The sequence below is a fragment of the Mycolicibacter sinensis genome (assembly GCF_001673565.1).
Taxonomy (GTDB): Bacteria; Actinomycetota; Actinomycetes; order Mycobacteriales; family Mycobacteriaceae; genus Mycobacterium; species Mycobacterium sinense_C.
In genome coordinates this window covers 1-40,858 of the sequence record NZ_LZMF01000023.1, presented here as the reverse complement: position 1 = coordinate 40,858, position 40,858 = coordinate 1, and the positions used below count along the sequence as shown (strand labels likewise).

Here is a 40,858-nt window from a genome sequence, read left to right as displayed (position 1 = left end):
TGGCAGCCCCCTGCATCTCGCGCAGGGTCAGGCCCTCGGTGTTCTCGCCGGCGAAGAACTTCTCGTGCGCACCGGGCGCGGCGACCCGCTCGAAGGTCGGATTAGGGATGAAGTCACTGACGCGATTGTTGATGATGATCCGGGTCTGGCGGCCGATCTGGGCGAATTGGACTGCCCGCGAATACTTTTCCGGGAGGTACTTCGTCAACGAGTCAGGGGTCTCATACATGTGCTGGTCGGCATCGAAGATCGGTGCGTCACGAAACTGGCTCATGGCTGGTTCCTTTCTCTCCGCGAGCAGACATGAAAGCCCCCAAAATCACAGCGAATTGGGGGCTTTCACGTCTGCTCGCGGTAATTAAGTCGTCAGGATGGTCGCCGCCGCGGTGCCCGGTGCGCCGTAGAGTTGGGCGAACCCGACCTTGGGTTCGCCGGGAACCTGCCGGTCGCCGGCTTCGCCACGCAACTGGCGCACCAGCTCGTGGATCTGGCGCAGCCCGGAGGCGCCGATCGGCTCGCCGTTGGCGATCAGCCCGCCGTCGGTGTTGACCGGCATCGATCCGGAGATCTCGGTCGCACCCTCGGCGAGCAGCTTCTCCTGGTCGCCGTCGGCGCAGAAACCGCACTCGGCCATGTGGATGATCTCCGCGCCGGCATCGGTGTCCTGCAGCTGGATCACGTCGACGTCTTCGGGTGCCACCCCGGCCTTTTCGAATGCGGCCCGCGCGGCGTACACCGTCGGCGCGACATCCTCGGTAACGGGGGCGAAGGTGGTGTTGACCTCGTAGGCCCCGTAGCGACGGGTGCGCACCTCCACCGCACGCAGATACACCGGCTTGTCGGTGTAGCGGTGCGCGATGTCGGCCCGGCACATCACCACGGCGGCCGCACCCTCATCCGGCGCGCAGAACATGTACTGCGTCAGCGGATAGTTCAGCATCGTCGAACCCAGGATCTCCTCTTCGGACATCGGCTTGCGCCGGAACGCATTCGGGTTCAGGGCTCCGTTGCGGAAGTTTTTGGCCGCGACCTTGGCCAGCGTCGCTTGCGAGATGCCGTGATCATGCAGATACCGGTTGGCTTTCATGCCGAAGAACTGGGTGGTCAGGTACTGGCCGTTCTCGGCGTACCAGCGCGGCATGCCGACCAGCGCCGGGTCCTCGGTGAACGCACCGCGCGGGTGCTTGTCCAGGCCGACGGCGACGCCGATATCGTAGTCGCCCAACCGGATACCGTCCGCGCACACCTTGGCGGCGCTGGCCGCGGTGGCACAGGCGTTGAACACGTTGGTGAACGGAATGCCCGACAACCCAACCATCCCGACGATCGCGTCCGGGTTCGCCACTGTCCAGCTGCCGCCGGTGGCGGCGCCGATGTCCGCCCAGGCCACTCCGGCATCGGCGACCGCGGCGAAGATGGCATCGACGCCCATTTCCATCGCCGACTTGCCTTCGAAGCGCCCGAACGGGTGCAGGCCGACCCCGATGATGGCGACGTCGTTCATCAGCGCTGCCCCGTCGGCTGGAAGGCGAACGTGACGATCTCGTTGCCGTCGGAGTCGGCGGCGAACGGCACCATGGTCAGCTGCACCGGCATCCCGAACTGCAGCTTGTCGGGATCGTTCTCGGTGAGCCGGCCTTCCACCCGGACGACATCGCCGAGCTGCACCAGGCCGACGCCGAATGGCACGAAGTCCTTACCGGTGGGACCCAGATACGGTGGGCCGGGAGGGAAGCCCTGCGTGGTCCAGGCCACCAGGGTCCCCGTGCGGGGGAGCAACTCTCGCGCCATCTGGTCGCCGCTGCACTTCGGGCACCGTGGCTGGGCCGGGAAGACGGTGGCGTCGCAGGCCGCGCAGCGGCTGCCGACCAGCTGGGGGGCCTCATCCGGCCACGTCGAGATGTCGGGTGCTAGCGCCTTCTGCATGGGGCCTCCGCCTAACGGGTCTACTAACTGTAATACTTACAGTAAAGTATGATCGCCTGAGTTGGCCAGCGGGCTTCCGACACCGCTTGCGCGATCACGGCAAAGGCTCCAGGGATGACAGAGAACGACGGACCCGCGGCGACGAGGCGGCGCGCCCTCGTCATGGGCGCCAGTGGCAACGTCGGTGCCTGCGTCACGCGTCAACTGGTCGCCCGCGGGGATGACGTGCGGGTGTTGTTGCGTCGTTCGAGCTCCACCAGGGGGATCGACGGGCTTGACGTGGAGCGGTGCTACGGAGACATCTTCGACACCGAAGCGGTCACCGCCGCGATGGCCGACCGCGACGTCGTGTACTACTGCGTCGTCGACACCCGCGCTGAGCTTCGTGACCCCGCGCCGCTGTTCAAAACCAATGTCGAAGGTTTACGCAACGTCTTGGACGTCGCGGCGCAGGCCGACCTCGACAGGTTCGTGTTCTTGAGCACCATCGGGACCATCGCGGTAGGCCGCAACGGCGAAACCGTGGATGAGCGAACGCCGTTCAACTGGGCCGCCCAGGGCGGTGGATACATCGCCTCCCGTCGTGAGGCCGAGCGCCTGGTGCTGTCCTACGTGGCCGACCGCGGCCTGCCGGCCGTCGTCACGAACGTGTCGAACCCCTACGGCCCGCCCGACTGGCAGCCGCGGCAAGGCATGCTCGTTCAGTTCGCCGCGATGGGCAGGATGCCGGCGTACGCGCGGGGCGTGGGCTCTGAGGTGGTCGGGATCGATGACGCCGCCCGGGGAATGTTGCTGGCCGCGGAGCGGGGGCGCATCGGCGAGCGCTACATCATCTCCGAGCGGTACATGAGCCAGCGTGAAATGCTCGCCATCGCCGCCGAAGCGGTCGGAGCCAAACCGCCGCGCTTCGGCATACCGATGGCGGTTCTGCATGTCCTGGGCCACCTTGTCGGCGCCGCGGGTGCCGTGCTGGGGCGTGACTTCCCGTTCACCGCGACCGGGGCGCGATTGATGGCGTTGACGTCTCCTGCCGATCACAGCAAGGCCACCCGGGAACTGGGCTGGCACCCGGAACCGACCGAAGACGCGATCCGGCGCGCCGCGAAGTTCTACCTGGAGCGCAGCAAGACATGATCCCGTTCGTAGTTCGTCGTGACAACGACCTGGTGCCGAACGCCATCGCTCACGGCGGGTGGGGGCCGACGCTGGGAGGCCAGGTGGTCGGCGGACTGCTGGCCCGCGCCATCGAGCACCACGTCTGCGACGGCGACCTGCAGCCGGCGCGGCTGACCGTCGAGATCCTGCGCCGGGTGGCCAGCGCACCGCTGCGGGTCACGGCGTCGGTGGTCCGCGCGGGGTCGCGGATGCGGGCCATTGACGCCGCGATGACGCAGGACGGCGAGTTGGTGGCCCGCGGCTCGGCGCTGTATCTGCGTCGCGGCGTCCAGCCCGACGGTGAGTTCTTCACCACCGCGGTGACGCTGCCGCCGCTCCCGGAGGAGCCGGCACGCTTCGACGAATCGGTGCCGATGTTCATCCGGGCCTACGGCAGCGACGACGGCGAGCGCTTTCCGTGGCAACACTCGGGACCGCGCTACGCCTGGCTGCGGGAGATCCGCGATCTGGTCGACGGCGAGGAGCTCACACCGTTCGTCCGGGCGGCGATGGCCGTTGACGTCACCGCCTCGTTGACCAATTTCAGCACCACTGGTTTGGCCTTCATCAACGCCGACTACACCCTGACCCTGAGCCGGCTACCGGTCGGCCCCTACATCGGGTTGGCGGCACTGACCCACTACAGCGACGCCGGCGTGGCGACCGGATGCGCGAGCCTGTTCGACACCCGCGGCCCGATCGGCAGCGGGGTGTCCACCGCGATCGCGAATTTCAACTTCGACCCCGGACACCGGCGGGAAGACCCCACGCCCGGCTAGGCGATAGCGCCGGACTCCTTGAGTTTTTCGATACGGGCCCAGTCCATTCCGAGCTCCATCAGCACGGCCTCGGTATGCTCGGATGCCTGCGGGGCGCGGGTCGTCTCCAGCGGCTCGTGGTTGAACTGCACCGGTCCGCGGACCACCTTGAACGCCGGACCGCCGTCGCCGGCCTCGACCTCGACGACCATGTCGTTGGCGATCGCCTGCTCGTCGGACCCCAGGTCGACCAGACTCTGGAACGGCGCCCACTGGCCCTTCATCGTCTTGAGGTGCTGTCGCCAGTATTCGAAGGGCTTGGCGCCGATCGCCGCGACGATCAGCTCGCTGGCCGCGTCGGCGTTCTCCATCAGCGGCAGCACGTCGGAGAAGCGCGGGTCATCGGCGGCTTCGGGAATACCCAAGTGCTCGAAGGTGTCCCGGATGTATCCGGTCGGGCTGACGATGCACAGGTTGATGGTGCCGCCATCGGAGGTGGTGTAGTTGCCCAGGAATGGATTCGCCGGTGAGCCACCGGATTGCGGCATCAGCGCACGCATCGCTTCGCCGGTCTCCATGCCCTGGGTCACGCTGGCGCCGGCCGCCCACCACGCGGTGGATAGCAGCGAAACGTCGACCTCGAGCGCCTCCCCGGTGCGCTCACGATGCAGCAGCGCCGCGGCGATACCGCCGGCGATGTTCATGCCCCCGACCGAATCGCCGAACGCGGGAATTCCCTGGGACAGTGGCGCACCCAGCTCCTCCGGGCTCAGGGCATGGCCGACGCCGCTGCGCGTCCAGAACGCCGTGCCGTCGAAACCGCCGACGTCGCGTTCGGGGCCCTTGTCGCCGTAGGCGCTGCCGCGGGCGTAGACGATGTTCGGATTCGCTGCGCGGATGTGCTCGACGTCGAACTTGTTCTTCTTCCGGGCCCGCGGAAGGTAGTTGGTCAAGAACACGTCGGCGGTGGCGGCCAACTCGTAGAGCACCTGCTGCCCTTCGGATGTGGAAACGTCGATGCCGACGCTGCGCTTACCGCGGTTGGGGTGTTCGATCAGCGGATGCCGGTCGGGGTCGAGTTCGAAGCCACCCATCCGGATGAACCCGCGCTGGGTGTCGCCGCGCACCGGGTGCTCCACCTTGATGACGTCGGCGCCCCAGTCGGCCAGGATCGCCCCGGCGGCGGGGACGAATGTGAACTGCGCGACCTCCAGCACCCGGAACCCATCCATCACCTTGATCAACTCAGTGCGCTCCTGACATGAGACCAATTGAAGTAATCTACTGTAATGGTTACGGTTGGGCATCCGAAAGGGGCGAGGTGAGCGACGTCGGACAGCGGGCCAACAGTGTTGAGATTGGCGAACGGGCTGCTGCGGCGGCGGAGTCGCGCATGCTGATCGACGGCAAGTTGGTGGCGGCGACGTCGGGTGCGGAGTTCGACAATCGCAGCCCGGCCACCGGGCGGTTGTTGGGGGCCACCGCGGCCGCCGACCAGAGCGACATGCACCAGGCGATCGGTGCGGCCCGGCGCGCCTTCGACGACTCGGATTGGTCGACTGACCGCGAGCTGCGTAAGCGGTGCCTGGGGCAGTTGCAGTCGGCGCTGGAGGCGGAGAAGGAAGAGCTGCGCACCGAGCTGATCGCCGAGGTGGGCTGCCCGGTGATGACGACCCAACTGGCACAGCTGGATTGGCCGTTGGCGGACGCGCTGCGCTACCCGGGCCGGCTGATCGACGAGTTCGAGTGGGAGCGGCTGATCGAGGGCGGCGGGCTGTTCGGCGACCGCAACGTCCGCACCGTCGTCAAGGAGCCGGTCGGTGTGGTCGCGGCGATAACCCCGTCCAACTTTCCGGTCGAGGTGATCCTGAACAAGCTGGGGCCGGCGCTGGCGGCCGGCAACACCGTCGTGCTCAAGCCCGACCCGAACACCCCGTGGAACGCCACTCGGTTGGGGCGTCTGGTCGCTGAGCACACCGACATACCCGCCGGGGTGGTCAACGTGGTGCCCACGCCGTCGAACGAGGTCGCCGGACTGCTCGGCACCGACCCCCGGGTCGACATGGTCTCGTTCACCGGATCCACCGTGGTCGGCAAGCTGCTGGCCCGCAACAGCGCCGACACCATGAAGCGGACGTTCCTGGAGTTGGGCGGCAAGTCGGCGCTGATCGTGCTCGACGACGCCGACCCGGCCAAGGTCATCCCCGGTGCGGTCGGCGTGTGCGTGCACGCCGGGCAGGCCTGCGCGGCTACCACCCGGATGCTGGTGCACCGCTCCCTGTTCGACGAGGTGGTGGCCGCGGTGACCGCGGCGTTCGCGGCGGTCACGGTGGGCGACCCCGCGCTACCGCAGACCCTGGTGGGCCCGCTGATCAGCGCGCAGCAGAAGCAGCGGGTGCTCGACGCGATTGCGCAGGCTCGGCTCGACGGGGCCGAAATCACCACCGGTGGAGGGGGATACGAAGACCTGCCGGCTCACCTCGCCGGTGGGCACTACGTGCAACCGACGGTGATCGTCGGCGTCGATAACAGCGCGGCCATCGCGCAGCAGGAGGTGTTCGGGCCGGTGCTGGTGATCCTGCCGTTCGGCGACGACGACGAAGCGGTGCGGATCGCCAACGACAGTGCATTCGGGCTGGCCGGTGCGGTGGTCTCGGCGTCATCGGAGCGGGCCATGGCCGTGGCCCGGCGGGTGCGCACCGGGGCGATCGGCGTCAACGGAGGCATGTACTACGGCGCCGACGCGCCGTTCGGGGGCTACAAGAACAGCGGCTGGGGCAGGCAGTGCGGGATCGAGGGGTTCTCGCAGTACCTGGAGACCAAGACCATCGGTTATCGGAAACCGCGGGGGGCGTAAGGCAGCCCGCGCGGTTCGGTCATCGACTGTGCGGTTTGGTACGCCCTCATCGGTGGGTCGCGTACGAAACCGCACAGTCGGCGAGATCTAGGTGAACGTCACCGGCAGCGAGCGCGGCGACCGGAAAGGCTGACCGTAGATGTGTGGATTATCGTCGGTCACCAGCGTGATATCGCTGAGGCGGTCCAGGAGGCACTCCATCGCGACCCGCATCTCCATCCGGGCGAGATGCAACCCCATGCAGGTGTGCTCGCCGGCGGCGAACGTGATGTGCGGAATCCACTTGCGGAAGATGTCGAACTCCTCGGAGCGCTCCCACCGCGCCTCGTCGCGGTTGGCCGACCCGATGCAGACATCGACGACGGCGCCGGCCGGAATTGCGACGCCGGCCACCTCGGTGTCCCGGATTGCGGTGCGCTGCACGGTAGTCAGCGGCGTCTCGTAGCGCAGCCCCTCCTCGATGGCGGGGCCGATCAGGTCGCGGTCGGCTTGCACCGCGGCGAACTGTTCGGGATGAGTCAGCAACAGGTAAAGCAGGTTGCTGGTGGCCCGGTAGGTGGTCTCCAGCCCGGCCGGCAGCAGCAGGCGAAGGAACGAATAGATCGCCTCGTCGCTGAGTTTCTCGCCGTCGACCTCTGCGGTGACCAGATCACCGATGATGTCCTCGGTCGGATGGGACTTGCGCTTGTCCATCTGCGCCAGGAAATACTCCTTTAACGCCGCCGAGGCGGAGAAGGCGCGCTCGTAGTTGACGGTGTAGCTGATCAGCTCGATCGCGCGCTGACGGAACCACGGCAGGTCCTCTTCGGGCAGGCCCAACAGCTTCGAGATGACCCGGGTGGGGAACTCGAAGGTGAAACCGGCCACCAGGTCGGCAGAACCCGCGTCGATGAACTCGTCGATCAGCCTGTTGCAGATCGGCTGCACCACGTCGGGCTCCCAGTGCACCAACGATTTCCGCTTGAAGGCCGACGACACCAGATTGCGATGCTTGCGGTGCGGCTCGCCCTCCATCGCCAGGATGGTCGGTCCCAGGAACAACCCGATGGTGACGTCGTAGATGTGTGAGTTGAAGGAATCCGCTTCCCGGAACACCTGGTTCACGGCGTCGAAAGAGACGGCGGCGAACTGTGTTTCGGGTCGCAGCGACGCCGGGGTCTTGGAGTAGTCCATGACCGTTCCGGGGAAGACCCCGGCGTGTGCGCGCTTGCTTTCGAAGTACGGATAGGGGTTCGTAAGGTAGCCGGCCGGCTTGTCGAGTGCGGCGGCGACGTCGTCGACCTGGCTCTCCACGGCTGGTCTCCCGTCTCAAGTGAAGTAATTTACTGTAAGCATTACAGTAAACGATCGGGCCGGTGTTGCGCCAGCGTCAGGGGAGGCTGATCGGCATTCGTTTGATGCCGTGCACAAAGGTGCTGTGCAGGTACTCCGGTTCGCCGAGCGTGACCTCCGGCAGCCGGGTGAGCAGCTCATAGAACAGGTGCCGCAGCTCCATCCGGGCGACGTGGGTGCCCAGGCAGTAGTGCGCTCCGCCGCCGCCGAAGCCCAGGTGCGGGTTGGCGGCACGGGTGATGTCGAATTCGTGCGGCCGGTCGAACACCGTCTCGTCGCGGTTGGCCGAGCAGTAGAACAACGCGACCTTCTCGCCGGCCTTGATCTCGGTCCCGGCCACCTCGGTGTCCACCACCGCGTGGCGTGCGAAAGCGATCACCGGTGTGGCCCACCGCACGAATTCCTCGACCGCGGCGTCGATCCGGTTGTCGAAGTCGGCCAGCAGCCACGCGCGCTGCTCGGGGTGATCGACGAGGGCCTTGAACGCGTGCGTGGTGGTCTGCTTGGTGGTGTCGTTGCCTGCCGAACCGAGCAGCACCATGAAGGAGCCCAGTTCATCGTCGGTGAGGCGGTGGCCGTCGACCTCGGCATTGACCAGCTCGGTCATCAGATCGTCGTGCGGCTCGGCGCGGCGGCGCTGCGCCAGCTCGATACCGGATCCGGCCAACACGCCCAACTGTGTCATGACGTGTACGGCCCGCTCCTCCAGCGAGGCATACTCGTCGTCGCTACCGCTGAACAGGCATTCGGCCGCGTAGGCGACCTTCTCCTGGTCGGCGGGATCGATGCCGATCATGTCGGAGATCGTGCGCATCGGCAGCTGCCCGGAACAGCTTGCGACGAAGTCGATCTGGTCGCCGGTACGCAGTTGCGCCAGTAGGTCGTCGACGATGCTGCGAGCGTTGGTCTTGATCTGCTCCTCGATCCGGCGGACCTGTCGCGGGGTGAACCCCGAGCTGATGAGCTTGCGATACCGGGTGTGGTCGGGCGGGTCCATCGCCAGGAAGAACGTCATGTTGCGCTGGATTTCGGCCGGCATCGGATCGACGCTGACCCCTTCGCGCGAGCAGAACAGCTCTTCGTGCTGGCTGATGAACTTGATGTCGCTGTGCCGCGTCGCCGCCCAGTATCCGGTCTCCTGGTGGGGGAAGACGGCCGGCATCGGCCGGTGCCAGGTCAGGCCCTGCTCGCCGCGCAGGGTTGCGAAGGTCTCGTCGCGGGTGCGAAAGTCCTTGCCCCAGAAGTCGGGATCCGAGATGTCGAGTCGGTGGTGAGGATAGGGAGACGTCGGTGTGCTGGCTGATGAACTCAGGGTCATGGTGTCCTCTCGAAGGTCTCAGACGGTGATGGGGGCGCCGGCGGTGATCGAGGTGATGAAACCGCCGTCGACGAGAATGTCCTGCCCGGTGATCCACCCGGCGTCGGATGAGCCGAGGAAGTCGATCAGCGGCACGATGTCGTCGACGACGGCGTGCCGGCCGACCATGGCGCACACGATGTCGAGTGTTTGCTTGCCCATCGACTGCTCGAAGTCGGGCAGGATCGGTGTTTCAACCGGGCCGGGGCTGACGGTGTTGATCCGCACCCCGTACTTGGCGCGTGCGGTCGCGGCCAGCCGTTTGGCGTAGAGGATCATCGCCTGCTTGGAGGTGGTGTACACCGGGAACGCGGGGTCCTGGCCGGCCTGCCAGCGCAGAACCGACTCCGCGTCGGTGGCCTTGAGCAGTCCGTCGAGCACTTCGATGCGCTGCTCCCAGCCCAGCGCGGCCGTCGAGGCGACCGCGACCACCGCGCCGCCGGTGCGCAGCCGGGGCAGCATGCCCTCGGTCATCAGGCGCATACCGAGGTAGTTGACCGTCAGCACGTCGGCGGCCGGTGCGGTTCCGGGTACGCCGGCGACGTGGGCCAGCAGATCCCAACCGTCGCCGATCCGGCCGGTGAACTCGGCAATGGCGGCGGCATCTCGCAGGTCGCAGCAAACATGCTGCGAAGCCGGTGTCGACTGGGGGCGCACGTCGACGGCCAGAACGAAATCGCCGCGTTCGTGGAAGTGCGCGGCGGTGGCAGCGCCGATCCCCGACCCGGCGCCGACGACCACCACCTTGCGCTGCGGGTTGTTCATCCTCGCCAGCCTTCTGGAGTACCCGAAAAGTCGACAGTAAGCACGACTGTAACGAATTCGGCGCCGGCGGACAATGCTACGGTTGGCCCTACCGACAGCCCCACTGAACATCCGACCGGGGCGGCGAAAGATGCGAACAGGAGCCGAGAATGGCCGAGACCATCGGGTTCGTCGGAGCCGGCAAAATGGGCGAGCCGATGGTGCTGCGCCTTATCGGTGCGGGCTTTTCCGTGCAGGTCTACGCGCGCCGTCCGGAGGTGCGCGAGCGGCTGGCGGCCGCCGGCGCAGTGCCGGTGGAGTCGGTCGGCGCCGTCGCACGCGATGCCGGCGTCGTGATCAGCTGCCTGTTCTCCGACGCCCAGTTGAGCGAGGTCGCCACCGGTGCCGACGGGCTGCTGGCCAATGCCGGCCCCGACACGGTCGTGGTCTCGCACACCACCGGAACGGTGAGCACACTGACGAACCTGATGGCGGAATTCCCGGACGGCCCGGTGCTGGTGGATGCGCCGGTCAGCGGCGGCGCCCACGACATCGCCGCCGGCAAGCTGACTGTCCTGCTCGGCGGTCCCGACGATGCGGTGGCTCGCGCGCAGCCGGTGCTGGCCGCCTACGCCGATCCGGTCATCACCACCGGAGGCCTGGGCACCGCGCTCAACCTCAAGCTGATCAACAACGTGCTGTTCGCCGCCAATGCGCAACTCGTCGCTGCCGCCGTCGAACTGGGAAAGAACCTCGGAGTGCCCGACGCCAGTCTGTTCGCGGCCTTGGAGCAGTGCAGCGGCGGCAGCCGGGCCGCAGGGTATGTGCAGTCGGCCGGGGGAGTGGAGAGCTTCGCCAAAGTCGTTGCGCCCTTCATGCGCAAAGACGTCGCGGCCTGTATCGAGGCGGCCGCCGACCGTGGCGTCGAGTTGGGGCAGCTGCGCACGGTGGCCGAGTCCGGACCATTGGACCTGTCGTGACCGACCTGCTGAACCTGCTGGAGAAACAACGGCAGTCGTTCGTCGCCGACGGCCCGCCCGCCGCGGCGGTGCGGCGCAATCGCATCGACCGGTTGTTGGCGATGGTGCTGGATAACACCGACGCCTTCGTCGACGCGATGGCCGCTGATTTCGGCACCCGGTCCCGGTCGGCGTCGCTAGCAACTGAACTGGTCGGCATGATCCCGGTGATCGAACACACCCGATCCCACGTCAAGCGGTGGATGCGGACCGGCAAGCTGATGCGCGCGGCGCGCCTGGCGGGACTGCGCGCCGAGGTGCAGCCGAGCCCGCTGGGCGTGGTGGGGATCATCGGGCCGTGGAACTTCCCACTGCAACTGGTGGTGCTGCCCGCGGCCGCGGCGTTCGCAGCCGGCAACCGGGTGATGATCAAGATGTCCGAGATCACTGCGCACACCGCCGAATTGATGCAGCAGACCGCGCCGAAGTACTTCAGCGAAGACGAACTCGCCGTCGTCACCGGCGGTGCCGACGTGGCTGCCGCGTTCGCGGGACTGCCGTTCGACCACCTGTTCTTCACCGGCTCCCCGTCGGTGGGCGCACTGGTGCAGCGCGCCGCAGCCGAGAACCTGGTCCCGGTGACATTGGAGCTGGGCGGAAAGAACCCCGTCGTCGTTGCGCCCGGCGCCGACATCGCGCGATCGGCGAAACGGATCGCCTCGGCCCGGATGGTCAACGGCGGGCAGGTCTGCGTGTGCCCCGATTACGTTCTGGTGCCCGAACGCGAGATCGACTCGTTCATCGAGGTCGCCCGTGCGACGCTGCGGGAGATGTTCCCGACCATCGTGGCCAACGGCGACTACTGCTCCAGCGTCAATGAGGCCAACTTCGATCGCGTCGTGGGCCTGATCGAGGATGCCCGCTCGCGGGGTGCCACCGTGGAGGCCGTCGCCCCGGATGGTGAGGTGCTGCCCGATCGCGGCTCCCGCAAGATCGCTCCGACGATCGTGCGCGACGTCGACGCGACGATGCAGATCGCCGAGGAGGAGATCTTCGGTCCGGTGCTGATGGTGCAGGGATACCGCAGTCTCGACGAGGCGATCGATGAGATCAACGCGCGTCCCGCGCCGCTGGTCGCCTATTGGTTCGGCCCCGGCGACAAGGACTTCCGTGACTTCGTGCGGCGCACCAGAAGTGGCGGAGTGGCCCGCAACGACTTCGCCGCGCAGATGATCCCGTCCGGCGCGCCGTTCGGTGGCGTGGGGCGCAGCGGCATGGGCGCCTACCACGGCAAGGCGGGCTTCGACGCGTTCAGCCACTACCGGACGGTGGTCGGTTCCGATCTGCCGTTCAGCCTCACCGGGTCCGCCGCGCCGCCGTTCAAGCCCGGGATGCGCCTGTATGCCGACACGATGTTGCGCAGGGCGCGCAATCGGACGCACCGTAGGCTGGCGAAGCGCGGCTAACCCTGTTCGGCCTGCTCGCGCGCCCATCGGTAGTCGGCCTTGCCGGCCGGGCTCCGCACGATCGTCGGCCGGAAGACGATCGCCTTGGGCAGCTTGTAGCGAGCCAGCGATCCACCGGCGTGCTCGACGAGGTCGGCGGCTGTGGCGGCCACCCCTTCGGCGAGGGCCACCACGGCCACCACCTCCTGCCCCCAGCGTTCGCTGGGCCGGCCGGCGACCACCACGTCGACCACGGCCGGATGTGAGGCGATCGCCGTCTCGACCTCTTCGGCGAAGATCTTCTCCCCGCCGGAGTTGATCGTCACCGAATCCCGGCCGAGCAACTCGATCGATCCGTCTTCCAGGTGTCGGGCCCGGTCGCCGGGTACGGCGAAGCGCATGCCGCCGATCACCGGGAACGTCGCCGCCGTCTTGGCGGCATCGCCCTTGTAACCCAGTGGGACATAGCCGCGCTGACCGAGCCAACCGAGACCGTCGTGTCCGGGCTCCAGCACCGCCGCGAGATCCTCGGCCACCACGCAGGTATCCGGTCCGCCGGCGAAGGTCCCGGTGGAAACCGCACCCGAGGTCGACATGTGACGCATCTGGGCGCCGGTCTCGGAGGATCCGACCCCGTCGATCACCATGGCACCGGGCAGGGTCTCGATCACCTGCTGCTTGACGTAGGGCGTCAGCAACGCGCCGCCGTTGGCCACCACCATCAGCGACGACACGTCAGCGGTTCCCTTGCGGATCGCGTCGAGCAGTGGCCGGGCCATGGCGTCGCCGACAACGGTCACCGACAGCACCTTCTCCCGCTCGATGGCACGCACCACATCGTCGGCGTCGAAATGGTCGACAACCGAAGGGAAAACCAGGGTTTGGCCGGTGTTGATCGCGGTCATCACCGCCCACTGCGCGGCGCCGTGGATCAGTGGTGGCAGGATCATCAGCTTGATGCCGGGGTTCTCCCGGGCCGGCCCCACGATGTCGTCGATGGAGCTGACCTCTTCGGAGGTCATCAGGTTGCGGCCGCCGAAGGAGCCCATGAAGATGTCGTGCTGACGCCAGAGCACGCCCTTGGGCATGCCGGTGGTGCCGCCGGTGTAGAGCACATAGAGGTCGTCGGGGTCGGGCTGCACCGGCGGCGGCTGCGGTGAACTGTCGGCCAGTACCGTCTCGTAGTCCACCGCGCCCTCGAGCAGGGCGTTGCCGGAGTCGTCGGCGATTTGAATCAGCACCCGCAGTTGCGGCAGATCGGGGAGCACCTCGGCCAGGGTCGGGGCGAACGCGGCGTGATACACCAGTGCGGTGGCGCCGGAATCGGCCAGTAGGTACGCCAATTCGTTGCGGACGTAGCGGTAGTTGACATTGAACGGGGCCACCCTGGCCCGGAAGCTGCCCAGCAGGGTCTCGATGAATTCGTTGCCGTTGTAGGCGTAAATGCCCAGCAGGTCTTGGCCGGTCTCGTGTGCGGCCAGCTCCGATCGCGGCGTGTGACAGCCCAGGCCTTGCGAATGCAGGTAGGACGCCAGGCGGTTGGACCGATCGAGGATCTGCGCGTAGGTGTAACGCCGGTCGCCCTGGACCACCAGGTCGCGATCGGGAATTGCCGCGGCTACCGCCTCGGTGACGACCGGGACGGTGAATTGGCTCGCCACGTTTGCATCAGCTCCTCGGTGGTGGTGATCGTCGCCAACAGGGACAGGGTGTTCTCGATCATCGCAGCCCCGTACTCGGTCGGCACACCGGCCACCGCATCGCGGGGCAGAACCACCCGGTAGGAGGCGTTGACCGCGTCCATCACCAGGTTCGGGATGGCCACATTCAGCGAGACCCCCACGACGACAACCGTCGACACGCCGAGGTTGCGCAGCACCGCGTCCAGCTCGGTTCCGCCCATCGGTCCCACCCCGTGGCAGCGGCTCAGAACCAGATCCGAGGGATCGGGACCGAATTCGGACAGCAGGCTGGCGCCGGGGCTGCCCGCAGCGATACTGACCGCGCGCCGGCCGGCGGCGAAAAGGCGCGCGTTATGGTTGGAGCCCCGCCCGTCCGGGCGCCGGTGCACCAGGCAGTGCACCACCTGCACGCCGGCGGCCCGCGCCGCCGGCAGCAGCCGACCGATGTTGGGCAGTGCCTCGCGGCGCGCCTCGTCGGCGAGCACCGGCAGGCCGGCGTCAGGTCCGACGACCGCGCCCTGAAGCTCCTGGGTGACGATCGCGGTGCGCTCAGGGGCTACCAGGTCCCCCAACGTCATGCGAGGACGGTTTCGTCCGCCGGTACGTCGTAGAACTGCGTCGCCCATTTCCGCAGGGTCATAAAGGGTTTCGCGTCGGTCTTGGCCAGCGCCGGGTGCTCGATGTAGCGCTGGTAGCGCCAGATGCCCAGGTCGTCTTCCACCGTGGTCAGAAACTGCTTCTCGACGCGTTCGCGGATCTCATCCGGGGCCGTCGGGGACTCGTCGCCGGGGATTCGCGGCCACCAGATCGAATAGAACAGATCCGAGCGACCCTCATCGACCGGTGTGCAGGTGAATATCAGCCGGTGCTGCTGCACGCCTTCGAAGATGCTGATCGCCCCGCCGAGGCCGAACAGGTGCGAGTGGAACCGCAATGCCATCGCCTCGGGGTCATCGCTGTTCACGTCCGGAAAACCGGCGATGAAGTGCCATTCCCGGTCGGCCATCTTCCAGTCCAGCACCCGGGGTGTCACCGTGGCGTGGTGCACGTACTGGAAATGCGCGCTGTCGGCGGCGTTTTCGGCGACGATCTGCGGATGGACCGGTTCGCCTTCCAGGCGTCGGGAGAACTCCGGATAGGCCCGGTAGTAGTCCTTCGGGCCGGCGGTGAACTGGGGGAACTTGCCGAAGATGTCCGGCATCTCCCACTGGGGTTCTCCGCCGTCGGGATGATGCCAGAGGAAAACGCAGCCGTGCTGCTCCATGACCGGGTAGACGCGAAGGCGCAGCGCCTTGTTCGGCCGGTCCGGTTGGTAGGGGATGAATTTGTTGCAACCGTCGGGCCCCCACTGCCACCCGTGGAACGGGCACTCGACGCGCTCCTCGACCACCTTTCCGCCGTGGCCGAGGTGGGCGCCGAGGTGTTTGCAGTGTGCCTCCATCACGTGCAGCTCACCGGACTCGCCGCGGTAGGCGACCATGTCCTCGCCGAAGTAGTGCAGGGCGCGGGTCTTGCCGGCCTCGAACTCGGGTGACCAGCCGATCATGAACCAGCCGGTGACCTTCCAGGTGAACGGAACTTTCATCGCGTTTCCTCTCACGTGAGCTAACTGAATACCGTACCGTAGGGCATTCAGTAGCGAAAGAGCTGACGGGAGGCCGCCGAGATGTCGCACTCCGGCGAGGCGGAACGTTTCGACGCATTGGTCATCGGGGCCGGTTTCTCCGGTTTGTACGCCCTGCACAAGCTGCGCGAATTCGGACTGCGCACCCGAGTGCTGGAGATGGCCGAGGGGGTCGGAGGCACGTGGCTGCTCAACCGGTACCCGGGAGCACGCTGCGACATCGAGAGCATCGAGTACTCCTACAGCTTCTCCGAGGAGATCCAGCAGGACTGGGTCTGGACCGAAACCATGCCGGCCCAGCCGGAGATCGAGGCATACCTGAACTTCGTCGCCGACCGGCTCGACCTGCGCCGCGATATCGCGCTGCATACCGAGGTCGTCGCGATGAGCTACGACGACGATACCGCGATGTGGTCGGTAGCGACCGACACCGGAGAGTGTTTCCTGGCGCCGTTCGTGGTGGCCGCATCGGGAATCCTGTCGGTGCCACTGGAACCCGATATCGCCGGCATGAGCGGCTTCCAGGGGACCTCGCTGTACACCAGCCGGTGGCCCAAATCGGGTGTCGACTTGTCCGGCAAGCGGGTGGGCGTCGTCGGCACCGGGTCCACCGGCGTCCAGCTGATCCCGGTCGTCGCTCGAGAAGCCGCGCAGCTCTACGTGTTTCAGCGATCGGCGGCCTACACGCTGCCGTGGCAGGTGCGCCCCTTCGCCCCTGGCGAACTGGAGGCACTGAAGGCCGACTACGGCCGGATCCGTGCCGCCCAGCGAGAGCACCCGGTCGGCGCCGCGCGGCTGTCCGCCTTCTCGGTGCTGCTCGACATGCTGGGCCGGCCGCCGGTCAAGTCGGCGTCGCGGGACGAACAGCTACGTGCGATCGAGGAGCACGGGGTGATGGGCGCGCTGAATTGGGGCGACATCTTCTTCGACGTCGAGGCCAATCGGATGGCCGCCCAACTGTACGGCGAGGCGGTGGCCCGCATTGTGCGCGACCCGCGGACGGCGGCCGCGCTGGTACCGGCCCACCCGTTCGCCTGCAAGCGCCCGATCATCGATCAGGGCTATTACGAGACGTTCAACCGCGACAACGTGACACTGGTCGACCTGCGCGCGGAGCCGATCAGCACGGTAACGGCGACCGGTGTGCAGACCACACACGCGCACTACGACCTCGACGTGATCGTCTACGCCACCGGCTTCGACGCCATGACCGGCGCGCTGAGCCGCATCGACGTCCGCGGCCGCGACGGGGCGTTGCTTCGCGACGTCTGGGCGAACGAGGGGCCGGTGTCCTACCTGGGGCTGCAAGTCGCCGGATTCCCGAATCTGTTCACCGTCCAAGGCCCCGGCAGCCCCAGTGCGGCAACCAATTTCGTTGCCGCACTGGAGCAGCACGTGGAGTGGATCGCCGACTGCATCGCCTACCTGCGGGCCAATGGCCACCGCATGATCGAGGCGCTGCCGGCGGCGCAAGCCGAGTGGATCGAACACACCACGTCCCTGGTCGCGCCGACGGTGCTGGTTCACCCGTCGTGCAATTCCTGGTACAACGGCGGAAACGTCCCCGGCAAGAAGCGAATGTATATGGGCTATACCGGCGGGATTCCGGAGTATCGCCGCCGCTGCGACGAGATCGCTGCCGGTGGCTACACCGGTTTCACCCTGGGATGACGATGGGATCGGCGCAACGCGTACCGCAGATCATCAGGGGACTCGGCGGGGTGCTGCCCCGGTCGGTTCAGGCGCTGAGCGTTTCACCGGACTGGGCGCTGGCCTCGCCCCGCGGGATGCGTCAGCTGGGCGAGGTGTTGCTCGACGAGCTGACGCTGACCGGTATGACGCTGTTTGCTCCCGCCCCGGTGCTGGCCCGGCCGATGTCGGAGTGTGCGTCGGCCGCCGAGGAGCTGTCCGGCTTGAGTATCGAGGCCGCCCACGCCGCGCCGAACCCGTTGCAGGTGGCCGCAGTTCGCCGGCGCCGGCTGGCGGGGCTCACCGTCGAGCAGTTGAGCTTCCGGCACGATCCCCAATTGCCGCCGTCGTTGGCCGAGTTCGCCGGCCCGGCGACCGCCGCCGTACAGGTGTGCCGGCACCACGGTGCTCCGCGGCCCTGGCTGGTCTGGGTGCACGGGGCCGGTCAGGGCAGCTGGCCGGACCTGCTGGTGGCGCGGGTGGCGCGACTGCACCGCCTGGGTTTCAACATCGCGCTGCCGGTGCAGCCCGGCCACGGAGTGCGCCGCCGCGCCTGGCCGCCCTACCCCGGACACGATCCGCTGGCCAATATCGCCGGCATGATGCGCGCGATCTCCGAAGTCCGTGCGGTGGTGCGCTGGGTGGCGCCGCAGGCGACCGCGGTGACGGTGGCCGGTGTCTCGTTGGGTAGCCCGGTCGCCGCGCTGGTGTCGCACCTGGAGACCGACGTCGACGCCGTCGCGGTATATACCCCGATCGCCGGGCTCAACTCGATGATCGCCCACCACCTGTGGCGGTGGGGCCCGGCCGGGGTGTCGGTGTCCGACGCGTTGCACTCCGAGGTCGCCGCCGCATTGATGTCGGTGGTCGACCTGCTGCAGACCGACCCGACGCCGCCCGCGGAGCGCCGGCTGATCGTGGCGGCGCGACACGACCGGATGGCCTACCCGGAACCTGCGGTGGCCCTGCATCATCGGTGGGGCGGGCAGCTGTTCTGGCACGACGGCGGCCACGCCGGGCACCTCCTCTCGCGGCGGGTGCAGGTGCAGACGGAGCGATTTCTTCAGGAGGCGATCAGGTGACGCAACGCGTGCTCGACGAGCTCGGCTACTACCTGCTGGCCGGCGCCGGCGGCGAGGGCCCGGCCACGCTGATCGACGAGGCCCGCCGTGGCGAGGAGCTCGGGTTCGGCACCGCGTTCCTCTCCGAGCGGTGGAACGTCAAGGAAGCCTCATCGCTGGCCGGTGCGGCCTGCGCGGTCACCCGCCGGATGCAGATCGCGACCGCCGCCACCAATCACAACACCCGCCACCCGTTGATCACCGGGTCGTGGGCGACCACCCTGCACCGGTTGTCCGGCGGGCGGTTCACCCTCGGGCTCGGTCGCGGCGTGGCCGCCATGTACGCCGCGTTCGGCATCCCGGCGGTCACCACCGCGCAGCTGGAGGACTTCGCGCAGGTGATGCGCCGGCTGTGGCGCGGTGAGGTGATCCTCAACCACGACGGGCCGATCGGGCGCTACCAGGTGCTGTTCTTGGATCCCGACTTCGACGAAGACGTCCGGCTGGCATTGGTGGCGTTCGGCCCCGACACGCTGGCGCTGGGCGGCCGGCTCTTCGACGACGTCATTCTGCACACCTATTTCACTCCGGAGACCTTGCAGCGCAGCGTGACAACGGTCAAGCAGGCCGCCGAGCGGGCCGGCCGTGACCCGGACACGGTCCGGGTGTGGTCGTGTTTCGCGACCGTCGGCGATCACCTGCCCGAGGAGCTGCGGATGAAGAAGACCGTCGGCCGGCTGGCCACCTACCTGCAGGGTTACGGCGATCTGCTGGTGCGCACCAACGACTGGGATCCCGCTGTGCTGCAACGCTTCCGGGAGGACCCGGTGGTGACCTCGATCCCCGGCGGTATCGATCACAAGGCCACCGCCGCTCAGATCGAGCACATCGCGACGTTGATCCCCGACGAATGGCTGGAGCCGTCGGCGACCGGGCCGGCTCGCCGCTGCGCGGAGCGCATCCGGGCCGAGTTCGGCTACGGCGCCGACGCGGTGATCATGCACGGCGCCACTCCCGACGAATTGGAGCCGGTGGTCAGCGCCTACCGCGACATCATCGACCGCCGAGCGTGAAGTCGGCTTCACGTTCGCGCGGGAACCGGGTCAGTCCAGGCCGCCGCGGATGGTGTCGAACGCGTCACCGAGGGCCTGGGGCAGCGCCAGCGATGCGTCGCCCAGCCAGTGTTCGTAGGCGCTCAGCGCAACGCCGAGCATCGTCCACGCCACCGTCTGCGGTCGCAGGTCGGTCGCGGCCGCCTCGACCCGGCGCGCCACGAATTCGGCGATGACGCCGCGCCAGCCCGCGTACATCGTCATCGAGTAGGCCTGCAGTTCGTCGGTTTGCAGGATTACTCGCATTCGCCGGCGATGCCGGGCCGTCTCGCCCTCGTCGAAGGTGTTGAACGCCAACAGCGCCCCGCGCAGGGCGTCCCCGAGCGGTGCGTCGGGATCGATGCCGTCCAGCAGCTCGCGCAGCTGCCGCAGGTGTGCGTCGAAGTCGCCCCAGGGGATGGCGTTCTTGGAGGCGTAGTACCGAAACAGCGTGCGGCGCGCGATGCCGGCGGCGTGTGCGACGTCATCGACGCTGACGTCGGCGAACCCGCGAGTGGCGAACAGATCGATGGCCACGTCGGCGATGTCCTCCCGCGTGGTCGAGCGGCGACGGCCTACCTTCGCCTGCACGTGCGATCCGGTCCCGGCCACTTTTCTCCCGACCCATCTTCCATATCGGCACTCGATGCCATATCCTTACCGGGATTGTGACCGATCTGACAGCGCGCTGTCGACCCACCCGCGAAGAAAGGCCCGGACCGATGGACAACCAGCAGACCGAAGCCAGCACCCAGACCGAGCTCGTCGTCGAGAACCTGGTCGAAGAAGTGTCCATCGACGGGATGTGCGGGGTCTACTGACCGTGTCCGTCGCCGCCGGGGCGGCGCGCGTCACCGAAAGCTTCAACCCGGACGTGGGCTGGCGTCTGCATCCGCAGGTCGCGGTGCGGCCGGAGAACTTCGGCGCGCTGCTGTATCACTTCGGGACGCGCAAGCTGTCGTTCCTGAAGAACCTCACCATGGTCACGCTGGTCAACTCGCTGGCCGAGCACCCCGACGCCAGGTCGGCCTGCCGTGCCGCGGGGATCGACGACGCCGCCGAGCCGGCCTACCTGCGTGCCCTGGGCGTCCTAGCGGCGTCCGACATCCTGATCGCCGCGGACCCCAAGGAGACACCGTGACCGCACCCGCCGCAGCCCCGAGCCTGGTCGAGCACTTCGAGCACGGCCTGGAGGCCCCGATCTGCTTGACCTGGGAGCTCACCTACGCCTGCAACCTGGCCTGTGTGCACTGCCTGTCCGCGTCGGGCCGGCGGGACCCGCGTGAGCTGTCCACGAGGGCGTGCAAGGACATCATCGACGAGCTGGAACGCATGCAGGTGTTCTACGTCAACATCGGTGGCGGCGAACCCACTGTGCGAGACGACTTCTGGGAGTTGGTGGACTACGCCACCGCCCACCACGTCGGGGTGAAGTTCTCCACCAACGGGCTGCGGATCACCCCGGAGGTGGCGGCCAAGCTGGCGGCCAGCGACTACGTCGACGTCCAGATCTCCCTCGACGGAGCCACCGCCGAGGTCAACGACCCGATCCGCGGCAAAGGCTCGTTCGACATGGCGATCCGTGCCCTGGAGAACCTGTCCGCGGCCGGTTTCACCGACGCCAAGATCTCGGTCGTGGCGACCCGCCACAACATCGACCAGCTCGACGACTTCGCCGAGCTGGCAGCGCGATATGGGGCCACGCTGCGGATCACCCGGCTGCGTCCGTCCGGCCGGGGGGTCGACGTCTGGGACGACCTGCACCCCACCGCCGACCAACAGAAGCAGCTGTACAACTGGCTGGTCGCCAAGGGCGAGGGCGTGCTGACCGGAGACTCGTTCTTCCACCTGGCGCCGCTGGGCCAGTCCGGCGCGCTGGCCGGGCTGAACATGTGCGGGGCCGGCCGGGTGGTCTGCCTGATCGACCCGATCGGCGACGTCTACGCCTGCCCGTTCGCCATCCACGACGAGTTCCTGGCCGGAAACGTGTTGGCCGACGGCGGATTCGATCAGGTCTGGAAGCATTCCAAGCTGTTCAACGACCTGCGCAGCCCCAAGGCGGGCGGCGCCTGCGCCAGCTGTCCCCTGTATGACACCTGCCGGGGCGGCTGCATGGCGGCCAAGTTCTTCACCGGCCTGCCGATGGACGGGCCCGACCCGGAATGCGTCCGCGGGTTCGGCGAGGAGGCGCTGGCCGGCGAGCGGCAGAAGCCGCGCCCGAGCAGCGACCACTCCCGCGGAAAGCGCAGCAGCGCGCCGCGGTCGTTGACCCTGATCGCCCCCCCGAAGCCGCCTAAGCGGCTCTGCGATGAAAGCCCCATCTGACCCATGGCCCGTGATATCTGGTTCGAAACCGTCGCGATCGCTCAGGAGCGGGCGCGCAAGCGCCTCCCTAAGTCCGCGTACTCGTCGCTGATCTCGGCCAGCGAGAAAGGCGTCACCGTCTCGGACAACGTCGAGTCGTTCAGCGAGCTGGGTTTCGCACCGCACGTGGTCGGTGCGTGCGAGAAGCGTGATCTGACGACCACCGTTATGGGCCAGGAGATTTCATTTCCGGTGATGATCTCGCCCACGGGCGTGCAAGCCGTCGACCCGGACGGCGAGGTGGCTGTCGCGCGGGCGGCCGCCGCGCGCGGCACCGCGATGGGACTGTCGTCGTTCGCCAGCAAGCCGATGGAAGAAGTCATCGCGGCCAACCCCAAGACGTTCTTCCAGATCTACTGGCTGGGGGGGCGCGACGCGATAGCCGAACGCGTCGAGCGCGCTCGAGCCGCCGGTGCGGTCGGCCTCATCGCCACCACCGACTGGTCGTTCTCGCACGGCCGGGACTGGGGCAGCCCCAAGATCCCCGAGAAAATGGACCTCAAGACCATGGTCAAGATGATGCCGGAGGCGCTGACCCGACCGCGGTGGTTCCTGCAGTGGGCCAAGACCATGCGCCCGCCGAGCCTGCGGGTGCCCAACCAGGGCCGGCGCGGTGAACCGGGACCGCCGTTCTTCCAGGCCTACGGCGAGTGGATGGGAACCCCCCCGCCGACCTGGGAGGACATCGCCTGGCTGCGGGAACTCTGGGGCGGGCCGTTCATGCTCAAGGGAGTGATGCGCGTCGACGACGCGAAAAAGGCTGTCGACGCCGGGGTTTCGGCGATCTCCGTGTCGAACCACGGCGGCAACAACCTGGACGGTACGCCCGCGGCGATCCGGGCCCTGCCGGCCGTCGCCGAGGCGGTCGGCGACCAGGTCGAGGTGCTGCTCGACGGCGGCATCCGGCGGGGCAGCGACGTGGTCAAGGCGCTGGCGCTGGGCGCCCGGGCGGTGATGATCGGCCGCGCCTATCTGTGGGGTCTGGCCGCGGCCGGGCAGCCCGGGGTGGAGAACGTCCTCGACATCCTCCGCAGCGGCGTCGACTCGGCACTGATGGGCCTCGGGCGGGCCTCGGTGCACGACCTGTCGGCTGAGGACGTGCTGATTCCGGCCGGCTTCACCCGCGCGCTCGGCGTGCCCTCCGACGGAGGCTAGGGCAAACGGCGGCGGCCCGCCGCTAGCCCGGTCAGGCCGCGTCCATCCGCGAACCCGCGGGTCCGCCCGTGATACGCCCGTGGCGGACGGGACACACGTGATGACCCAGGACGCACCGGGGGATCCGGCGGCCGGAAATTTCTCTGCTGTCGTCGCCAACAACTGGTGTACGGCAGATGAATTCGCTTACCATCGTCCGATGGCGGTTCGCGGCGACCTCGGCAGCTCTACTTCGAGCCAGGTCCACAGCCAGCTGCCGGGGCAATCGGTGACGCTGCTGGTACCGGTCGGGTCGACGGAACAGCACGGGCCGCACTTGCCGTTGGACACCGACACCCGGATCGCGCAGGCGCTCGCCCGAGCGCTCTCGGAGCGGCTGGCCGGGTCCCCGACGGGGCACGCCTGGCCGGTGGCGCCGGCGGTGGCATACGGCGCCAGCGGTGAGCACCAGAGCTTCGCCGGGACGATCTCGATCGGGACCGACGCGTTGAGCCGGGTGCTGCTGGAGTACGGCCGATCGGCCTGCTGCTGGGCGCAGCGGGTGGTGTTCGTCAACGGCCACGGCGGCAACATGCAAGCGCTGGCCGAGGCGGTGCGCCGGCTGCGCTCCGAGGCGCGTGATGTCGCCTGGCTGCCGTGCGCCGCCGCGGAGGCCGATGCCCATGCCGGGCACGCGGAAACTTCTCTGCTGCTTTATCTTTCGCCCGACGAGGTCCGATTTAACCGGGCGCAGCCGGGTAACAGCGCGCCCCTGGCGCAGCTGCTGCCGGCGATGCGCCGCGGTGGCGTCGCCGCAGTGAGCGCGGTTGGTGTGCTCGGCGACCCGACCACCGCCACCGCCGACGAGGGGCGCCGGCTGTTCGCCGAGATGGTCGACAACAGCGCCGCGGCGGTCGAGGCCTGGGCACCCGGGCCGGACGGAATGCTGCGATGACCCCGTCTCGCCTGCCTGACGGTTTCGCCGTACAGGTCGACCGCAAGGTTCGGGTGCTGGGCAGCGGGTCGACGCTGCTGGGCGGGTCACCCACCCGGTTGCTGCGGCTGGCGCCGGCGGCCCAGGGCATGCTGTCCGACGGGCGCCTGGAAGTACGCGACGCCGTCAGCGCCCAGCTGGCCCGCACCCTGCTCGATGCCACGGTCGCTCACCCCCGTCCCGCCGGTGGACCGTCGCATCGCGATGTGACCGTCGTTATTCCAGTGCGGGACAACGTCGTCGGGCTCAATCGGTTGATCGCCTCACTACGGGGACTGCGCGTCGTAGTGGTGGACGACGGGTCGCAAGTCCCGGTCCGCCCCGAGGATCTGACCGCGGCGCACTGCTGCGATATCGAGGTACTGCGCCATCCGGAGAGCAGGGGACCGGCGGCCGCGCGCAACACCGGGCTGGGCGCGTGCACCACGGACTTCGTCGCATTCCTGGACTCCGACGTGGTGCCGCGCCGGGGTTGGCTCGAAGCGCTGCTGGGCCACTTCTGCGATCCCACCGTTGCGCTGGTCGCCCCCCGCATCGTCGGTATGGTCGCTCACGACCACCTGGTCGCGCGGTACGAGGCCATCCGTTCATCGCTGGACCTCGGTGGGTGCGAGGCACCCGTGGTCCCCTACGGCAAGGTCGCCTACGTCCCGAGCGCGGCGATCATCTGCCGTTGTTCGGCACTGCGCGACCTGGGCGGGTTCGACGAGGCGCTGCGCTCCGGTGAGGACGTCGACCTGTGCTGGCGGCTGGTCGACGCCGGTAACCGGTTGCGTTACGAACCGATCGCGCTGGTCGCCCACGATCACCGGATCGCACTGCGGGATTGGGTGGCGCGCAAAGCGTTTTACGGCGGGTCAGCCGCACCGCTGTCGGCCCGGCACCCGGACAAGGCCGCGCCGATGGTGATCTCCGGCTGGGCGCTGGCGGGCTGGGCGCTGATGGCGCTCGGCTCGGCGCTGGGCCATCTCGCGTCCTTGGCGATCACCGCGCTGACCGGCCACCGGGTCGCCCGGTCCATGCGCGGGCCGGACACCGCACCCGCCGACGTGATCGCGGTGACCCTGCGCGGTCTGGCGGCTGCCGGACTGCAGATCGCCTCAGCGCTGTGCCGGCACTACTGGCCGATCGCACTGCTTGCCGCGTGCGTGTCGCAGCGCTGCCGCCGGGTGGTGCTGATAGCGGCAATCAGCGACGGAATAGTGGACTGGCTGCGGCATGCGCGCAGCGATGGCGACGACTCCCGGCCGCTCGGACTGCCCGCCTACCTGCTGCTCAAACGGGTCGACGACCTGGCCTACGGGGCGGGTCTGTGGGGTGGGGTGCTGCGCGAGCGCAACCTTGCCGCACTCAAGCCGCAGATCCGTAGTTAGGCCGCTTTGACGGCTCCGGTGGTACACAGCGATGCCCTGGTGGTGGGGGCGGGCAGCGCGGGAGCGATTGTGGCGGAACGGCTGTCGTCGGATCCGTCCTGCATCGTGACGGTGCTGGAAGCCGGGGTCGGGCTAGTCGATCCGGACCTGGCGATGCAGGCGGCGAACGGTAGGCGCTTGCCGATCGGTCCCGGCAGCCGACTGGTGCGCCGCTATGAGGCGGCGCTGACCGCCCGGGACCCCCGGCCGGCGGCGATCATGCGCGGCTCGACCCTCGGTGGCTCCGGAGCCGTCAACGGCGGCTATTTCTGCCGGGGGATGCCCGCCGACTTCGACACTTGGCCGCCCGGCTGGTCGTGGCCCGAGGTGCTGACATCGTTCCGGGCGATCGAAACGGACCTCGACTTCAGCGGTGACCAGCACGGTGGCCGCGGACCGATACCGGTCCAGCGCACGACCGAGATGTGCGATGGCACAAAGGCATTTGTCGAATCCGTGCAGCGGCGCGGCTTCGGGTGGATCTCCGACCTGAACGACGCGACGATGACGTCGTCGCCCGGCGTGGGTGCCGTGCCACTCAACATCGTCGACGGCGTGCGCAACGGGCCGGGCGCGGCGTATCTGCTGCCCGCGCTCGACCGGCCGAATCTGGCGGTGCTCACCGAAACCCAGGCCGTCCGGGTGGAGATCGAGCGGGACCGAGCCCGAGCGGTGCACGCGATCGGACCGGCCGGGCCGATTCGGCTGACAGCAAACCGAATCGTGTTGTGTGCCGGGGCGATCGAGTCGGCGCATCTGCTGATGCTGTCCGGGATCGGAGAGGAGGCGATGCTGCGCCAGGCGGGCGTCGCGGTACGGGCAGCGCTCCCGGTCGGCCGGCACTGCGCAGACCATCCGGAATGGCTGGTCGCGGCCGACTGGCCGGGGACGCCCGACCGCCCCCCGCTGGAGGCCGTGCTGTGCGACGACGATCTCGAAATCCGGCCCTACACAGCGGGATTTGCCGCGATGATCGACGACGGCTGGCCGGCTCGGCCACCCGAGATCGGAGTGGCGCTGATGACACCGCGGGCACGTGGCCGGCTGACGCTGGTGTCGGACGACCCGCGGGTGCCTCCGCGTATCGAGCACCGCTACGACACCGAACCCGACGACGTGGCCGCACTGCGCCGCGGCGTCGACCTGGTCGCCCAGCTGCGGGGCATGCGGCCCGGCGCCGCTGAACCGCGCTGGTCGACGTCCCAACACTTTTGCAGCAGTGCGCCGATGGGCTCGTACGACGACGACACGGCGGTGCTCGATAACCAGTGCCGGGTGCGCGGCATCGAGGGGCTATGGGTGATCGACGGCTCGGCGCTGCCCCGGGTCCCGAGCCGCGGCCCACACGCGACGATCGCGATGCTGGCGCACCGGGCGGTGGAGTTCGTACGTGGTCAGGGGTGCAGCCGGTAGCGCACCGGCAGGTGCTTGACGCCGCCGACGAACGTCGTCGAAATCAGTTGCGGCTCACCGGCCATCTCGATGGCATCCAGCCGGGGGAGAAGTTCGCGGAAGAAGCTGTCGATCTCCATTCGGGCCAGCGCGGAGGCCACGCAGAAATGCACGCCGTAGCCGAACGACAGGTGCTTGTTCGGGTCGCGGCCGACGTCGAAGCGGAACGGGTCGTCGAAGACCTCCTCGTCACGGTTGGCCGAAACGTAAGACAGATAGACCGATTCACCTTTGGCGATCGGCACCCCGCGCACCTGGGTGTCGGCGGTGGCGGTGCGCATGAACTCCTTGACCGGAGTCACCCACCGGATGATCTCCTCGACCGCGGTGGGCATCAGCGAAGGGTCGGCGCGCAGTCGTTCGCGTTGGTCGGGGTGCTCGATGAGCGCTTGCAACCCGCCGCCGATCGCCGCGCTGGTGGTGTCGTGACCGGCGGTGGCGATGATGACGTAGTAGGAGACGGTGTCGAGGTCCGACAGCGGCTCGCCGTCGATGCGGGCGTTGGCGATGGTCGAGGCGAGGTCTTCGGTGGGGTGGGCGCGCCGGTCTGCGGTAAGGGCGTTGAAGTAGGCGAAGAAGTCCAGCAGCACCGGCAGCTGTTCTTCCGGGGTGATGCCGCGCCGGTACTCGTCGTCGTCGCCACCGAACAGTTCCTGGGTCAGTCGCAGCATCCGCGGAAAGTCCGATTCCGGCAGGCCCAACAGCGACATGATCACGTACAGCGGGTAATTCAGCGCGATGTCCTGCACGAAGTCGCACTCCGGGCCGATCCGCAGCATCTCGTCGACGTAGCGTTTGGCGAGCTCGTCGATGCGGGCCTTCATCGCGCGCATCGCCTTGGGCCGGAACCAGTCCGAGACGATCGCGCGCATCTTGTGGTGGTGCGGGTCGTCCATGTGGATCAGGGTGCGCAGCCCCATCCCGGACTCCAGCAGCGAGCGCTGCAGATCGTCGGCGTCGGCGGGGGCCAGCACCGGACGCGGCTCGTTGACCCACAGCAGGTTGTCGCGCTCGATGTCCATGATGTCGGCGTGCCGGGTGATCGCCCAGAACGGCCGGTAGGGCCGAACGTCCACCAACGACACCGGCGCGTTGGCCCGCAGGTGGGTCAGGGCCGCGTGCAGACGCGGTTCGTCGGTGTAGGCACTGGGGTCGGCGAACACCCGGGCGGCCTGGTCGATGATCGGTGCACTCACGGCGGCTCCTTAGCCCATTTTCTTGACACGTGTCAGCTTTACTCCAGTGTCGGCGATATTGGCCCGTCGTGGCGCCGCTTTGCGACGATCGGCCGGGTTTGATTCGGCGGTCCAGCTTCGCCTCTCCTCCGTCGATCCTTGCTAACCGCCGGATTAGGCTCATCGGTCATGTCGACCGGATCTCGTCGCCGTCGCGGCCTGCGGGCCGGCGCGATCGCCCTGGCGCTGCTCGTGGTGCTGGCCGGCGGGTGCGCGCGCTCCGACGGCGCCGCGACCCAATCGGGCATCGGGCCGCGTGCGGTTGCGCTCAACGCCGACGTGGTGCGTACCGCCGCCGGGCTGCTGCGGGGGACGGTCGCGCCGGATCATCGCCTGTTCCAAGGCGTCCCGTACGCCGCGGCGCCGGTCGGGCCGCTGCGCTGGCAGCCACCGGCGCCGATGCCGGCGTGGCAGGGCGTGCGCGACGCCGTCAAACGCGGCCCGTGGTGCATTCAGCCGGACGCGGCCGAGGTGGACCCGATCAGCGAGGACTGCCTGTCGCTCAACGTGTGGACGCCGACCGGTTCGGCCGCCGAGCCGTTGCCGGTCATGGTCTGGATCCACGGCGGCAGTTTCATGCGGGGCGCCGGCGACATCTACCACGCACAGCGGCTGTCGGTACGCGGCCGGATCGTCGTCGTCACCATCAACTACCGACTGGGCGCCTTGGGATTCCTGGCCGACCCCGCACTGGGGGAGGCCGGTAACTACGGGCTGGCCGATCAGCAGGCGGCGCTGCGCTGGGTGCGCGACAACATCGGCGCGTTCGGCGGCGACCCGGCCAAGGTGACCATCGCCGGAGAATCGGCCGGGGGCATGTCGGTCTGCGATCACCTGGTCGCACCGGAGTCGGCCGGTCTGTTCCGGGCCGCGATCATCCAGAGCGGGCCGTGCCAGGCGCAGGTCGAGGTCCCCGAAGCCCGGCGGGTCAGCCGCGACTACGCCGAAGCCCTGGGCTGCGCCGACCGGGGCAAGCCGGACGAGCAGGTCGCTTCCTGTCTGCGCGGTCTGCCGGCCGACCGGCTGACCAGACCGCTGTGGTACGCCCGATTCGGCACGGACCAGCTCAGCGGCCCGGCGGTGGGAACCCCGCTGCTGCCGGAGGACCCGGTGCGGGTGTTCCGCGATGGCCAGGCGGCCCGGGTGCCGGTGCTATTGGGCGTCAACCGCGACGAGTTCACCATGTTCGTCGCGCTGCGCTACCTGCGGGTGGGCCGGGAGATCGCCGCCGCGGAGTACCTCGACGAGCTGAAGGACACCTTCGGCTCCGGCGAAGGCGCCGCCGTGGCCGACCACTACCCGCCGGCACGCTTCGGCGACAGCATCTCCCTGGCCTATGCGGCGGCGGCGACCGACGACATCTTCGCCTGCCTGGCCGACCGGATGGCCCACGGGCTGGCCGGCGGCGCGCCGGTGTACGGCTACGAGTTCGACGACCCGCACGCCCCGGCGCCCGAGTTGTTCGACAACCTGCCGTTTGCAATCGGCGCCACCCACTCGCTGGAGCTGCGCTACCTGTTCGACATCGGCGGCGCGCCGCCCTTGAACCCCGCGCAGCGCCGGCTGTCGGACCAGATGATCGAGTACTGGACCGGTTTCGTGGTCAGCGGCGCACCGATCGGTGTCGGCCAGCCCGACTGGCCCGAGATCGCGAGCGGGTCCGACCGGCGGTGGATGTCGCTGCGGCCCGATGGCAGCCGGTTGATCACCGACTATGGCGCCGAGCACCAGTGTGAGTTCTGGGCGACTATTCGTTAGACCCGTTCGCCGAACGTGACACTGGCTTCACGTTCGAGCGGGAAAGAGACTAGGCCGGCGTGACCCAGGTGGTGATGTCGGCGTGCACGACCTCGGCGCCCGTCTTATCGGTGATGCTGACCGGCACGACCACCTCGGCACCTTCGGTGATCGCGGCGAAGTCCGGCGGCGCATCCAGGCGGGCGGTGGCCCGCAGCGACGTCGTCGCCTTGGCCAGGTAGGCCACGTTCATCGCCTTGGGGATCCAGCGGTGGCTGCGCGGGACGGTGGCCTCCATCAACATCCCCATCGCGACCTCGGCAGCGTTGCAGGAGGCGATCGCGTGCACCGTGTGCAGGTGGTTGTAGACGAACGGCCACTTGGGCACCAGCACCTCGGCCAGCCCGGGCTCCATCCGGACCACGTGCGGCAGCACCGACGCGAAGTAAGGGACCCGCGCCATGGTCGCGGCGGAGAACAGCCGGGTGCCGCCCGGGATCCCCGCCAGACGCCGCCATGCCTGATAAGTACTGGTAGTTCCGGTCACGCCGAGCTATCTTACCGGCAAGTAAGATCGCCTGGAGACCGGCTTCGCGGCGACCGGCCCGGGGGGTGGGCGGTGAGACGACCGGGGATTTGGCCGCTGACCCGATCTGGGGCATACTGTTCAGGTTCGCCTGCGCCGGGGTTGCCCCTGGCTGGGCATACGACCAGCGTCCACCCGGGCGCGTCCGGTCCCACTCTCGCAGTACGGGGTTTTTTCACCGTGAACGAGGCCGTGTGCGGGCGACACGCCCGACCGCGGGGACCGGTGGACCAGGACAGGTAAACAGCGGCGGCAGCGCCCAGCGCAATGTCGATACGGGCCCTAAGCGGGCCTGGCATTGACAAAGACGCGCGGGGCACACGGGTTCGAAAGACGAACCCCTTTGCAGGAGTGAGGTAGTAGAAGCGTGGCGGGACAAAAGATCCGCATCAGGCTCAAGGCCTACGACCATGAGGCCATTGACGCCTCGGCGCGCAAAATCGTCGAAACGGTCACTCGCACCGGTGCCAGCGTGGTGGGCCCGGTGCCGCTGCCGACCGAGAAGAACGTGTATTGCGTCATCCGGTCCCCGCACAAGTACAAGGACTCGCGGGAGCACTTCGAGATGCGCACCCACAAAAGGCTGATCGACATCCTCGATCCCACGCCGAAGACCGTTGACGCCCTGATGCGCATCGATCTGCCGGCCAGCGTCGACGTCAACATCCAGTAGGAGCACCGAAAAACCATGGCACGCAAAGGTATTTTGGGTACCAAACTGGGCATGACGCAGGTGTTCGACGAGAACAACAAGGTCGTGCCGGTCACGGTCGTCAAGGCCGGGCCCAACGTGGTGACCCGCATCCGCACCCCCGAGCGCGACGGCTACTCCGCCGTGCAGCTCGCTTACGGCGAGATCAGCCCTCGCAAGGTCAACAAGCCGCTGACCGGTCAGTACGCGGCCGCCGGGGTCAATCCGCGCCGGCACCTGACCGAGCTGCGCCTTGACGACGAGGCCGCTGCCGCCGAGTACGAGGTCGGCCAGGAGCTGACCGCCGAGATCTTCGCCGACGGCGCCTACGTCGACGTGACCGGCACCTCCAAGGGCAAGGGCTACGCCGGCACCATGAAGCGGCACGGCTTCCGCGGCCAGGGCGCCGGTCACGGCGCGCAGGCAGTGCACCGCCGGCCGGGTTCAATCGGCGGCTGCTCGACCCCGGGCCGGGTGTTCAAGGGCACCCGGATGTCAGGCCGGATGGGCAACGACCGCGTCACCACCCAGAACCTGGTGGTGCACAAGGTGGACGCCGAGAACGGCGTGCTGTTGATCAAGGGCGCCATTCCGGGACGCAACGGCGGGCTGGTTCTGGTCCGCAGCGCGATCAAAAAGGGTGAGAAGTAATGGCCGGCATCACAATTGACGTCAAGACACCGGACGGCAAGAAGAGCGGCTCTGTCGAGCTGCCCGCCGAGCTGTTCGACGCTCCCGCCAACATTGCGCTGATGCACCAGGTGGTCATCGCTCAGTTGGCCGCGGCCCGGCAGGGCACGCACTCCACCAAGACCCGCGGCGAGGTCCGCGGCGGTGGCCGTAAGCCTTACCGGCAGAAGGGAACCGGTCGCGCCCGTCAGGGTTCGACCCGGGCGCCGCAGTTCACCGGTGGTGGCGTGGTGCACGGCCCGAAGCCGCGCGACTACAGCCAGCGCACCCCGAAGAAGATGATCGCCGCCGCGCTGCGCGGCGCACTGTCGGACCGGGCGCGCAACGGCCGGATCCACGCGATCACCGAGCTGGTGAGCGGACAGACCCCGTCGACCAAGAGCGCCAAGGCGTTCCTGGGTTCGATCACCGACCGCAAGCAGGTGCTGGTGGTCATCGGCCGGGCCGACGAGACGGGTGCCAAGAGCGTGCGCAACCTGCCGGGGGTGCACATCCTCTCGCCGGACCAGCTCAACACCCACGATGTGCTGCGTGCCGACGACGTGGTGTTCAGCGTCGAGGCCCTGAACGCCTACATCGAGGCACACACCGCCAAAACCGAGGAGGTTTCGGCCTGATGGCGACCATCACCGACCCCCGCGACATCATCCTCGCGCCGGTCATCTCCGAGAAGTCCTACGGGCTGATCGAGGACAACGTGTACACGTTCGTGGTGCACCCCGACTCGAACAAGACGCAGATCAAGATCGCGATCGAGAAGATCTTCGCCGTCAAGGTCGCATCGGTGAACACCGCGAATCGGCCGGGTAAGCGCAAGCGGTCCCGGGCCGGCTACGGCAAGCGCAAGGACACCAAGCGCGCCATCGTGACCCTGGCGCCCGGCAGCAAGCCGATCGACCTGTTCGCCGCACCGGCCTGACCGGAGTGAGAGAGAGACCTAACTGACATGGGAATCCGCAAGTACAAGCCGACGACCCCCGGTCGTCGCGGTGCCAGCGTCTCCGATTTCGCCGAGCTCACCCGCTCTCACCCGGAGAAGTCGCTGGTTCGGCCGCTGCACGGCCGCGGCGGGCGTAACGCCCACGGCCGGATCACCACCCGGCACAAGGGCGGTGGCCACAAGCGCGCCTACCGGGTGATCGACTTCCGTCGCCACGACAAGGACGGCGTCAACGCCAAGGTCGCCCACATCGAGTACGACCCGAACCGCACCGCGCGCATCGCGCTGCTGCACTACCTGGACGGCGAGAAGCGCTACATCATCGCCCCGCAGGGTCTTTCGCAGGGCGACGTGGTGGAGTCGGGCGCCAACGCCGACATCAAGCCCGGTAACAACCTGCCGTTGCGCAACATCCCGGCGGGCACGCTGGTGCACGCCGTCGAGCTGCGGCCGGGCGGCGGCGCCAAGCTGGCCCGTTCGGCCGGCTCCAGCATCCAGCTGCTGGGTAAGGAAGGCAGCTACGCCTCGTTGCGGATGCCCTCCGGTGAGATCCGCCGGGTCGACGTGCGCTGCCGCGCCACCGTCGGCGAGGTGGGCAACGCCGAGCAGGCCAACATCAACTGGGGTAAGGCCGGCCGGATGCGGTGGAAGGGCAAGCGCCCCTCCGTCCGTGGTGTGGTGATGAACCCGGTGGACCACCCGCACGGTGGTGGTGAGGGCAAGACCTCCGGCGGCCGGCACCCGGTCAGCCCGTGGGGTAAGCCGGAGGGTCGCACCCGCCGGCCGAACAAGCCCAGCGACAAGCTCATCGTCCGACGCCGGCGCACCGGCAAGAAGCGCTAGGAAGCGGAGAGAAAGCGATGCCACGCAGCCTCAAGAAGGGTCCGTTCGTCGACGACCATCTGCTCAAGAAGGTCGACGTTCAGAACGAGAAGAACACCAAGCAGGTCATCAAGACCTGGTCGCGTCGGTCGACGATCATCCCGGATTTCATCGGGCACACGTTCGCCGTCCACGACGGCCGCAAGCACGTCCCGGTATTCGTCACCGAGTCGATGGTCGGGCACAAGCTCGGCGAATTCGCCCCGACGCGCACCTTCAAGGGACACATCAAGGACGACCGGAAGGCTAAGCGCCGGTGAGCGTAACGACTGAATTCCCGTCTGCTGTCGCCAAGGCCCGCTTCGTGCGGGTGTCGGCCAGCAAGGCGCGCCGGGTGATCGACCTGGTGCGCGGCAAGTCCGTGACCGAAGCGCTGGACATCCTGCGCTGGGCGCCGCAGCAGGCCAGCCTGCCGGTGGCCAAGGTCATCGCCAGCGCGGCGGCCAACGCCGAGAACAACAACGGCCTGGACCCGTCCACCCTGGTGGTGGCCACCGTCTACGCCGACGAGGGCCCGACCGCCAAGCGGATCAAGCCGCGCGCGCAGGGGCGCGCCTACCGGATCCGCCGGCGCACCAGCCACATCACCGTGGTGGTGGAGAGCCGGCCGGTGAAGGGCGGCGGTTCGGCGCAGTCTGCCGGTGCCACCCGGGCGCGTCGTGCGCAGGCCAGCAAGGCCGCCTCCGAGAAGGCGGGTGCGAAGGCGACCGAGAAGGCTCCGGCCAAGAAGGCGCCGGCGGCCAAGGCGACCGAGAAGGCAACCGAAAAAGCGGCGGCCAAGAAGGCGCCCGCCAAGAAGGCGGCAACCAAGAAGGCGCCTGAGACGTCCGACGCGAAGGAGGGCTCGGAGTAATGGGCCAGAAGATCAACCCGCACGGCTTCCGGCTCGGGATCACCACCGACTGGAAGTCGCGGTGGTACGCCGACAAGCAGTACGCGGACTACGTCAAGGAAGACGTGGCGATCCGCCGGCTGCTGTCGAGCGGGCTGGAGCGCGCCGGCATCGCCGACGTCGAGATCGAGCGCACCCGTGACCGGGTTCGCGTCGACATCCACACCGCCCGGCCCGGCATCGTCATCGGCCGTCGCGGCACCGAGGCCGACCGGATCCGTGCCGACCTGGAGAAGCTGACCGGCAAGCAGGTGCAGCTGAACATCCTCGAGGTCAAGAACCCCGAGTCGCAGGCGCAGCTGGTGGCCCAGGGCGTCGCCGAGCAGCTGAGCAACCGTGTGGCGTTCCGTCGCGCGATGCGCAAGGCGATCCAGTCGGCCATGCGTCAGCCCAACGTCAAGGGCATCCGGGTGCAGTGCTCGGGCCGTCTCGGTGGCGCCGAGATGAGCCGCTCGGAGTTCTACCGCGAGGGCCGGGTGCCGCTGCACACGCTGCGCGCCGACATCGACTACGGGCTGTACGAGGCCAAGACCACCTTCGGCCGGATCGGCGTGAAGGTCTGGATCTACAAGGGCGACATCGTCGGTGGCAAGCGCGAGCTGGCTGCCGCCGCACCGTCGGCCGACCGTCCCCGCCGGGAGCGGCCGTCGGGCACCCGCCCGCGTCGCAGCGGCGCCTCGGGTACCACCGCGACCAGCACCGACGCCGGTCGGGCCGCTGAGAGCACCGAGACCACCGCTGCTGCGGAACCGGTTACCGAGGGTGCAGCGACCCCGGAGGCACAAGCGACGCAGAGCACGGAGAGCTAAATCATGTTGATTCCCCGCAAGGTCAAGCACCGCAAGCAGCACCACCCGAAGCAACGCGGCCTCGCCAGCGGCGGCACCGCAGTGACGTTCGGTGACTACGGCATCCAGGCCCTGGAGCACGCCTACGTCACCAACCGGCAGATCGAGTCGGCGCGTATCGCCATCAACCGGCACATCAAGCGTGGCGGCAAGGTGTGGATCAACATCTTCCCGGACCGTCCGCTGACCAAGAAGCCCGCCGAGACCCGGATGGGTTCGGGTAAGGGTTCGCCGGAGTGGTGGGTCGCCAACGTCAAGCCGGGCCGGGTGCTGTTCGAGCTCAGCTACCCCAACGAGGCCATCGCCCGCGCCGCACTGACCCGGGCGATCCACAAGCTGCCGATCAAGGCGCGCATTGTCACCCGAGAGGAGCAGTTCTGATGGCAGTGGGAGTTTCCGCTGGCGAACTGCGCGAGCTGAACGCCGACGAGCTCGTCGAGCGGCTACGCGAGTCCAAAGAGGAGCTGTTCAACCTGCGTTTCCAGATGGCGACCGGGCAGCTCAGCAACAACCGTCGGCTCCGCACGGTGCGCCACCAGATTGCGCGCATCTACACCGTGTTGCGCGAACGGGAACTGGGCCTGGCGTCCGGTCCCGATGGTTCTGAAGGCGAGGCATCGTAATGGCAGAGGCTGCAAAGACCAAGGGGCCCAAGCACACTCCGCGCACGGAGAAGCCGCGGGGCCGCCGCAAGACCCAGATCGGCTACGTGGTCAGCGACAAGATGGAGAAGACCATCGTCGTCGAGCTGGAGGACCGGGCGAGGCACCCGCTCTACGGCAAGATCATCCGGACCACCAAGAAGGTCAAGGCGCACGACGAGAACAACACGGCCGGTATCGGCGACCGCGTGTCGCTGATGGAGACCCGGCCGCTCTCGGCGACGAAGCGCTGGCGCCTGGTGGAGATCCTCGAGAAGGCGAAGTAACGCCGGCTACGCCGGCAGCCTGACCCGCGCCGGCGGTTGCTGCGCGGGCCCTGCCGGCGGTTGCTGCGCGGGCGGGCCGAGCGGCACCTGCAAGGTCTCCAGTTCGTTCAACTGCTGGGCGGGCACCGCCAGGGTGCGCCGCATCGGCGTCGGCAGGCTGGTGCGCAGCGCGGTCAATTGCCGTCCGTTGAGGCGGTTCAAGCCGGCCGTGATGTTCCTACGCAGTCGCTGCGCGCTGTGGTAGCGCACCAACACCGAAACGTCGGTGTGGTGGTTGCGTGCGGTCAGCCGGACGGTGACCGCCGTGGTCTCGGCCGCAGGGAGCCAGAGCTGTTCCAGGTTCGCCGTGCAGATGTCGCGCGGCGACATCCAGAACGTGGCCGCAAACTGCTTGGGGCCCTTGCGCTCTTTCTGCTTGAGCCGGCGACCCCGCCGCCGGATCCGGGTCGGCTGGAGACCGGCCAGCACCGCGGCATCGACGTCGGCGAACTCTTCGGCCGGGAGCACGCGCGCGACCAGGTGCCGCTCCTGCAGCTCGTGGGCGAGCCGCTCGGTGGCTGCCGCCAGGGTTGCGGCCACCGAATCGCGCACGGCCACCGCATCGGCGTTGTGCATCGGGTCCATCCGAAGGATCAACCAGGTGTCTCGAGGCCCACAGTCAACCGGGCTGTGCGCGTCATCGGCGGGGTCGCCGTCGGCTGCAGCGTCGCATGTTCGCACCGAGACGATGTCGATCCCGTCGAGTCGCACGTCGAACTGCCGCAGCGCGGCGGCGACGATGCCGGCCGGCAGTGCGGTCGGCGGCTGGGGGGCGCGCCCGCGGCGGGCGGCGGGCTCCGGCCCGGGCGGCTGGACGGCGATCACTGTGACCAACTGGCCCCGGTATTCGCGCACGCCGACGACATCCGGACCATAGCGGCGCTGGTGATCGAAACCGGGCGTACAGCCTTCGGTGAGGAACGGCGCCGGATTGGCGAATCGATCCAACACCCGCGCCAGCACGATTGCCGTCAGCGGGACCCGGCGGTGGGTGATCAACGCGGCCATCGTCACCACGGCGGCGACTCCGACGCCCGGCCACCAGGCGCGGGCCGCCGACCCGAGCTGATCGGGCCAATGGCCGGCAATCCGCAAGATCGCGATGTCGATGAGAAATACCGTTGTCACCCGCAGCCAGGACAGATTCAGCCCAAAACTATGCTGTGCCTTCATCCTTGCGCCTGCCTCATGGTCCCCCGGGGAGTTTGTGGTGGTTGATGCGGTGACCGGGCTTCCCGGTTTGGTTGCACGCCAAACATCCCAGGCCTCCTAATCGGGAGACCTGGGATGTTGGGCCGGGCCGTCGACGACGGCCCGGGGTCTGAAGAGCATCAAATGCCGAGGAAGTCCGAAGGGTCGATGCTGCCGGCGATGTCCGCGGCGCCTCCGGAGGCGGCGTCAGCGGCGGTTCCTGCGGCGTCGGCTGCGCTTCCGGCGGCCGCGTCGGCTGCGGTTCCGGCGGCGTCGGCTGCGCCGCCGGCAGCATCGGCGCCCAGCGTGGATAGGCCGCTGAACGCGTCACCCGGATCGAGCAGTGCGGCCGCGTCGAAGTCGGTCGGAATGTTGAAGTCACCGAACGGAGTCGACAGCGTGTCGGTGATGGTGCTGGCGGCACCGTCCGCCCCCGGGATGGCGGTGTAGATGTTCTCGAACCCGTTCCCAAAGTTCATCACGTCGTACACCGTTCCCACCGCGGGCAGGTCAGACTCCGTCGCTCCGGAGGCCGGATCCACGTCGGTGATGGTGAACTCCGTGTTGTGGATGCCGCCAAAGAGATTCGTGACGTTCTCGCTGGCGGTCACGCTGCCCAGGTCGGTGGCACCGGACCCGGTCCCGCTGCTGACGTCGAAAGTCTGATCGCCCTCGCCGACCTGGAAGAACGGCGGCGCGCCGAACAACGGACTGAGCGGGGTGAAGCCCTCCGATCCGTCGGCCTGGACCGGGGTAAAGGTGTCCTGGCCGATGGTGAAGCCGTCGCTGCCGGCCGGCGTGCCGGGCGTGGCATCCGGTGTGCCGACGATCGGTGCGATGCCGCCCGTGTCGCCCAGCGGCGACGAGCCCGGCGTGCTGGTGTCAGGGGTGGTGCTGGTATCGGGCGTCGTGCTGGTATCAGGGGTGACGGCGCCGGTGTCGCCTAGCGAGGCAGTGGGGCTCGGGGCGTTGACGTCCAGGCCGAGGGCGCCGACGTTGCCCAGCAGGGCATCACCGCTCAGGTTGCTTCCCAGTCCGCTCGTCAGGGCGGTGCTGCCGACATTGCCCACGGTGTCGACACCATTGTCGGCGAAAGCGACTCCCGTGGGCACGAATGTGGTCGCGAGTAGACCTGCGGTGGCACCACCGACCGACAATATGATCCGACGATTCATTTCGGTGCGTTCCTTCCGTTCTTCGCTGTTCCCGGCCAATGAGCTCACCTTTGAACTCGCCCGGGCGTAGTTGAACATCGTCAAAGCGCCCGCCGCTACGGGCATCGCGCACCGCGATGCCGACACGGCGCGTCAATAGCGTTGGGCAACAACGTATGTCCGGACGCCCGGGACATTGACTCAATCCTCTCGGCGTCCTCGTCAGACGCTAACGGGTCGACGCTGCCGCCACCACCCCTGTGGGCGGATATTTCAACAGTTAATCTCAATGTAGAGAATCGCTTCCGTCGATCGACGCACGTAAAGGCCACGATGTAAGTCCTTGGGGCAGTTACCTTGTGGCTAAGATCAGCGTTTGACCAAGTTTCGTCTCAGCCGAGTCAAAGCAATCGTATTGCCGGAATGGAATTTTCGGTTTGACCATTCACGTCTGAGCTGCACACTGATCGCTATGGAACTACGCCAGCTGAAACATTTCGTCGCGGTGGCCGAAGAACTGCACTTCACCCGGGCGGCGGCGAAAGTGCACGTGGTGCAGTCCACTTTGTCCGCCTCGATCAGCGGTCTGGAGTCCGAACTCGGCACCGCGCTGCTGGTCCGCAACAATCGTCGTGTCGACCTCACCACCGCGGGGCAGGCGTTGCTGCCGGACGCCCAGAATGCCCTGGCCGCAGCAGAACGTGCGCGAGCCGCCGTCGACGCCGTCCGGGGGCTGTTGTCCGGAAAGCTGACGGTTGGGGTGATCCAGGGACTGGGGACCATCGACCTGCCCGCCCTGCTGGCGCGTTATCACCGAAGCTTCCCGCGCATCGAGATCACGTTGCGGCAGGACGCCATCGACGCGCTGGTGAACGCGACCGCCGACGGGAGCTTGGATCTCGCCTTCGTCAGCCGCCCCTATGACGCGAATCGGGTGAAGGAACTCTCGCTCGGTACCGAGTTTCTGGTGTTGGCGGTACGCCGCGATGACCCGCTCGCCCGCAACGAGACCGTCGCGCTGAGCGATCTGCAGCAGCGCGAATTCGTCGAGCGCCGGGCGGACCTGCGAACCCGCCTGCACATCGACAGCATCTGTGCCGACCTCGGCTTCCAACGGAGCATCTGCGCCGAGACCAACACGCCGGGAGATCTGGTCGATCTGGTCGCCGCCGGCCTGGGCATCGCCTTCCTTCCGCCGGCGCTGGTGGCGAAGTCAGAGCACATCGTCGGGGTGGCGACCGATCCCGGGATCCCCCGTGAGCTGGCGCTTATCACCCCCAGCGAGCGTGCACCCTCACCGGCGGCCGCGGCATTCCTCGGTGAGCTGCTCTCGGCCGGCGCGCCGGAGAACCCGGCAACCGGGCAGTGGCAGCAACCCGCGGTCTGAAAGACCCCGGCGCCGTCGACGGACGCGGTAGTCTCGCACCCGATCCGGGGGCCGACAGCGGAGTGAGCGATGGCGAGTTCGACCAGTTTCACAGGCAAGATCAATCTCGATATCCGGGATTCCGAACCCGACTGGGGGCCGTTCGCGGCGCCGACCGCTCCCGACGGTGCCCCCAACGTGCTCTACCTGGTGTGGGACGACACCGGTATCGCCACCTGGGACTGCTTCGGCGGACTGGTCGAGATGCCGGCGATGAACAGGATCGCTCAGCGCGGCATCCGGCTGTCTCAATTCCACACCACCGCGCTGTGTTCCCCGACCCGGGCGGCCCTGCTCACCGGGCGCAACGCCACCAGCGTCGGCATGGCCACCATCGAAGAGTTCACCGACGGCTTCCCCAACTGCAGCGGACGTATCCCGTTCGAAACCGCGCTGCGTAGGCCAGTGCCGCCTGGTGGCGGCCATGTTGGACTCCTCCAATGGCGTCAGATGCCATTTGCCGACACAGAAGGTGTTCCAGCCCCGCTCGGCGAGAACCTCACTGAGCAGCGCGGTTTCGAACGGGATACGTCCGCTGCAGTTGGGGAAGCCGTCGGTGAACTCTTCGATGGTGGCCATGCCG

General features: G+C 68.1%; 43 protein-coding genes and 1 pseudogene. 29 read left to right on the top strand and 15 right to left on the bottom strand.

The window, feature by feature from the left end; all coding sequences use genetic code 11:
- The 3 genes and pseudogenes from A5648_RS04210 to A5648_RS04200 all read right to left on the bottom strand — a co-directional run.
- Positions 1-274 (bottom strand): annotated as a pseudogene (locus A5648_RS04210) (amidohydrolase family protein); the annotation flags it as partial.
- 84 nt (positions 275-358) lie between these two features.
- Positions 359-1,504: a thiolase family protein gene (locus A5648_RS04205; RefSeq protein WP_065023339.1), complete on the bottom strand. Its 1,146-nt coding sequence runs from the start codon at positions 1,502-1,504 to the stop codon at positions 359-361.
- Positions 1,504-1,926 (bottom strand): Zn-ribbon domain-containing OB-fold protein, encoded by a 423-nt coding sequence (locus tag A5648_RS04200; protein ID WP_065023338.1) that lies wholly within the window; start codon positions 1,924-1,926, stop codon positions 1,504-1,506. Before A5648_RS04200 ends, A5648_RS04205 begins: the two co-directional genes overlap by 1 nt.
- Before the next feature lie 114 nt (positions 1,927-2,040).
- On the opposite strand from A5648_RS04200, the gene A5648_RS04195 reads away from it, so the two are divergent.
- Together A5648_RS04195 and A5648_RS04190 are read left to right on the top strand one after the other, a co-directional pair.
- Positions 2,041-3,060 (top strand): NAD-dependent epimerase/dehydratase family protein, encoded by a 1,020-nt coding sequence (locus A5648_RS04195; RefSeq protein ID WP_065023337.1) that lies wholly within the window; start codon positions 2,041-2,043, stop codon positions 3,058-3,060.
- Complete coding sequence (locus tag A5648_RS04190) at positions 3,057-3,860, top strand: acyl-CoA thioesterase domain-containing protein (protein ID WP_065023336.1); 804 nt, start codon at positions 3,057-3,059, stop codon at positions 3,858-3,860. Before A5648_RS04195 ends, A5648_RS04190 begins: the two co-directional genes overlap by 4 nt.
- Here the strand turns inward: A5648_RS04190 and A5648_RS04185 are convergent.
- Positions 3,857-5,071, bottom strand: coding sequence for a CaiB/BaiF CoA transferase family protein (locus A5648_RS04185; protein ID WP_065023341.1), 1,215 nt, complete (start codon positions 5,069-5,071; stop codon positions 3,857-3,859). The two genes, A5648_RS04190 and A5648_RS04185, sit on opposite strands and share 4 nt — an antisense overlap.
- A gap of 89 nt (positions 5,072-5,160) precedes the next feature.
- Here A5648_RS04185 and A5648_RS04180 point away from each other — a divergent pair, with 89 nt between their 5' ends.
- Entirely contained in the window at positions 5,161-6,696 is a 1,536-nt protein-coding gene (locus A5648_RS04180; protein WP_065023335.1) for an aldehyde dehydrogenase family protein, read from the top strand.
- 87 nt (positions 6,697-6,783) lie between these two features.
- Here the strand turns inward: A5648_RS04180 and A5648_RS04175 are convergent, their stop codons facing one another.
- From A5648_RS04175 to A5648_RS04165, 3 genes are all read right to left on the bottom strand, one after another.
- Positions 6,784-7,989 carry a cytochrome P450 gene (locus tag A5648_RS04175; RefSeq protein WP_065023334.1) on the bottom strand — a complete coding sequence of 402 codons (1,206 nt, stop codon included), beginning with the start codon at positions 7,987-7,989 and terminating at the stop codon, positions 6,784-6,786.
- 76 nt (positions 7,990-8,065) lie between these two features.
- Positions 8,066-9,346, bottom strand: coding sequence for a cytochrome P450 (locus A5648_RS04170; protein ID WP_065023333.1), 1,281 nt, complete (start codon positions 9,344-9,346; stop codon positions 8,066-8,068).
- Positions 9,347-9,364: 18 nt separating this feature from the next.
- Positions 9,365-10,150, bottom strand: coding sequence for an SDR family oxidoreductase (locus tag A5648_RS04165; RefSeq protein ID WP_065023332.1), 786 nt, complete (start codon positions 10,148-10,150; stop codon positions 9,365-9,367).
- A gap of 149 nt (positions 10,151-10,299) precedes the next feature.
- On the opposite strand from A5648_RS04165, the gene A5648_RS04160 reads away from it, so the two are divergent.
- Both A5648_RS04160 and A5648_RS04155 read left to right on the top strand, forming a co-directional pair.
- On the top strand, positions 10,300-11,109 hold the full coding sequence (locus A5648_RS04160; RefSeq protein WP_065023331.1) for an NAD(P)-dependent oxidoreductase: 810 nt from the start codon (positions 10,300-10,302) through the stop codon (positions 11,107-11,109).
- Positions 11,110-11,123: 14 nt separating this feature from the next.
- On the top strand, positions 11,124-12,554 hold the full coding sequence (locus tag A5648_RS04155) for a coniferyl aldehyde dehydrogenase (protein WP_065023340.1): 1,431 nt from the start codon (positions 11,124-11,126) through the stop codon (positions 12,552-12,554).
- Here A5648_RS04155 and A5648_RS04150 read toward each other — a convergent pair.
- From A5648_RS04150 to A5648_RS04140, 3 genes are read right to left on the bottom strand one after another with little or no spacing between them, the layout of a single operon-like run.
- Positions 12,551-14,194 carry an acyl-CoA synthetase gene (locus A5648_RS04150; protein ID WP_065023330.1) on the bottom strand — a complete coding sequence of 548 codons (1,644 nt, stop codon included), beginning with the start codon at positions 14,192-14,194 and terminating at the stop codon, positions 12,551-12,553. The genes A5648_RS04155 and A5648_RS04150 overlap by 4 nt on opposite strands.
- Positions 14,152-14,793 carry a cysteine hydrolase gene (locus tag A5648_RS04145; protein WP_065023329.1) on the bottom strand — a complete coding sequence of 214 codons (642 nt, stop codon included), beginning with the start codon at positions 14,791-14,793 and terminating at the stop codon, positions 14,152-14,154. The genes A5648_RS04150 and A5648_RS04145 overlap by 43 nt, the downstream gene beginning before the upstream one ends.
- Positions 14,790-15,800, bottom strand: coding sequence for an aromatic ring-hydroxylating oxygenase subunit alpha (locus A5648_RS04140; RefSeq protein WP_065023328.1), 1,011 nt, complete (start codon positions 15,798-15,800; stop codon positions 14,790-14,792). Before A5648_RS04140 ends, A5648_RS04145 begins: the two co-directional genes overlap by 4 nt.
- An 81-nt stretch (positions 15,801-15,881) precedes the next feature.
- Between A5648_RS04140 and A5648_RS04135 the strand changes: the two genes are divergently transcribed.
- The 3 genes from A5648_RS04135 to A5648_RS04125 are packed head-to-tail and all read left to right on the top strand — an operon-like array spanning position 15,882 to position 19,662.
- Positions 15,882-17,510, top strand: coding sequence for a flavin-containing monooxygenase (locus A5648_RS04135; protein WP_065023327.1), 1,629 nt, complete (start codon positions 15,882-15,884; stop codon positions 17,508-17,510).
- A gap of 2 nt (positions 17,511-17,512) precedes the next feature.
- Positions 17,513-18,610, top strand: a complete 1,098-nt coding sequence (locus A5648_RS04130; RefSeq protein ID WP_065023326.1) for an alpha/beta fold hydrolase — start codon at positions 17,513-17,515, stop codon at positions 18,608-18,610.
- Positions 18,607-19,662 (top strand): TIGR03857 family LLM class F420-dependent oxidoreductase, encoded by a 1,056-nt coding sequence (locus tag A5648_RS04125; protein WP_065023325.1) that lies wholly within the window; start codon positions 18,607-18,609, stop codon positions 19,660-19,662. The genes A5648_RS04130 and A5648_RS04125 overlap by 4 nt, the downstream gene beginning before the upstream one ends.
- A 30-nt stretch (positions 19,663-19,692) precedes the next feature.
- On the opposite strand, the gene mftR is transcribed toward A5648_RS04125, so the two are convergent.
- Positions 19,693-20,292 carry a mycofactocin system transcriptional regulator gene (gene mftR, locus A5648_RS04120; protein WP_065023324.1) on the bottom strand — a complete coding sequence of 200 codons (600 nt, stop codon included), beginning with the start codon at positions 20,290-20,292 and terminating at the stop codon, positions 19,693-19,695.
- A gap of 110 nt (positions 20,293-20,402) precedes the next feature.
- On the opposite strand from mftR, the gene mftA reads away from it, so the two are divergent.
- The 7 genes from mftA to mftG all read left to right on the top strand — a co-directional run bounded on the left by mftA (position 20,403) and on the right by mftG (position 26,997).
- Positions 20,403-20,501: a mycofactocin precursor MftA gene (mftA, locus tag A5648_RS04115; RefSeq protein ID WP_064855838.1), complete on the top strand. Its 99-nt coding sequence runs from the start codon at positions 20,403-20,405 to the stop codon at positions 20,499-20,501.
- A gap of 2 nt (positions 20,502-20,503) precedes the next feature.
- Positions 20,504-20,821 carry a mycofactocin biosynthesis chaperone MftB gene (gene mftB, locus A5648_RS04110; protein ID WP_082966316.1) on the top strand — a complete coding sequence of 106 codons (318 nt, stop codon included), beginning with the start codon at positions 20,504-20,506 and terminating at the stop codon, positions 20,819-20,821.
- Entirely contained in the window at positions 20,818-22,005 is a 1,188-nt protein-coding gene (mftC, locus tag A5648_RS04105; RefSeq protein WP_065023322.1) for a mycofactocin radical SAM maturase, read from the top strand. Before mftB ends, mftC begins: the two co-directional genes overlap by 4 nt.
- 3 nt (positions 22,006-22,008) lie before the next feature.
- Positions 22,009-23,199: a pre-mycofactocin synthase MftD gene (gene mftD, locus A5648_RS04100; RefSeq protein ID WP_065023321.1), complete on the top strand. Its 1,191-nt coding sequence runs from the start codon at positions 22,009-22,011 to the stop codon at positions 23,197-23,199.
- A gap of 199 nt (positions 23,200-23,398) precedes the next feature.
- Positions 23,399-24,133 (top strand): mycofactocin biosynthesis peptidyl-dipeptidase MftE, encoded by a 735-nt coding sequence (mftE, locus tag A5648_RS04095; protein ID WP_065023320.1) that lies wholly within the window; start codon positions 23,399-23,401, stop codon positions 24,131-24,133.
- A complete protein-coding gene (gene mftF / locus A5648_RS04090) occupies positions 24,130-25,545 on the top strand; it encodes a mycofactocin biosynthesis glycosyltransferase MftF (RefSeq protein ID WP_065023319.1) in 1,416 nt (471 codons plus the stop codon). The genes mftE and mftF overlap by 4 nt, the downstream gene beginning before the upstream one ends.
- A gap of 6 nt (positions 25,546-25,551) precedes the next feature.
- Complete coding sequence (gene mftG / locus A5648_RS04085) at positions 25,552-26,997, top strand: mycofactocin dehydrogenase MftG (protein WP_065023318.1); 1,446 nt, start codon at positions 25,552-25,554, stop codon at positions 26,995-26,997.
- Here the strand turns inward: mftG and A5648_RS04080 are convergent.
- Positions 26,979-28,232, bottom strand: coding sequence for a cytochrome P450 (locus A5648_RS04080; RefSeq protein ID WP_065023317.1), 1,254 nt, complete (start codon positions 28,230-28,232; stop codon positions 26,979-26,981). The two genes, mftG and A5648_RS04080, sit on opposite strands and share 19 nt — an antisense overlap.
- 168 nt (positions 28,233-28,400) lie before the next feature.
- Between A5648_RS04080 and A5648_RS04075 the strand changes: the two genes are divergently transcribed.
- Positions 28,401-30,029 (top strand): carboxylesterase/lipase family protein, encoded by a 1,629-nt coding sequence (locus tag A5648_RS04075; RefSeq protein WP_065023316.1) that lies wholly within the window; start codon positions 28,401-28,403, stop codon positions 30,027-30,029.
- Positions 30,030-30,078: 49 nt separating this feature from the next.
- On the opposite strand, the gene A5648_RS04070 is transcribed toward A5648_RS04075, so the two are convergent.
- On the bottom strand, positions 30,079-30,555 hold the full coding sequence (locus A5648_RS04070; protein WP_065023315.1) for a hotdog fold domain-containing protein: 477 nt from the start codon (positions 30,553-30,555) through the stop codon (positions 30,079-30,081).
- 406 nt (positions 30,556-30,961) lie between these two features.
- Between A5648_RS04070 and rpsJ the strand changes: the two genes are divergently transcribed.
- From rpsJ to rpsQ, 11 genes are read left to right on the top strand one after another with little or no spacing between them, the layout of a single operon-like run.
- On the top strand, positions 30,962-31,267 hold the full coding sequence (gene rpsJ / locus A5648_RS04065; protein ID WP_003883485.1) for a 30S ribosomal protein S10: 306 nt from the start codon (positions 30,962-30,964) through the stop codon (positions 31,265-31,267).
- Positions 31,268-31,282: 15 nt separating this feature from the next.
- Complete coding sequence (rplC, locus tag A5648_RS04060) at positions 31,283-31,936, top strand: 50S ribosomal protein L3 (protein WP_065023314.1); 654 nt, start codon at positions 31,283-31,285, stop codon at positions 31,934-31,936.
- Complete coding sequence (gene rplD / locus A5648_RS04055; RefSeq protein WP_065023313.1) at positions 31,936-32,592, top strand: 50S ribosomal protein L4; 657 nt, start codon at positions 31,936-31,938, stop codon at positions 32,590-32,592. Before rplC ends, rplD begins: the two co-directional genes overlap by 1 nt.
- Positions 32,592-32,894, top strand: coding sequence for a 50S ribosomal protein L23 (gene rplW, locus A5648_RS04050; protein WP_064855850.1), 303 nt, complete (start codon positions 32,592-32,594; stop codon positions 32,892-32,894). Before rplD ends, rplW begins: the two co-directional genes overlap by 1 nt.
- 27 nt (positions 32,895-32,921) lie before the next feature.
- A complete protein-coding gene (rplB, locus tag A5648_RS04045; RefSeq protein WP_065023312.1) occupies positions 32,922-33,758 on the top strand; it encodes a 50S ribosomal protein L2 in 837 nt (278 codons plus the stop codon).
- Between the two features lie 17 nt (positions 33,759-33,775).
- Complete coding sequence (gene rpsS, locus A5648_RS04040; protein ID WP_006245110.1) at positions 33,776-34,057, top strand: 30S ribosomal protein S19; 282 nt, start codon at positions 33,776-33,778, stop codon at positions 34,055-34,057.
- A complete protein-coding gene (gene rplV / locus A5648_RS04035; RefSeq protein ID WP_065023311.1) occupies positions 34,054-34,650 on the top strand; it encodes a 50S ribosomal protein L22 in 597 nt (198 codons plus the stop codon). Before rpsS ends, rplV begins: the two co-directional genes overlap by 4 nt.
- Entirely contained in the window at positions 34,650-35,498 is an 849-nt protein-coding gene (gene rpsC / locus A5648_RS04030; RefSeq protein WP_065023310.1) for a 30S ribosomal protein S3, read from the top strand. The genes rplV and rpsC overlap by 1 nt, the downstream gene beginning before the upstream one ends.
- A 3-nt stretch (positions 35,499-35,501) precedes the next feature.
- On the top strand, positions 35,502-35,918 hold the full coding sequence (gene rplP / locus A5648_RS04025; protein WP_013830258.1) for a 50S ribosomal protein L16: 417 nt from the start codon (positions 35,502-35,504) through the stop codon (positions 35,916-35,918).
- Positions 35,918-36,160: a 50S ribosomal protein L29 gene (gene rpmC, locus A5648_RS04020; protein WP_065023309.1), complete on the top strand. Its 243-nt coding sequence runs from the start codon at positions 35,918-35,920 to the stop codon at positions 36,158-36,160. The genes rplP and rpmC overlap by 1 nt, the downstream gene beginning before the upstream one ends.
- Positions 36,160-36,465, top strand: coding sequence for a 30S ribosomal protein S17 (rpsQ, locus tag A5648_RS04015; RefSeq protein WP_065023308.1), 306 nt, complete (start codon positions 36,160-36,162; stop codon positions 36,463-36,465). The genes rpmC and rpsQ overlap by 1 nt, the downstream gene beginning before the upstream one ends.
- Positions 36,466-36,471: 6 nt before the next feature.
- Here rpsQ and eccE read toward each other — a convergent pair whose 3' ends face one another.
- Positions 36,472-37,677 carry a type VII secretion protein EccE gene (gene eccE, locus A5648_RS04010; protein WP_065023307.1) on the bottom strand — a complete coding sequence of 402 codons (1,206 nt, stop codon included), beginning with the start codon at positions 37,675-37,677 and terminating at the stop codon, positions 36,472-36,474.
- A 158-nt stretch (positions 37,678-37,835) separates the two neighbouring features.
- The gene (locus tag A5648_RS04005; RefSeq protein WP_131810516.1) at positions 37,836-38,870 is read right to left on the bottom strand and encodes a hypothetical protein; all 1,035 of its coding nucleotides are present in this window, start codon (positions 38,868-38,870) and stop codon (positions 37,836-37,838) included.
- A 451-nt stretch (positions 38,871-39,321) separates the two neighbouring features.
- On the opposite strand from A5648_RS04005, the gene A5648_RS04000 reads away from it, so the two are divergent.
- Positions 39,322-40,236 carry a LysR family transcriptional regulator gene (locus A5648_RS04000; RefSeq protein ID WP_065023305.1) on the top strand — a complete coding sequence of 305 codons (915 nt, stop codon included), beginning with the start codon at positions 39,322-39,324 and terminating at the stop codon, positions 40,234-40,236.
- Positions 40,237-40,305: 69 nt separating this feature from the next.
- On the top strand, positions 40,306-40,858 hold a 553-nt coding region (locus tag A5648_RS03995), incomplete at its 3' end, for a sulfatase-like hydrolase/transferase (RefSeq protein WP_342707236.1).

Excerpts from the sequence above, each read along its gene's own strand:
- A5648_RS04205 (WP_065023339.1), bottom strand. The coding sequence starts at position 1,504 with ATGAACGACGTCGCCATCATCGGGGTCGGCCTGCACCCGTTCGGGCGC.
- A5648_RS04200 (WP_065023338.1), bottom strand. The coding sequence starts at position 1,926 with ATGCAGAAGGCGCTAGCACCCGACATCTCGACGTGGCCGGATGAGGCC.
- A5648_RS04195 (WP_065023337.1), top strand. The coding sequence starts at position 2,041 with ATGACAGAGAACGACGGACCCGCGGCGACGAGGCGGCGCGCCCTCGTC.
- A5648_RS04190 (WP_065023336.1), top strand. The coding sequence starts at position 3,057 with ATGATCCCGTTCGTAGTTCGTCGTGACAACGACCTGGTGCCGAACGCC.
- A5648_RS04185 (WP_065023341.1), bottom strand. The coding sequence starts at position 5,071 with ATGGATGGGTTCCGGGTGCTGGAGGTCGCGCAGTTCACATTCGTCCCC.
- A5648_RS04170 (WP_065023333.1), bottom strand. The coding sequence starts at position 9,346 with ATGACCCTGAGTTCATCAGCCAGCACACCGACGTCTCCCTATCCTCAC.
- A5648_RS04165 (WP_065023332.1), bottom strand. The coding sequence starts at position 10,150 with ATGAACAACCCGCAGCGCAAGGTGGTGGTCGTCGGCGCCGGGTCGGGG.
- A5648_RS04160 (WP_065023331.1), top strand. The coding sequence starts at position 10,300 with ATGGCCGAGACCATCGGGTTCGTCGGAGCCGGCAAAATGGGCGAGCCG.
- A5648_RS04145 (WP_065023329.1), bottom strand. The coding sequence starts at position 14,793 with ATGACGTTGGGGGACCTGGTAGCCCCTGAGCGCACCGCGATCGTCACC.
- A5648_RS04140 (WP_065023328.1), bottom strand. The coding sequence starts at position 15,800 with ATGAAAGTTCCGTTCACCTGGAAGGTCACCGGCTGGTTCATGATCGGC.
- A5648_RS04135 (WP_065023327.1), top strand. The coding sequence starts at position 15,882 with ATGTCGCACTCCGGCGAGGCGGAACGTTTCGACGCATTGGTCATCGGG.
- A5648_RS04130 (WP_065023326.1), top strand. The coding sequence starts at position 17,513 with ATGGGATCGGCGCAACGCGTACCGCAGATCATCAGGGGACTCGGCGGG.
- mftA (WP_064855838.1), top strand. The coding sequence starts at position 20,403 with ATGGACAACCAGCAGACCGAAGCCAGCACCCAGACCGAGCTCGTCGTC.
- mftD (WP_065023321.1), top strand. The coding sequence starts at position 22,009 with ATGGCCCGTGATATCTGGTTCGAAACCGTCGCGATCGCTCAGGAGCGG.
- mftE (WP_065023320.1), top strand. The coding sequence starts at position 23,399 with ATGGCGGTTCGCGGCGACCTCGGCAGCTCTACTTCGAGCCAGGTCCAC.
- mftF (WP_065023319.1), top strand. The coding sequence starts at position 24,130 with ATGACCCCGTCTCGCCTGCCTGACGGTTTCGCCGTACAGGTCGACCGC.
- A5648_RS04075 (WP_065023316.1), top strand. The coding sequence starts at position 28,401 with ATGTCGACCGGATCTCGTCGCCGTCGCGGCCTGCGGGCCGGCGCGATC.
- rplC (WP_065023314.1), top strand. The coding sequence starts at position 31,283 with ATGGCACGCAAAGGTATTTTGGGTACCAAACTGGGCATGACGCAGGTG.
- rplD (WP_065023313.1), top strand. The coding sequence starts at position 31,936 with ATGGCCGGCATCACAATTGACGTCAAGACACCGGACGGCAAGAAGAGC.
- rplW (WP_064855850.1), top strand. The coding sequence starts at position 32,592 with ATGGCGACCATCACCGACCCCCGCGACATCATCCTCGCGCCGGTCATC.
- rplB (WP_065023312.1), top strand. The coding sequence starts at position 32,922 with ATGGGAATCCGCAAGTACAAGCCGACGACCCCCGGTCGTCGCGGTGCC.
- rpsS (WP_006245110.1), top strand. The coding sequence starts at position 33,776 with ATGCCACGCAGCCTCAAGAAGGGTCCGTTCGTCGACGACCATCTGCTC.
- rpsC (WP_065023310.1), top strand. The coding sequence starts at position 34,650 with ATGGGCCAGAAGATCAACCCGCACGGCTTCCGGCTCGGGATCACCACC.
- rplP (WP_013830258.1), top strand. The coding sequence starts at position 35,502 with ATGTTGATTCCCCGCAAGGTCAAGCACCGCAAGCAGCACCACCCGAAG.
- rpmC (WP_065023309.1), top strand. The coding sequence starts at position 35,918 with ATGGCAGTGGGAGTTTCCGCTGGCGAACTGCGCGAGCTGAACGCCGAC.
- rpsQ (WP_065023308.1), top strand. The coding sequence starts at position 36,160 with ATGGCAGAGGCTGCAAAGACCAAGGGGCCCAAGCACACTCCGCGCACG.
- eccE (WP_065023307.1), bottom strand. The coding sequence starts at position 37,677 with ATGAAGGCACAGCATAGTTTTGGGCTGAATCTGTCCTGGCTGCGGGTG.
- A5648_RS04005 (WP_131810516.1), bottom strand. The coding sequence starts at position 38,870 with ATGAATCGTCGGATCATATTGTCGGTCGGTGGTGCCACCGCAGGTCTA.
- A5648_RS04000 (WP_065023305.1), top strand. The coding sequence starts at position 39,322 with ATGGAACTACGCCAGCTGAAACATTTCGTCGCGGTGGCCGAAGAACTG.